The 57,671-nt window shown below is 61.0% G+C and carries 44 protein-coding genes and 2 tRNA genes (2 of these 46 cut by a window edge); 26 read left to right on the top strand and 20 right to left on the bottom strand.

All coding sequences use genetic code 11. The features are described 5' to 3' along the window. Positions 1 to 533 carry the 3' portion of a DUF881 domain-containing protein gene (locus H3V09_RS08475; RefSeq protein ID WP_046322142.1) on the top strand. 223 nt of this gene lie to the left of the window's left edge, so only the last 533 of its 756 coding nucleotides appear in the window; its start codon lies off the left edge, out of view; its stop codon occupies positions 531 to 533. Beyond that, complete coding sequence (locus tag H3V09_RS08480) at positions 534 to 1,649, top strand: class E sortase (RefSeq protein ID WP_198191659.1); 1,116 nt, start codon at positions 534 to 536, stop codon at positions 1,647 to 1,649. It begins immediately after the preceding gene. A gap of 466 nt (positions 1,650 to 2,115) precedes the next feature. On the opposite strand, the gene pknB is transcribed toward H3V09_RS08480, so the two are convergent. From pknB to H3V09_RS08515, 7 genes are read right to left on the bottom strand one after another with little or no spacing between them, the layout of a single operon-like run. Next, complete coding sequence (gene pknB, locus H3V09_RS08485) at positions 2,116 to 4,275, bottom strand: Stk1 family PASTA domain-containing Ser/Thr kinase (protein ID WP_198191660.1); 2,160 nt, start codon at positions 4,273 to 4,275, stop codon at positions 2,116 to 2,118. Further along, a complete protein-coding gene (locus H3V09_RS08490; RefSeq protein WP_046322149.1) occupies positions 4,272 to 5,264 on the bottom strand; it encodes a serine/threonine-protein kinase in 993 nt (330 codons plus the stop codon). The genes pknB and H3V09_RS08490 overlap by 4 nt, the downstream gene beginning before the upstream one ends. Further along, a complete protein-coding gene (locus H3V09_RS08495) occupies positions 5,261 to 6,724 on the bottom strand; it encodes a peptidoglycan D,D-transpeptidase FtsI family protein (RefSeq protein ID WP_198191661.1) in 1,464 nt (487 codons plus the stop codon). The genes H3V09_RS08490 and H3V09_RS08495 overlap by 4 nt, the downstream gene beginning before the upstream one ends. Continuing rightward, positions 6,721 to 8,262: an FtsW/RodA/SpoVE family cell cycle protein gene (locus tag H3V09_RS08500; RefSeq protein ID WP_198191662.1), complete on the bottom strand. Its 1,542-nt coding sequence runs from the start codon at positions 8,260 to 8,262 to the stop codon at positions 6,721 to 6,723. Before H3V09_RS08500 ends, H3V09_RS08495 begins: the two co-directional genes overlap by 4 nt. Further along, on the bottom strand, positions 8,259 to 9,851 hold the full coding sequence (locus H3V09_RS08505) for a BofC C-terminal domain-containing protein (protein ID WP_198191663.1): 1,593 nt from the start codon (positions 9,849 to 9,851) through the stop codon (positions 8,259 to 8,261). The genes H3V09_RS08500 and H3V09_RS08505 overlap by 4 nt, the downstream gene beginning before the upstream one ends. Positions 9,852 to 9,857: 6 nt before the next feature. Then, on the bottom strand, positions 9,858 to 10,373 hold the full coding sequence (locus H3V09_RS08510) for an FHA domain-containing protein FhaB/FipA (protein ID WP_390895326.1): 516 nt from the start codon (positions 10,371 to 10,373) through the stop codon (positions 9,858 to 9,860). A gap of 36 nt (positions 10,374 to 10,409) precedes the next feature. After that, positions 10,410 to 11,114: an FhaA domain-containing protein gene (locus H3V09_RS08515; protein WP_015021121.1), complete on the bottom strand. Its 705-nt coding sequence runs from the start codon at positions 11,112 to 11,114 to the stop codon at positions 10,410 to 10,412. Positions 11,115 to 11,344: 230 nt separating this feature from the next. On the opposite strand from H3V09_RS08515, the gene H3V09_RS08520 reads away from it, so the two are divergent. The 5 genes from H3V09_RS08520 to H3V09_RS08540 all read left to right on the top strand — a co-directional run bounded on the left by H3V09_RS08520 (position 11,345) and on the right by H3V09_RS08540 (position 21,487). Further along, a complete protein-coding gene (locus H3V09_RS08520; RefSeq protein WP_198191664.1) occupies positions 11,345 to 13,753 on the top strand; it encodes a S9 family peptidase in 2,409 nt (802 codons plus the stop codon). 57 nt (positions 13,754 to 13,810) lie between these two features. Beyond that, positions 13,811 to 15,118 carry a chloride channel protein gene (locus H3V09_RS08525; RefSeq protein ID WP_198191665.1) on the top strand — a complete coding sequence of 436 codons (1,308 nt, stop codon included), beginning with the start codon at positions 13,811 to 13,813 and terminating at the stop codon, positions 15,116 to 15,118. A gap of 277 nt (positions 15,119 to 15,395) precedes the next feature. Further along, positions 15,396 to 18,032 carry a YhgE/Pip family protein gene (locus tag H3V09_RS08530; RefSeq protein WP_198191666.1) on the top strand — a complete coding sequence of 879 codons (2,637 nt, stop codon included), beginning with the start codon at positions 15,396 to 15,398 and terminating at the stop codon, positions 18,030 to 18,032. Continuing rightward, a complete protein-coding gene (locus H3V09_RS08535; RefSeq protein ID WP_198191667.1) occupies positions 18,029 to 20,359 on the top strand; it encodes a YhgE/Pip domain-containing protein in 2,331 nt (776 codons plus the stop codon). The genes H3V09_RS08530 and H3V09_RS08535 overlap by 4 nt, the downstream gene beginning before the upstream one ends. 36 nt (positions 20,360 to 20,395) lie before the next feature. Then, complete coding sequence (locus tag H3V09_RS08540) at positions 20,396 to 21,487, top strand: alpha/beta fold hydrolase (RefSeq protein WP_110424680.1); 1,092 nt, start codon at positions 20,396 to 20,398, stop codon at positions 21,485 to 21,487. Here H3V09_RS08540 and H3V09_RS08545 read toward each other — a convergent pair whose 3' ends face one another. From H3V09_RS08545 to H3V09_RS08560, 4 genes are all read right to left on the bottom strand, one after another. Beyond that, positions 21,488 to 21,832, bottom strand: a complete 345-nt coding sequence (locus H3V09_RS08545; RefSeq protein WP_198191668.1) for a hypothetical protein — start codon at positions 21,830 to 21,832, stop codon at positions 21,488 to 21,490. After that, positions 21,768 to 22,103 carry a hypothetical protein gene (locus H3V09_RS08550; RefSeq protein ID WP_198191669.1) on the bottom strand — a complete coding sequence of 112 codons (336 nt, stop codon included), beginning with the start codon at positions 22,101 to 22,103 and terminating at the stop codon, positions 21,768 to 21,770. Before H3V09_RS08550 ends, H3V09_RS08545 begins: the two co-directional genes overlap by 65 nt. Further along, positions 22,096 to 23,364 carry an AAA family ATPase gene (locus H3V09_RS08555; RefSeq protein WP_198199053.1) on the bottom strand — a complete coding sequence of 423 codons (1,269 nt, stop codon included), beginning with the start codon at positions 23,362 to 23,364 and terminating at the stop codon, positions 22,096 to 22,098. The genes H3V09_RS08550 and H3V09_RS08555 overlap by 8 nt, the downstream gene beginning before the upstream one ends. A gap of 63 nt (positions 23,365 to 23,427) precedes the next feature. After that, positions 23,428 to 26,268, bottom strand: a complete 2,841-nt coding sequence (locus H3V09_RS08560) for a heavy metal translocating P-type ATPase (RefSeq protein ID WP_198191693.1) — start codon at positions 26,266 to 26,268, stop codon at positions 23,428 to 23,430. A gap of 115 nt (positions 26,269 to 26,383) precedes the next feature. On the opposite strand from H3V09_RS08560, the gene H3V09_RS08565 reads away from it, so the two are divergent. Both H3V09_RS08565 and H3V09_RS08570 read left to right on the top strand, forming a co-directional pair. Beyond that, positions 26,384 to 26,665 carry a metal-sensitive transcriptional regulator gene (locus tag H3V09_RS08565; RefSeq protein WP_024627554.1) on the top strand — a complete coding sequence of 94 codons (282 nt, stop codon included), beginning with the start codon at positions 26,384 to 26,386 and terminating at the stop codon, positions 26,663 to 26,665. A 164-nt stretch (positions 26,666 to 26,829) separates the two neighbouring features. Then, complete coding sequence (locus H3V09_RS08570; protein WP_198191671.1) at positions 26,830 to 28,194, top strand: dicarboxylate/amino acid:cation symporter; 1,365 nt, start codon at positions 26,830 to 26,832, stop codon at positions 28,192 to 28,194. On the opposite strand, the gene H3V09_RS08575 is transcribed toward H3V09_RS08570, so the two are convergent. Beyond that, the gene (locus H3V09_RS08575) at positions 28,191 to 29,282 is read right to left on the bottom strand and encodes a glycoside hydrolase family 88/105 protein (protein WP_198191672.1); all 1,092 of its coding nucleotides are present in this window, start codon (positions 29,280 to 29,282) and stop codon (positions 28,191 to 28,193) included. The two genes, H3V09_RS08570 and H3V09_RS08575, sit on opposite strands and share 4 nt — an antisense overlap. Before the next feature lie 253 nt (positions 29,283 to 29,535). Between H3V09_RS08575 and H3V09_RS08580 the strand changes: the two genes are divergently transcribed. Beyond that, on the top strand, positions 29,536 to 30,345 hold the full coding sequence (locus tag H3V09_RS08580) for a gluconate 5-dehydrogenase (RefSeq protein ID WP_198191673.1): 810 nt from the start codon (positions 29,536 to 29,538) through the stop codon (positions 30,343 to 30,345). 97 nt (positions 30,346 to 30,442) lie between these two features. After that, positions 30,443 to 31,078, top strand: coding sequence for an RpiB/LacA/LacB family sugar-phosphate isomerase (locus H3V09_RS08585; RefSeq protein ID WP_110424686.1), 636 nt, complete (start codon positions 30,443 to 30,445; stop codon positions 31,076 to 31,078). Between the two features lie 71 nt (positions 31,079 to 31,149). On the opposite strand, the gene H3V09_RS08590 is transcribed toward H3V09_RS08585, so the two are convergent. Together H3V09_RS08590 and tgt are read right to left on the bottom strand one after the other, a co-directional pair. Next, a tRNA-Leu gene (locus tag H3V09_RS08590) sits at positions 31,150 to 31,235 on the bottom strand. Between the two features lie 56 nt (positions 31,236 to 31,291). Next, positions 31,292 to 32,590: a tRNA guanosine(34) transglycosylase Tgt gene (tgt, locus tag H3V09_RS08595; protein ID WP_198191674.1), complete on the bottom strand. Its 1,299-nt coding sequence runs from the start codon at positions 32,588 to 32,590 to the stop codon at positions 31,292 to 31,294. A 231-nt stretch (positions 32,591 to 32,821) separates the two neighbouring features. Here tgt and H3V09_RS08600 point away from each other — a divergent pair, with 231 nt between their 5' ends. The 10 genes from H3V09_RS08600 (at position 32,822) to H3V09_RS08645 (ending at position 46,331) form a co-directional block, all read left to right on the top strand. Then, positions 32,822 to 34,708 (top strand): S1C family serine protease, encoded by a 1,887-nt coding sequence (locus H3V09_RS08600; RefSeq protein WP_198191675.1) that lies wholly within the window; start codon positions 32,822 to 32,824, stop codon positions 34,706 to 34,708. Positions 34,709 to 34,881: 173 nt separating this feature from the next. Next, positions 34,882 to 36,849, top strand: a complete 1,968-nt coding sequence (locus H3V09_RS08605; RefSeq protein WP_198191676.1) for a heavy metal translocating P-type ATPase — start codon at positions 34,882 to 34,884, stop codon at positions 36,847 to 36,849. Between the two features lie 117 nt (positions 36,850 to 36,966). Continuing rightward, positions 36,967 to 38,433, top strand: coding sequence for an FAD-dependent oxidoreductase (locus H3V09_RS08610; RefSeq protein ID WP_198191694.1), 1,467 nt, complete (start codon positions 36,967 to 36,969; stop codon positions 38,431 to 38,433). A 163-nt stretch (positions 38,434 to 38,596) separates the two neighbouring features. After that, positions 38,597 to 39,778, top strand: coding sequence for an ImmA/IrrE family metallo-endopeptidase (locus tag H3V09_RS08615; RefSeq protein ID WP_198191677.1), 1,182 nt, complete (start codon positions 38,597 to 38,599; stop codon positions 39,776 to 39,778). Further along, positions 39,775 to 40,374, top strand: a complete 600-nt coding sequence (locus H3V09_RS08620) for a DUF4411 family protein (protein WP_198191678.1) — start codon at positions 39,775 to 39,777, stop codon at positions 40,372 to 40,374. Before H3V09_RS08615 ends, H3V09_RS08620 begins: the two co-directional genes overlap by 4 nt. A gap of 85 nt (positions 40,375 to 40,459) precedes the next feature. Beyond that, a complete protein-coding gene (gene htpX, locus H3V09_RS08625; RefSeq protein ID WP_046322188.1) occupies positions 40,460 to 41,395 on the top strand; it encodes a zinc metalloprotease HtpX in 936 nt (311 codons plus the stop codon). 47 nt (positions 41,396 to 41,442) lie between these two features. Next, complete coding sequence (locus tag H3V09_RS08630) at positions 41,443 to 42,102, top strand: response regulator transcription factor (RefSeq protein ID WP_198191679.1); 660 nt, start codon at positions 41,443 to 41,445, stop codon at positions 42,100 to 42,102. Further along, positions 42,099 to 43,274 (top strand): sensor histidine kinase, encoded by a 1,176-nt coding sequence (locus H3V09_RS08635; RefSeq protein WP_198191680.1) that lies wholly within the window; start codon positions 42,099 to 42,101, stop codon positions 43,272 to 43,274. The genes H3V09_RS08630 and H3V09_RS08635 overlap by 4 nt, the downstream gene beginning before the upstream one ends. 249 nt (positions 43,275 to 43,523) lie before the next feature. Beyond that, the gene (locus H3V09_RS08640; protein ID WP_198191681.1) at positions 43,524 to 45,356 is read left to right on the top strand and encodes a hypothetical protein; all 1,833 of its coding nucleotides are present in this window, start codon (positions 43,524 to 43,526) and stop codon (positions 45,354 to 45,356) included. Between the two features lie 132 nt (positions 45,357 to 45,488). Beyond that, entirely contained in the window at positions 45,489 to 46,331 is an 843-nt protein-coding gene (locus tag H3V09_RS08645) for an ABC transporter ATP-binding protein (protein WP_144178576.1), read from the top strand. 20 nt (positions 46,332 to 46,351) lie between these two features. Here the strand turns inward: H3V09_RS08645 and nagA are convergent, their stop codons facing one another. Genes nagA through H3V09_RS08665 form a run of 4 tightly spaced genes read right to left on the bottom strand, consistent with a single transcriptional unit; the run spans position 46,352 to position 50,875 of the window. After that, complete coding sequence (nagA, locus tag H3V09_RS08650; protein WP_144178574.1) at positions 46,352 to 47,659, bottom strand: N-acetylglucosamine-6-phosphate deacetylase; 1,308 nt, start codon at positions 47,657 to 47,659, stop codon at positions 46,352 to 46,354. Between the two features lie 14 nt (positions 47,660 to 47,673). Then, positions 47,674 to 48,462: a glucosamine-6-phosphate deaminase gene (nagB, locus tag H3V09_RS08655; RefSeq protein ID WP_046322199.1), complete on the bottom strand. Its 789-nt coding sequence runs from the start codon at positions 48,460 to 48,462 to the stop codon at positions 47,674 to 47,676. Next, a complete protein-coding gene (locus H3V09_RS08660) occupies positions 48,459 to 49,565 on the bottom strand; it encodes an ROK family protein (RefSeq protein WP_110424696.1) in 1,107 nt (368 codons plus the stop codon). The genes nagB and H3V09_RS08660 overlap by 4 nt, the downstream gene beginning before the upstream one ends. A gap of 5 nt (positions 49,566 to 49,570) precedes the next feature. Continuing rightward, positions 49,571 to 50,875 carry an AGE family epimerase/isomerase gene (locus tag H3V09_RS08665; protein WP_046322202.1) on the bottom strand — a complete coding sequence of 435 codons (1,305 nt, stop codon included), beginning with the start codon at positions 50,873 to 50,875 and terminating at the stop codon, positions 49,571 to 49,573. 298 nt (positions 50,876 to 51,173) lie between these two features. Here H3V09_RS08665 and H3V09_RS08670 point away from each other — a divergent pair, with 298 nt between their 5' ends. Both H3V09_RS08670 and H3V09_RS08675 read left to right on the top strand, forming a co-directional pair. Then, a complete protein-coding gene (locus tag H3V09_RS08670; protein WP_046322207.1) occupies positions 51,174 to 52,292 on the top strand; it encodes an ROK family protein in 1,119 nt (372 codons plus the stop codon). 123 nt (positions 52,293 to 52,415) lie between these two features. After that, positions 52,416 to 52,489 (top strand) — tRNA-Gly (locus H3V09_RS08675). 246 nt (positions 52,490 to 52,735) lie between these two features. Here the strand turns inward: H3V09_RS08675 and H3V09_RS08680 are convergent. Further along, the gene (locus H3V09_RS08680; protein WP_198191682.1) at positions 52,736 to 53,293 is read right to left on the bottom strand and encodes a hypothetical protein; all 558 of its coding nucleotides are present in this window, start codon (positions 53,291 to 53,293) and stop codon (positions 52,736 to 52,738) included. 693 nt (positions 53,294 to 53,986) lie between these two features. Here H3V09_RS08680 and H3V09_RS08685 point away from each other — a divergent pair. The 3 genes from H3V09_RS08685 (at position 53,987) to H3V09_RS08695 (ending at position 56,021) form a co-directional block, all read left to right on the top strand. After that, complete coding sequence (locus H3V09_RS08685; RefSeq protein ID WP_045934889.1) at positions 53,987 to 54,220, top strand: DUF2188 domain-containing protein; 234 nt, start codon at positions 53,987 to 53,989, stop codon at positions 54,218 to 54,220. A 204-nt stretch (positions 54,221 to 54,424) separates the two neighbouring features. Beyond that, positions 54,425 to 55,234 (top strand): hypothetical protein, encoded by an 810-nt coding sequence (locus tag H3V09_RS08690; protein ID WP_121913508.1) that lies wholly within the window; start codon positions 54,425 to 54,427, stop codon positions 55,232 to 55,234. 31 nt (positions 55,235 to 55,265) lie between these two features. Next, positions 55,266 to 56,021, top strand: a complete 756-nt coding sequence (locus tag H3V09_RS08695; protein WP_198191683.1) for an alpha/beta hydrolase — start codon at positions 55,266 to 55,268, stop codon at positions 56,019 to 56,021. Positions 56,022 to 56,027: 6 nt separating this feature from the next. Here H3V09_RS08695 and H3V09_RS08700 read toward each other — a convergent pair whose 3' ends face one another. Continuing rightward, positions 56,028 to 57,671, bottom strand: partial view of a cation:proton antiporter domain-containing protein gene (locus H3V09_RS08700; RefSeq protein WP_198191684.1) — the 3' portion only. It continues 588 nt past the right edge of the window; only the last 1,644 of its 2,232 coding nucleotides appear in the window; its start codon lies off the right edge, out of view; it ends in the stop codon at positions 56,028 to 56,030.

Consider the following 57,671-nt stretch of genomic DNA (forward strand, 5'->3'; position numbering starts at 1 on the left):
TGAAGACCATCACCGACGACGACAAAGGCAACTCGGACCAGGCCCGTGAGGACCCCGGTTCGGGCACGGTGCTCAAGGCCGTCCAAGGGCCGGGACTGACGGTAACCCTCGATGATTCCCCGCTCTGGAAGCAGAAGGTGGGGTCCGACGGATCGACGGCCAACATCAATGATTACGTCATCCACCAGCAGGATGTGGAGAGTGTGGTCAACGCGCTCTGGGCCGGGGGAGCCGAGTCCATGAGAATCCAGGACCAGCGTGTCCTGCCCACCACGGCCGTGCGATGCGTGGGCAATGTGCTGCTGCTGCACGGTCGAAAGTACTCGCCGCCATATAAAATTTCGGCCATAGGACCAGTCGATCGGATGACCAAGTCCCTGAATGCTTCGCCATCCATCCAGATTTACAAGGAGTACGTGAATACGGTAGGTCTGGGATGGAATGTCGAATCTTCGGGCAATCTGAGATTCCCTGAGACGACGGCTGTCCTGCAGCCACTCCAGTATGCATCTCTAGATGAGAAGGCACGGTAAATGACGACAGAAGACTCGGAGAATGACTGGATGTCGGTTGATAAACCTGCCGATAAGCCACGAAAGTGGCCGGTTGGGATAGCAGAAATCGTGGGGGAGCTGCTGATGACGCTGGCCGTCATCTGTGCCCTCTACGTGGTTTGGCAGCTTTGGTGGACCGGTGTGCAGTCCGAGCATCAGCAGTTGGAGACCCGTGCCTCGACCGCTTGGAGCGACCCGGGATCGGGAGATACCCGAAAGGTGGCCAAGCCTCAGAGCGGAATGCCGCCGGTACAGCCCGAACACGCCTCAGAGGGCGATCTGATGGCCCAGATCTACATTCCTCGTTTTGGACAGCATTGGGAACGCAACGTGGTTCAGGGCACGTCGCCCAGGGATCTGGCCTACGCGGGACTGGGACACTACTCCAATACGCAGATGCCGGGCGAGCTGGGCAACATGGCTATTGCCGGACACCGCGCCGGCTATGGTGAGCCGCTGGGCCATGTGGACCAGCTGCGTGTGGGCGATGCCATCGTCCTGCGCACCAAGGATTACTGGTACGTCTACCACTACACCCGCTACAAGATCGTGGCTGCCAACGAGGTCAGCGTCATCGCCCCCAACCCTTATTCGCCCAACGAGGCTCCAGATCGGCGCATGATTACACTGACCACCTGTGAGCCCAAGTACACCACGGCCACCCACCGCTGGATCAGCTGGGGCGAATTCGGCTACTGGGCCAAGGTATCCGACGGGGTGCCTAAGGAACTGCTTGGCGACCGAGGCAGCAAGGTGGCCTTTGCAGACGACAAGGGCTCGGTCATAGCCAGGGTGGGTTCCCTGCAACCGGTCTTCCTGGTTTTGGTAGCAGCCTATCTGATCATCTACCTGGCGGCCCTGGTCGCATGGCGTTACCCCTTGCTGCGGCAGATTCGCAAGGGCGAGAAGCCACAGCCGATGATCAGCCTCTACGGCTGGCTGCTGCGGCACCAGTCCGGCATAGCTCCGATTCGCTGGCTTCTGCTGATTCTGTTCCTGCTGGCTCTGACCTGTGCCTTGATGGAATGGGGCTTCCCATGGCTGGCCAGCAACGTGCCCTGGCTCAGACAGATATCCAACTACTCCGCTTTCTGATCTAGGCGGCGTGGAAAAGCGGCGGGGCCGCAGGATCCAGTGTGATTCTGCGACCCCGCCGCTTATTGATAGTCATGTCTTGCCGACTGTCAGAAGTAATTGCCAAAGGCAAAGGCAGAGGCAAAGGTCTTGTCTACGTCTCTCCAGCGGCCATGGTCCTGATGACGCAGTGCTGCAAGTCAATGCGGGTTTGTCGCAATCTGGCGACGCGACTTGGCAAGCGGCCAGTCCGGCAGTTATGGATCAACCGTTACGGATTGGCTGATGGGTCCTGGCGGTTAACGCTTGGAGCTCTGGTCTGTCAGCAGAAGTCATGACTGATGTTTGTGGCCGAAAGTCTCGGTTCTCACCCTAATGACGCGGACTAATAGCCATCGCTCTAATTCATCCCGTATTCACTCTGCCTGGCTCTTTATGACCCAACTATATGACCCGGCGGCAAGGCTGTGGCCGCCGGGTCATACGATCAGTTGGTGGAGCTGACGGTGGTCACAGTTATGGGGGTGTTGTCGTCCACCTTGCTGCCGGCTCCGGGACTTACAGCGGTCACCTTGTCCGTGTCCTTGCCGACAGAAGTGATTCTGTCGGCGCTGACACCGCTGTTGGTCAGCTTCTGCCGGTAGCTGCCCAAGGTCTCGCCCGGGGCGATGACTGGGACGCTGATGGCCGTGGTCAGGGTGATGGTGTCCTTGGACTTGTCGAAGGAGGCGCCTGAGGTGGGATCCTGGCCGGTGACCACGGCGTTGTCGTTGTTGGGGCCGTTGACCTTGATGTTGACCCCCTGGCCCAGGTTGCGCTTGGCTTCGCCCAGGGTCATGTCGATGTAGTAACCCAGCTTCATGCCGCTGCTGACGGTGACTGTAATCATGGCTCCCTGCTGGATGGAGGATCCGGCAGCCGGGTCGGTGCTGATGACCACGTCCTTGGCCACGGTGTTGGAGGCCTGCTCGTGGATGGTGATGTTGAAGTGCAGACTCTGCAGGGTCTTGGTCGCGTCGTCCTTGCTCTTGCCAGACAGATCAGGAACCTTGGTCATGCCCGAGGAGATGTAGAGCAGGATGCTGGTTCCTTTGGCCACGCTCTGGCCGGCGGCGGGATCCGTGCGGGTCACATGGTCCTTGGGCACGTCTTGGCTGTCTTCTACCGAGGCGGCGGGAGAGGCCTTGAATCCGGCCTTCTCCAGGGCTTTGCGGGCCTCCTGCTGGTTCATGCCCTTGACGTCGGGAATGGCCGTGTCCTTGGGCCCGGAGGAGAACCAGACGGTCACTGTGGAGCCTTTGGGAGCCATGCTTCCGCCCTTGGGGCTCTGCTTGGTGAAGGTCCCCTTGGGCTCGGCCGAGTCATGGTCCTCCTTCTCCTGGTAATTGAAGCCTGCGGCGGTGACCTTCTCACGGGCGAGAATTCGCGACATCTGAGCATTGATGGTGGGCACCTCGGCCATCTGATGGCGGTTTCGGCTCATATAGGTCACGCCAAGTCCGGCGGCCACCAGAAGCAAGGCCGCCACGATGGCGGCGATGATGATCTTCTTGCGCCGTTTGGACTTCTGCTGGGCCGCCTTGGTGGCCGTGCGCTCAGCTGTGGCGAGATCGGTGGCAGCGGCCGGATTGAGTGGGTCCTGAACAGGGTTGAAGGCCTGGGTGGCGGCCGTCTCCTCTTCAGTCAGCGGCATGGTGGCCGTTTCGGTGCCCTGCTCGGCATCCTTGCGGGCCTTGACGTTGGCCAGGTCGGTCAGCGGGTTGAAGGCGGCAGCCACCGGGGTCCCGCCGTTCATGAAGGCCAGGATGTCGCTCTTGAAGGCGGCGGCCGTGGCGTACCGGTTCTGACGATCCTTGGCCATGGCCTTGGCGCAGATGGAATCCCACATCTTCGGCAGGCCAGGCACGATGGTGCTTGGCGGGGTGGCCACCTCGGTAACGTGCTGGTAGGCGATGGCCACGGCCGAATCCCCGTTGAAGGGCGGCCGTCCGGTCAGCATCTCGTAGAGGACGCAGCCGGCCGAGTAGAGGTCGGAACGCATGTCCACGCTCTCGCCGCGGGCCTGCTCAGGGCTCAGGTACTGGGCCGTACCCACTACGCCCTGGGACTGGGTCATCGTGGCGGCCGAATCGTCCATGGCCCGGGCGATGCCGAAGTCCATGACCTTGACGATGCCCTGCTCCGAAATCATGATGTTGCCGGGCTTGATGTCCCGGTGGATGACCCCCATGTGGTGGGAGTAGTCCAAGGCGCTCAGCATGCCCAGCATGACCTGCTCGCTGTCGCGCTGGCTCAGGGCCCCGTTCTCCTTGAGGATGGACCTCAGGGTCTGTCCCTTGACGTACTCCATGACCAGGTAGGGCACCCGCTCATGGTTGCCCTGGTCGTCGGTCAGTATCTCCTCGCCCGAGTCGTAGATGGAGACGATGTTGGGGTTGTTGAGCAGGGCGACCGAGTGAGCTTCTCGCCGGAACCGCGATAGGAAGACCTCGTCGTTGGCCAGATCGGACCGCATGATCTTGACCGCGACCGTCCTTCCCAGACGCGTGTCCACAGCCTTGTGGACCTCGGCCATGCCACCGCGTCCGATCAGCTGTCCCAGACGGTAACGTCCGTCCGCTAGGGACGGCGGCAGTGTGATGCTCATAGGGTATCCCCTCCGTTCGTCGCTTCAAGGCCGCGCTGTGCGCTTCCTTCTCCATAGTGCCCCCAGAAGGGCCTGAAGATGTCTTTTGCCGCGTGTGGCCTGCTCACAATGCGTCGAGGCATGGGTGCGCGCGGGTCGATGACCTCCGTCTCACCCAGCTGCTGGTCCAGCAGCCGCTGCTCGATCCTGGCCAGCGTGTGCGAGACCACCAGGGCATTTGCCGGGCGGTCTCGCGGGTCCTTGGCCAGCATGGACATGACGAAGTTCATGAGTTGGTTGTCCACCGAGTCGGGCAGTGGCGGCACAGGGTCGTTGACATGTGCTGCGGCGATGTCCACCGGGGTGGCGCCGGTGAAGGGCCGGTGCCCGCAGAGCCCCTCGTAGGCCACCACACCCAGGGAGTAGATGTCGGACTGGGGGGTGGCCTGGAGGCCCTGGGCCTGCTCGGGCGAGATGTACTGGGCTGTGCCCACTACCATGCCGTCCTGGGTGATCTGCCCCTGGTTGGTGGAGTAGGAGACCCCGAAATCGGTAATCTTGACCTCGCCGGTGTCGGAGACCATGATGTTGGCCGGCTTGACGTCCCGATGGATGACCCCGTGGGAGTGGGCCACGTAGAGTCCTCGGGCCGTCTGTATCAGGATGGGCAGCAGCTCGATGGGGTCCAGGGCGCCCCGGTCCCGATAGATGTCTGCCAGGGATTGGCTGGGCACGTATTCCATGATCAGGAATCCGATGCCGTCGTGCTCGTAGTACTCGAAGAGGGCGGCGATGTTGGGGTGGGCCAGGTTGGCGGAATTGTGCGCCTCGGCCCGCAGCCGCAGCAGCTTGGACTCCTCGTTGGTCAGATCCTCGCGCAGGGCCTTGATGGCCACAACTCGTCCCAGTTCGATGTCATAGCCCTTCCAGACTTCGCCCATGCCCCCTTGGGCCAGGCGACGGTCCAGACGGTACCGTCTATGGATGAGCTGTCCTTGTACCAGTTTCACTTGGCAGCCTCCTGCATGATGCGTTTCATAATCGGTCCGGCAATGTCTATGCCATAGGAGGAGATTCCATGCACCACGACGGCTACGGCTACCTTGGGTTTGTCGGCCGGAGCGAATCCTACCATCCACCCGTCATTTGCCGTATTGCCCGTGCCGATCTGGGCTGTGCCGGACTTGGAGGCCACCTGTACGCCTGGAATCTCAAGCTCCGGGTAGCTCTTGGTGGTTACTGCCTCCATCATGGTGGTCAGGGCCTTGGCGGTGTCCGATGAGAAGGCCTGTGAGTAGACCGAGGGCGTTGTCTCACTGATGACGCTGAGGTCGCTGGAGCGCACCCGGTCCACCAGGGTCGGTTGCATGAGCTTGCCGCCGTTGGCCACGGCGGCGACCGTCATGGCAGCCTGAAGTGGGGTGGATAGGGTGTCTCCCTGGCCGATGGAAGCTAGGGCGATCCGGTCCTGGGACTGGTCCTCGGGGAATTTGGAGGCCACGGCCTTCATGGGCCGTCCTGTGGAGGTGGTCCCGTCCAGGGTGATGGTGGAGCCGTAGCCGAACTTGCGAGCCTGCGCTGCCAGCGTCTTGCCGCCCAGGGTGACCCCTAGCTGGGAGAAGGCCGTGTTGGATGAGTAGGCCAGGGCATCCTCCAGGCTGATCTTCCCGTTGACCCCGCCGGCTGCTGCAGTGGTGTTGGTCAGATTGTAGTTGGTGCCGGGCAATGTGTATGAGGCCCCGGCCGGCAGTTGGCTATCGGGGTGATACTGGCCGGACTCCAGGGCGGCGGCGGCCACAACCACCTTGAAGGTGGACCCGGGCGGATACAGCTGCGAGGTGGCCCGGTTGAGCATGGGGTTGTCGGAACGGGAGGCCAGCTTCTGGTAGGCCTGGGAGGCATCGCCGCTGTCGTGGGCGGTCAGGTCTTCGGGGTTGTAGCTCGGTGTGCTGACCATGGTCAGGATGCGGCCTGTGGAGGGTTCGATGGCCACCACCGAACCGGACAAGTTGCCCAGCATGGCGTAGGCGGCCTCCTGCATCTTGGGATTGATGGAGGTCTCGATGGAGGCGCCCTTGTTCTGGGTGCCGGTGAAGAGGGACTTGACCCGGTCCATCCACAGGCTGTCCGACTGCCCGCTCAGCAGACGGTCGCGCGAGGCCTCGATTCCTCGGTCTGCCGGGCTGGTGATGGAGTAGTAGCCGGTGATGGGCGAGTAGACGGGCCCCTTGTGGTAGTGCCGCTGGTACTGGAAGGAGTCGTTGATGGGGTCGGACTGGGCCATGACGGCGCCGTCCGAGGTCAGGATGGCCCCCCTGGGTGCCGCATACTCGTGGTACAGGGCACGCAGATTGCGGGGGTCCGAGTTAAGGCTCTCCGCCCGGATCACCATGATGATGGAGCTGGAAAGCCCCAGGATGACGAAGAGGACGATGACGGCGTTGAAGAGTTGACGCAAGGCCTTGTTCACTGTCCACCTCCTCGGACCTGACGGACGGGGATGCGGCCGGTGGCTGGCAGGTCGGTCTCCTCGTCCTGGTCGGTCTGCTCGATCGGCCCGGCATGACGATCATGGGACTCTTGGTCGTCAGAGTCTGAGTCGGGGTCCGAGTCGTCCTGGCTGTTGCGCTTGCTGGTCTCCTGCTGGCGCAGGACGGCCAGAGCCTCGTACTTGAAGGTGTCCGAGCTGACCTCCGGCGCAGGCTTGTTGGCCGCGTTGGAGATGATGATCAACAGGACGGCCAGGATGCAGTTGGCCACCAGACTGGAGCCGCCCGCCGCCATGTAGGGCATGGTCAGTCCGGTCAGGGGGATGACCAGGGTGATACCGCCCACCACGGTGAAGACCTGGAAGGCCATGGTGAAGACCAGACCGGAGGCCAGGAGCTTGCCGAAGCCATCCTTGATCTTCATGGCCGTGATCATGCCCGAGGCCACGATGACCAGGTAGAGGGCCAGGACCACCAGCAGGCCGCTCAGCCCCAGCTCCTCGCCCACCGATGTGTAGATGAAGTCGGAGTTGGCCAGGGGGGTGATCCAGGGGCGTCCCTGGCCCAGGCCGGTGCCTGTCAGCCCGCCGGCGGCCAGGCCGAAGATGCCGCGCACCAGCTGGCCGGACCCACCGAAGGCCTTGCTGAACTCAGCATCGCTGAAGGGGTGCAGCCAGGCGTCCACACGGGCACCCACATGGGCGAAGATCATGGAGGCGGCCACAGCCCCGATGACGAAGAAGACCGCGCCTATGGCGATCCAGCTGGTGCGGCCGGTAGCCACATAGAGCATGGAGACGAACATGGCGAAGTACATCAGCGAGGTGCCCAGATCATGCTGGATGACCAGGACGGCCAGCGAAATAAGCCAGACGATGATAATGGGGCCAAAGTCCTTGATTCGGGGCAGCCGCATGCCCAGGAACTTCTTGCCGCCCACGGCTAGCTGGTCTCGGTGGTCGAACAGGTAGGCGGCGAAGAAGAAGGCCAGGAAGAGCTTGGCGAATTCGCCGGGCTGCAGGGTGTGAGACCCTATGCCTATCCAGATGCGGGCGCCGCCGATTTCGCGGCCGATGCCGGGAAGCATGGGTGATAGGAGCAGGACCAGGCCCACCACCATACTCACATAGGAGAAGCGGCGTAGCAGCCTATAGTCCCTGAGCAGCACCACCAGCAGCCCGCACAGGACCAGGGCCAGACACAGCCAGATCAGCTGGGTGAAGCCCACTCGTGTAGGCTGGCCAATCCGGGCGTTGCGCAGATCTATGCGGGTGATCAGGGTTATGCCCAGGGAGCTCAGGATGACGATGCTGGGCAGGATGGCCTGACTGCCGTAAGGCTGAAAAATCTCCAGCAGGACCCAGAGGGCGATGAAGAGGGCGGCGGTGACTGCCAGCAGGGCTGCGTAGTCACCGGGGAAGCGGCCCGCCGCACGGGCGAACATCTGGAAGAATCCGATGAACCCCACCAGCAGGGAGAAGAGCAGAAGGCCTATGCGGCGCAGACGGGTGATGATCATGATTGCTGCCGCCCGCTCTGGTCGGTTTTCGACGGTGAGGGCGAGGCTGAGGGGGAAGTCGTCGCCTGGCCGGACTCGTCCTTGGCTTCCTTGGCTTCCTTGGCTTCCTTGGCCTGCTCGCGTTTGAGGTCGCCGGCCTCTTTCCGGATCAGACGGGCGTGCTCCTTGGCGTCGTCCATGCTGGAGACGGTGATGCCTTCTTCCAATTGGTCACGCCAGGACTGGGGAAGCCCCTTGACGGCGATGTCCGTGGTCTGCACTGGGTGGGAAAGCGAGAGGGCGAAGGCCTTGGTGGGCACGCCCTGGTAGATGACCACACGGCCCTGGTCCGTGCCCAGGTAGTACTGTTCCTGGCTCCAGCGATAGGCAGCCGCCGTGCCTCCGGCCAGGGCAAGGATCACCAGGGTGATGATGCCGGCCAGGATCAGCCGAATCCGCCGATGCCGGGCGCGCTGGCGTTTGCGCTGCTCCAGGTGCTCCTTGTGGATGGCATCGGCCACATCTGGATCGTAGGGATCGGCAGAGTCTGAGCCGTCCTTCTTGTGGACGATGGGGATCTCGCTGGTGTCGGGCACATGCCGTTCGCCGCTCTCCTCGCGGGCAGCCGAGGGCTGGGCGGTGCGGCCGTCGCCATCCTCGTCCTCCTGCTTGTCGGCGTCCCGGTCCTGGGCCAGGTCGGCGGCCCGCTTGGCGGGGGACTCCCGGGACTCGTCACGCAGGCGCGGTGCGGCCGCTACGGGCTCATCCAGGATGTCGGCCAGGGCCTCCAGGTTGGAGCTGGCCGCGCCACCGACCAGAGGAGTCTGATGGGGCAGGTCGAAGGCATCGGCGTCCAGGGCCAGCGTGGCATCGGCGATGACCACGGTAACGTTGTCGGTGCTTCCGGCCTTCAGGGCGAAGGTGACCAGCTGCTGGGCGCACTCCGCCTGGTCCGAGACCGAGGACAGCACTTCGGCGATGGTCGAGTCCTCCAGAACGCCGCAGAGACCATCCGAGCAGATCATCCAGCGGTCTGCTGGAAGGGCCTTGGAAATGGAGATGTCCGGGCGGGGGTCGATGTCGAAATCCCCCAGGACCCGCATGACCACGTTGCGCTGAGGATGGTTGCGGGCCTCGGCCGGGGAGATGCGGCCGGTGTCGATCAGGTGCTGCACGTAGGAGTGGTCCTGGGTCATCCGGATCAACTTGCCCTCCCGCAGGAGGTAACCCCGGGAGTCCCCAATATGGGCCAGCACCCAGGAGTCGTTGGCCAGAGCCAGGGCCGTGACCGTGGTGCCCATGCCTGACAGCCGGTGTTCGCGCTTGGCCTTGCCCACGATGGCGTCATGGGCCGCGATGACCGAGGTCTCCATCATCCGAGCCAGGGACTGCACGTCCTGTTCCCGGTCGTCGCGTTCGATGTGAGCCAGGGATCGGATGGCTATGGTCGAGGCCGTATCCCCGCCTGCGTGGCCGCCCATGCCGTCGCACATGGCCACCAGGCGCTCGCCGGCGAAGGCCGAATCCTGGTTGTTGCTGCGCACGTACCCCACGTCTGAAACCGCCGTGGAGTAGAGGAACAGCTTTTGGCTCGCATCGTTCCTGGTCATGGGCGGCTACCTCAACTCGAAGGTGGTGGCTCCGATGCGTACAGGAACCTCCGCCGGTAGGATTGTCGGAGCCGTGATTCTCTGCCCCGAGACGACGGTGCCATTGGTGGACCCAAGATCCTCGATGGCCCATCGGCCCGATGCAGGATCCTGGTAGACCCGCGCATGATGGCCGGAGACGAACTCGTCGTCCAGCACCAAGGTGTTCGAGGAGGAGCGGCCCAGGGTGATGGGACGCCCGGACAGCGGCGTGGAGGAGCCGGCCAGAGGTCCGTCGATGACCACCAGCAGGGAGGGTTCGTTGTTCGCGTGCTCTGTCTTGCTGACTGGGGCGATAGGCACGGATCTGGCGGCCGCCGGTAGCTTGCGCTGGGCTGCGCGTTCACTGCGTCGGCGGGTATGGGAAGTCTTGGGGCTGAAGGTCTCGATGTCTTTGCGGAGTGAACGGACGGCCAGCCAGACGAATACCCATAGCAGAGCCAGGAATCCGTATTTGAGGATGGCGAATGTCAGTTCAGTCAGCATAATGATTCGACCTTACTTCAAGGTCTGGGCGACTTACGAATCCTGTTCCTGCGACGATGCCCAGTAGAGGATGCGGGTACGGCCGATGGTGATGGTATTGCCGTCCAGCAGGGTGGCTGCGGGAACCTGATGTCCCTCTACATAGGTGCCGTTGGTGGACCCCAGATCGCGGGCTACTACGCCCTTGTCGGTGATCTCGATCTGGAGATGTCGGCGGGAGATGCCTGCATCGTCGATGACGATGTCGCAGGAGGATCCACGGCCGATGGTGGTGATGGGGGCGGTCAGCAGGTACTGGCGACCGTTGATCTCCAGCACCGGGCAGTCCTTGGACTCTTCGGGAGTGGTAACGGGCGCCGCGTTGCCCTGAACCGACTCGGCAGACAGGTGGAAGTCACCCTTGTTCAGGTTGAGGTCCTCTTCGAATATGACCACGACCGGGCCGACGAAGGCATAGTGCTGGCTTTCGGCGTACTTGGTCAGATTGTCTGCCAGCTCGTTGGCCAGAGCCTCCGAACCCCACTGCTCGATGCGGTCGAAGTCTGGTGTGGATAGTCTGAATCGATACTCGTTGGGCGCCACGGTGCGGTCGCGACCAACGGGCATGGCCTGTGAGTCTATCTCACGCTCGAGGGCGCTCGACAGGTCGACGGGCTGCAGGTCCTTGGAGCCGAACTTCGAGAAGACACCGTTAACGGCGCCTTCCACGCTCTTCTCGAAACGATCGAGAACGCTCATAGTCATCCCTTTCCATATAACCCTTTCATAGTACGTGACCCTGCCGGAAGGGGGTAATGAGTGGTCGGATGCTTGCAATTTCTCCAATGAACGGGTTCGAACGAACCGCGACCGTCAGGATGATACATCAGTATTGAGGCTGATCGAATTCCCCTTTGGCGCTTGGGCGCTTATCATCGTGGCAGACGCATGGTCATGGGGATCATGTCAGAGATATTCGAGGAGCGAGCATGGCCGAAGAGGTGGATCGGGCGATGGAGGCATATCCGCGGGCCAAGGCCCGGACCCTGCGGTTTACGTTGGGTGCGCCGCGGTCGGCCCTGGCGGTGGGGGACGGTTCACGCGCCGTCTTCCTGCGCTCCGACGGGCCTGAGGACCTGGTGACCGGGCTCTGGCTGTCCGTCTTTGACCAGGAAGGCCGCCACCATGAGGTGCTCTTGGCTGACCCCAGGGCCCTGCTGGAGGATGCGGACCAGGAAGAGGTGCCGGCCGCCGAGCTGGCCCGCAGGGAGCGCTCGCGAGAAGGCGGCGAGGGCATTGTCGATTACAGCGTGGATGCTGCCGGGGATCGGGTGGTCTTTGCCCTGGGTGGTCGGCTCTGGCTTTCGCTGATAGCCTCTGATGGTCTCACCGCCTCCACACGGGCTCTGAGCTTGGAAGACAGTGATTCGGCTGTGCTTAATCCCGCCATCAGCCCGGACGGCACCATGGTGGCCTATACGACTGGCGACCGGCTAATGGTGGTCACCATCGGACAGGGTGCCGAGCAGGATCATGAACGGGCTGTCCTGGCCCTGCGCCCCGGCACTGATAATCGGATGCAGCTGGGGCTGGCCGAGTTCGTGGCCGGCGAGGAGATGGATCGCTACCAGGGGTTCTGGTGGTCGCCGGATTCCCGGGCTCTGCTGGTCGAACACACTGATTCCTCCGATGAGCCGATCTGGTACATCAGCGATCCGGCCAATCCCCAGGTCGGGCCGCGCGCCCGGCGGTATCCCCAGGCTCTGACTGCCAACGCACGTGTTGGGCTGAGCCTGGTCCTCCTGGGCCAGGATGACACCGACCCCTGGGTGGGCGAGGTGGACTGGGACCATCAGGCCTTCGAGTACATGGCCGTGGTCCGCTGGCAGGATGGGCATCGGCCCCTGCTGCTGGTTCAGAACCGCCGACAGACCGAGGACAGGATCCTGGATGTGCAGGTGCCGGATGTCCGTCAGGATTTGGAGCCGGGGCGGAATATGACCCTGCTTGATCCCGAGGCGGCACCCAAGGTGTCCACCATGGTGCTGCAGGAGCATAGCAACGACCAGTGGATCGACCTGGTGCCCGGGCTGCCGGCCTACCGGCCCCAGGGCGGGCTGGTGGATGCCTTCATCGACACAGAAGCCGACACCACGCGGCTGCGCCTTGACGGAAAGGTCTTCTCCCCAGCGGGTTGCCAGATCCGGCAGGTGCTGTCTGTGGAGGACCACGATGTGCTGGCGGTGGTCTCCACTGATCCCCGCAGTTTCGATTTGATGCGCCTGAGCTATGACGGCTCCATCCATGTGCTCAACCGCCTGCCTGGAGTGTGGTCCGCCTCACGAGCCGGCCATGGCATCGTGGTCAGCGGCCGGACCATGGCTTCGGCGCAGGGACAGGTGCGGCACTGCTATCTGGGGGCTGATGGGGACCTGGACCGCCTGGGTGCTGAAGGGCTGGGCCTGGTGGGCGAAGCTCGCTCTGACAGCAGCGCTAGGCAGACTGGCGAACCTGTACGGCCGGAGCATCAGGATCGTCCTGATCGTCGGGCCGTGGATACAGGTCATATCAATAGCCAGGGGGCTATGAGCGCTGTCCTGGCCGACACCAGCAGCGATCCCGGGTTCACACCCAACGTGGACTTCGTGCGCATGGGGCAGCACGAGCTGTTCGCAGCCATCGTCAGGCCCTCTGAATCCAGCCCCTACGCCAGCGCCGACAGCCTGCCCGTCCTGCTCAAGCCCTACGGCGGGCCAGGTGCCCAGCAGGTGGTCTTTAACCAGTCCTACTACTGGGAGTCCCAGTGGTGGGCCGATCAGGGCTTCCTGGTACTGACCGCCGACGGCCGAGGCACGCCTGGTCGTGGTCCTGCCTGGGATCGGGCCATCTTTGAGGACATGGCCCAGGTGACTCTGGATGACCAGCTTGAGGCTTTGGAGGCCCTGCCGGACTTCGCCCCCGAGGCCGACCTGGGGCATGTGGCCATGATCGGCTGGTCCTATGGCGGCTTCCTGTCGGCCCTATCGGTTCTGCGGGCTCCCGACCGGATCCATGCGGCCTGCGCGGGTGCCCCTCCCACAGACTGGACTCTTTATGACACCCACTACACCGAGCGCTATCTGGGCATGGATCCGGCCGTCTATCGCCGTAATGGGATCATTGATGACGCCCCCTCGCTGCGCCGCCCGTTGATGCTGATCCACGGGTTCGCGGACGACAATGTCTCCGTGGCCAACACCCTGAGGCTCTCCAACGCTCTGATGGCGGCTGGACGCCCCCATACGGTTCTGCCGTTGACCGGCATCACCCACATGACCAACGACGAGACTGTGGCCGAGAACCTGCTCATTTTGCAGCGGGACTTCCTGCGGGACGCCCTCAAGAACAAGACGGACTGACAGAAAGGCTGCTTGGGCTAACGCTCTGCGGACTGCTGCTTCCGCTAGATTGGGGTTGTGCATATCCAACGAAAGCCTGACCAGGCTCTAGGACCCAACCATGGCTTCCAGTTTCCCCGCAGCTGGGGTCTGACGGTCTCAGTGCTCTGCCTGGGGCTGCTGGTCGGACTTTCTTCGGGCCTGCTGGCAAGGTTCTTCGAGCTGACACAGGTCGGCCTGCTGGGTTTCGCTGAGACTCCAGGCGCTCCCACGGCTGAAGCAGTACCGCCGATCAGAAGGCTGGCCTCGGTGACTCTTGCCGGTCTTGTGGCCGGTCTGGTCTGGGCCTGGCTGCGGACGAGGACCAGACTGGTCCCCTCGGTCGGCCAAGCTGTCAAGGGCGCGCCCATGCCCCCGGGGCGGACCGTGGTCCATGTGCTCACCCAGATTTTCTTTGTGGCTTCTGGTGGCTCCATAGGTAGGGAGGTGGCCCCTCGCGAGGCCGGGGCTCTTCTGGGCGGTCTCTGGACCAAGATGGGACGGCGGCTGGGGCTACGTGATCAAGACGGTCCACTGCTGGTCGCCTCGGCTGCTGGTGCGGGATTCGCCGGCATTTACATTGCGCCTCTGACTGGTGCCTTCTTCGGTATCGAGGTGCTGCTGCGGCGGGTGGATGCCGAAGTGGTGACGGTCAATCTGGCCATGTCGGCCCTGGCTACTCTGGTTGGGGGATCCATCAAGGGGTTTGCTCCTTACTATAAGGTCGGCTCCGAACCCTTCCGGCCCTGGCTTATGGCAGTAGTTTTGCTGATCGGACCGGTCATGGGGCTGCTGGGGGCTGGATTCCGGCGGATGACCTCCTGGGCAGAGGCCCATAGAACCACTGGCCCTGCCGCCATCTGGCAGCTGACGGGGATATCCCTGTTGACCGGTCTGGTCGCCTTGGTCGTCCCTCAGGTGATGGGCAATGGCCGGGCTCTGGCCCAGATGGGCATGGATCAGCGTTTGCCTGCCGGATTTTCTGGGCTCCAGCTGGTTCAGTCACTTGCCCTCTTGGTCCTCTTCGCTCTGGCCAAGGCTCTGCTGACTACAGCCACCATCCGTGCCGGGGCCTTTGGGGGCACTCTGACGCCATCCATAGCCTTAGGATCAGCCATGGGCGCTGTTTTGGGCCTATTGCTGGTTTGCCTAGTGCCTGGCCTGCCGGTCTGGCAGTGTGCCGTCCTTGGTGCCGCCTCTCTGCTGGCCGCCTCCCAGCAGGCTCCGCTCATGGCCATGGCCATGCTCATGGAGGTCTGCCACCTGCCGGTCATGGCCTTTATGCCCACGGGCTTGGCTGTGGCCCTGTCGATGGCGGTCTCGCGTCTGTTCGTGGCAAAGTCATGAACTATCGTCGAGAGCCTTTGTCGTCCTGACAGTCCGGCCTTGCGTGATGCCCAAAGATTCCGTCCTTACTCATATACGATGAAACCACTATTGGTCGTATGCCTGTTCTACCGCCTCCAGGCTTGCATGGGCATTCACGATCAGCTGACCGGTCTGGGCCAGTAAGGAAGGGTGGCTATACTCGGGCCGGACGTAGGTCCCGGGAGGATGCAGCCAATCCGAGTGGAGCAGGCCTGTGCCGTTATCCCCCGGACAGACAAGAAGGAGGTGCCTGGCGGTGAAGACCGTGTTGGCCATCTTCAGGCGAGATCTCTGGCGGATACTGCGCAATCCCGTAGCCCTGGTCGTGACCATCGGCGTGGCCGTGCTGCCCTCCCTCTATGCCTGGTTCAACATCATGGCCCTCTGGGACCCCTACAGCAATGCCAAAAACCTCCCCGTGGCTGTCGTCAGCATGGACCGAGGGGCACAATCCGCAGAAACCGGCAGGATCAACGCCGGCAAATCGGTCATCCAGGAGCTGCGTGCCAACAAAAGCCTGGGCTGGAAGTTCGTGGATGATGACAAGAGAGCCATCGACGAGGTCCACTCGGGCCAGTGCTATGCGGCCATTATCATCCCTGAACGGTTCAGCGCCGACCTGGTCGGTATCGTTGAGGGGACCGGGAGCAGGCCTGCTCTGGACTATTACGTCAATGAGAAGAAGAACGCCATCGCCCCCAAGGTGACCGACACCGGCGCTTCCACCATCGACCAGGAGATCAACACGGTCTTCGTTTCGGCCGTCAGCGACGCGCTGGCAGGAAAGGTCTTGCAGACCGCCGGCGATGCCCAGGGTGCAGCCGAGCAGAACCGCAGCCAGGTGGTGGGCGACCTGGGGGACATCATCGGCCAGCTGGATCGTACGGACGGCCAGCTTGACCGAATCGGTTCCACTATGAGCCAGGCTCGGCAGACCGTGGCCGGCTCCAAAAACGACATCAAGAACCTGCAGAGTCAAATATCGGCCGCCCAGGCCACCCTGAAGAAGGCCCAGGACCACATGACCAGGACCCGCGACGACAGTCTCCGCTTCTCCTCTGCTCTGAACCAGGCCCTGGCGGACGGGTCAGTGCAGCTGTCCAGCGCGGTCACTGATGTGAATACGGTAGCGGGCGGAATCACCGCCGACCTGAACGCCACTCAGGACAAGGTGGACCGGGTCAATTCCGGCCTGGGCCAGCTGGTCGATGCCAACGGAAAGGCCGTGGACCGGCTCCAGTCGGGCCTTGACCAGTCCGGACTGCGTCCTGGGGATCCGGCCTACGAGATCATCCAGCGGCAGATCGACGATCTGAAAAAAACCAACCAGCAGCAGAAGGCATCCCTGGATGCTTTCAGGAAGAACTCCTCGACGGCTCTGGACTCGGGCAAGCATGCCGCATCGGACCTGAGCTCGGCCATGACCGACACCGGCGACACAGGCATCAAGACCCTGACTTCGGCCAGCCAAAGCCTGACGGGGACCACCATGCCCAGCCTTCTTACCGGGCTGGACAACCTCAACGCCTCAAACGGCTCGCTTCAGGGTGCCCTGAGTAGCCTGTCCACCACGGCCGCCCAGACCGACGCCCTGCTGGATCAGCTGGATTCCACCATTGGCCAGGCGCAGTCGACCCTGTCCACCACCAGGACCTCTCTGGTCTCAGTCAGATCCGACCTGGAGGGGGTTCGCACCGATGTGGCCGCTCTGGGATCCTCGGCCGCCTGGAACCGGATGTCCCAGACCCTGGGATTGAGCCCGGAATCCTTCGGGAAGGCCATGGCCTCGCCGGTGGAGCTGGCCTCACACACGGTCTACCCGGTCAGCAACTACGGGTCATCCGTGGCGCCCTTCTATACCAATCTGGCCCTCTGGGTGGGCGGGTTCATCCTGATAGCCATCTACAAGCTGGAGGTCGACAAGGAGGGCATCCGCAAGTGCTCCGCCACCCAGGCCTATCTGGGCCGCTGGCTTCTGTTGGTCTTCGTCGGCTTCTTCCAGGCGCTGATCGCTACAGTGGGCGACCTGATGCTGGGCATCCAATGCCAGCAGCCGGCCCTGTTCGTCCTGGCCGGAGTCTTCGCATCCTTCGTCTACATCAACATCATCTATGCCCTGGCCGCCTCCTTCAGGCACATCGGCAAGGCCTTGGCCGTGGTTCTGGTCATTCTGCAGATACCTGGGTCCTCGGGCATGTATCCCATCGAGATGATGCCCGATTTCTTCCGCAATCTGAACCCTTGGTTGCCCTTCACCTATGGGATCAACGCCATGCGCGAGACCATCGGCGGCATGTACGGCAACCACTATTGGCAGGACATGCTCCACATCTTCTGGTATCTGCCGGCGGCCCTGCTGATCGGACTGGTGGTGCGGCGGTACCTGCTCAACCTGAATGCCCTCTTCGACCGGCGGCTCGGTGCAACCGACCTGATGCTGACCGAGCAGAACCATTCCGCTGACCGTCGTCTGAGCCTGGGCAGCCTGGCCCGCTCCATCCTGGGCGAGGGCGACTACCGTGCCGTCATAAGGCGGCGGGCGCATCGCTTCCTGGCCCTCTATCCAAGGCTGATCCGGGCTGGTCTGGCCTTGGTTCTGCTGCCGGTCCTCTTCCTTATCCTGCTGCTCAGCACCGAGGCCAAGATCGTCATGCTGATCGCCTGCATCGCCTCCATCGTCCTGATCGACGCCTACCTGATCATCGTCGAATACATCTGCGACAGCTATGTGCAGCAGTTAGGCCTGACCGAGCGCCCTGGCATGGACTTCCATGCCTTGATTCGTCCGCACAGGCAGGGTCCATCGGCCATGACGAGGCTGACCACGGCCGTGCGCGAATCAGTTTTGAATCGTGATGAGGAAGGCGCTCCCGAGGATGGTGATCGTCGATGAGGAACATCTGGAGGATCCTGCGCAAGGACCTGGCCGATGCCACCAGTAATGTCATCGCCATCATCGTCCTGATGGGTCTGATCATCGTCCCGGCCCTCTATGCCTGGTTCAACATCGCCGCCAGCTGGGACCCCTACAAGAACACCAAGGCCATCAAGGTGGCCGTGGCCAACACCGACAAGGGGTACAAGTCCGACCTGATCCCGGTCAGGATCAACGTGGGGGAGACGGTCACCAGCACCCTGCGGGCCAACGACCAGCTGGACTGGAGGTTCGTCAACCGCGATCAGGCCCTGGACGGGGTGCGCTCAGGCGAGTACTACGCTGCCATCATCATCCCCAAGGATTTCAGCGCGGACATGATGACCCTGTTCTCGCAGGATGTGAAGCACGCCAATCTCGAGTACTACCTGAACGAGAAGAAGAACGCTATCGCTCCCCACGTCACTGAGCAGGGGGCCGACACTGTGGCCACGACCATTGACAAGACCTTCGTCAAGACCGTGGGTCAGGTGGGGATCGACCTGGCCAGCCAGGTCTTCACATACTCCCAGAGCCCCCAGGTTCAGGATTATCTGGCCAGGACGACCAGCCACATCGACCAGATGTCACAGCGTTTGACCACCGCTTCCGGTCAGGTGAATGCTTATGCGGGCCTTCTGGACTCCTCCGGAAAGATGATTGACTCCACCGGCAGGATCCTGGGCCGGTCCGACTCCGCCATGGCCGATGCCAGGAAGGCCCTGAACCAGGGGACCAAGGGATCCAAGGATCTGGGCAAGTCCCTCTCCGGGTCGGCCCAGGCGGTCGACACCGCCCTTGACCAGGCCTCGGGCGCCTATGACACCATCAGCTCTAAGATCGACGACGCCTTCGACAAGGTGGGCCAGCAGAGCGATGCCGTCAGCAGCCAGCTGAATGATCTGAGCGAACGGATCAGAGACTCGGCGGCCGACTACGATCGGATGATTGCCAGCCTGGAGGATCTGCGCAGCACTGTGGAATCCGACTCCAATCTGACGGTGGAGCAGCGTCAGGCTCTTCTGACCGCCATCGATCAGGCCCAGGCCGGAATGCGTGCAGCTCAGGCAGCCCAGCGTGACCTGGCAGACCGGATCAGCCAGGCCTCTCAGACAGCCAAGGAAGGCAAGGACAAGCTGGGCGGACAGCGGCAGGATCTGAAGAATAGGATCGCCCAGGCCCGTGCCTCGGTGGATCAGGTCCGCACCCAGTACCGCAAGGATCTGAGGCCTCGCCTGGACGACCTGGCTTCCTCCATGGACACTGTGGTCACCTCGACCGACCGGCTGCTGACGGGCCTGGATGGGACCGTCAAGGGCGCCTCTGGGCTGACGGGACCTATGACCAATGACATCAGCCAGGCCAAGGACCAACTGGGTGAGATCTCTCAGCGTCTGGACAAGGCATCCAAGCGGCTGACCGACCTGGGGGGACACCTGACCCAGGCTTCGCAGGGCAAAGATACCCAGGAGGTCAAATCCCTGCTGAGCGGGGATTCCGAAACCCTGGCCGCGCTTCTGTCCTCGCCGGTCGGCATCCATCGGCATGCGGTCTTCCCTGTCATGAACTACGGGTCGGCCATGACGCCCTTCTACACCATCCTCTCCATCTGGGTGGGTGCCACCATTCTGGCAGCCATGATGAAGGTGGCCCTGTCAGACAAGAAAAAGGCCTTCGTCCTGCACCTGGACTCCCTGCAGGATGCCTGGAAGAGGGCCGATGACTTGGATGAGGATTCCGAGGGCCGTCGCTCCTGGGGAGCTTTCCGCCCCGAGTCGCCAGGCAACGCCCGTCGCTTTGGCCTTCAGCTTTACCAGGAGTACTTCGGCAGATTCGCGGTCTTCGCTCTGCTGGCCATCCTCCAGGGCTGTCTGATCGCACTGGGAGACCTCTTCTATCTGAAAGTCCAGTGCGTCCATCCGCTGATGTTCGTGTTGGTGGCGGTCTTCGCCTCATTCGTCTTCATGAATCTGATCTATACCCTGGTCGTCTCCTTCGGGGACATCGGCAAGGCCATTGCCGTCATCCTCTTGGTCATGCAGGTGGCCGGCTCGGGCGGCACCTTCCCCATGGAGACGCTGCCCGGATTCTTCCAGGGGGTCTATCCCTTCCTGCCCTTTGTTCACGCCATCGGGGCCATGCAGTCGGCTGTTGCCGGAGCCTATGGCATGGAGTTCTGGCATGAGATGGCCACTTTGGCTCTCTTCCTGGTGCCCTCGTTGCTGCTGGGGCTGGTCCTGCGCAAGCCCGTCATCCGCCTCAATGACTGGATCGTCAGAAACCTTGAGAGCACCCGGCTCATGTAGGGCCGAGTCCAACAGAAGGTGGTATAGGGTGAGAGCATGAGCGTCCAATTGGTTGAGGAACGCCGCTACGACCAAATCATGAAGGATCGTGTCCTTCCTGACCTGGCCTCCTGTCGCAGTGACGGATGGATGATCTCCCATGACGGCGGCGAGGACGGGGGAATCTTGTTGGACAAGGCCCATCTTAGCGGCGTGGATCCTTCCCGGCTTCTGCATTACGTTTGTTATGACAGGACGCTGTTTCGCCAGGGTGCAGTGGAGTCCGGCTCAGCGCGCGTGCGCGGGGCTGTAATCATCTCTTTCGGTTTTTCGGAATTCGCCGACAAGTATCAGGAGATGGCCTGGTACTTCCTTATGCAGGGGTATTCCGTCTGTATTCCTGAGCATTGGGGACACGGTTTCTCCGGCCGGGGCGTGAACGATCCCAGCCTGATCTGGGTGGATCATTGGCAGCGGTATGTGGCAGATTTGGCCGCTTTCTGCTCCCAGGTGGGCCAGCAGTATGCCCAGGACGAGCCCATGGTGCTCTATGCCCACTCCATGGGCGGCGGCGTGGCTGCGCGGATGCTGGAAACCTTCCCCTCCCTTATCGACAAGGCGGTCCTGTCATCGCCGATGATCGCACCGAGGACCGGGTTCATGCCCTCGGTGGCCTGGACGGCAACAAACGCCGCCTGCATAATGGGGCGCTCGCGCAGCATAGTTCCTGGGTTCGGCCCATTCCGTCCCGAGCTGGACATGGGCAAGTATCCCAATGGCAGCCAGGCCCGGGTGTCCTGGACCCATAAGTTACGGGCCAAGGAACTGCACTACCAGACCAGCGCCGCCACCTTCGGCTGGGTCAGGGAAAGCCTGGAGATGAGTCGGGCCATACTGCGTTCCGACCGTTGCAGTCGGGTGGAGACCCCTCTGCTGCTTTTCCAAGCTCAGCCCGACCGGTTTGTGCTGCCGATTCCCCAGAACCGTTTTGTAGACCAGGTCCAGCAGGGCGGCTGCCAGGCCACTCTGGTGCGCATCCCGGGCAGCATGCACGAGCTCTACCAGATGCCCGACAATGTTCTGAGACCTTACTTGGAGCGTATCTTCGACTTTTTCGACCAGCCCTGGCAGCTCGCTGACGACCGCTGATCAGACGCTGAGCAGATCGGCCAGCATAAAGTCAATGCCCTGCTTTTTTGCAGAGGCTAGTTCCCTGTACAGTTCTAAAGCTCTGACGAGCGCATCCGCATCATCCCAGTATTGATTCAGAAAAGGATATTTCTTGACATCACGGAAGTTGCGGTCGTCCCTGCCCAGCTCATCCTTGCAGAAGAGACTGGGCTTCAGTTTGCTGTTCTTTTTGCCACGATGGTGTGATTTCCAACTGTTGTACTCGTCCAGCTTGCCCTCGCGACAGACGATCAGCATCTCAATCTCGGGATGCGTGGTGACGTTGATGGTCCGGGCATGTTTGGCGTAAGGCTGGCGCAGCAAGGTGCGGTGGCCCAGCTTGTATACAGAGGATGGTCACGTTTCGTCCGTAATCCTGGGTCAGGAAGTCCCGAGCCAAGCCCTCACCGCTTCTGTCACAGGTTGACCAGGCATCGTCGTTGTAAGGATCGGTGATGATACGATTCCGATTGATGAAAGTCAGGTGCTTGGTGACCAGTTTGTCGACGATGACCTGCTCGGCTACGCCTTCGCATGAGAAGAGCACCGCATCGTCCCCGATGGCCCTTGCAAGTTCCTCCCGTCTGCTACGCATGATTTTCTTGCCTGGCTACCTGGCCGGCTACGTATTGGCGCATGGCCTTCAGTTCGGCTGCCTTGGGGGCGGTGCCTCCGATGTAGTTGGACAGGAAGACCTCACTGTGTTTGAGCTCCCCGCGCTTTACTGCCTCTGAGTAATTGATTGCCTCGATGCCCTTACGCTCGTCCTCGCCACGTCTGAGGAAGTAAATATTGTCCTTGCGCTGGATCAGGTCGAGCAGTTCTGCATAGTGGGTCGTGAATACCAGGGTGGCGCCATGAGGATTGCTGGTCGTAGACATGAAGAGGTTGATGATCATGCGTACCAGCTCCTTGTTGATACTGTTCTCAATTTCATCGATCAGCAGATAACCACCTGTGCGCAAAACCCGGATGGCCGCTTTGATGATCCGGGATCCACGGACTGTGCCCAGGGAGAGCAGTCCGGCCGTGTCCATGTTGGACATGACCACCTCTTGAGAGGTGCCAGCGAATCTCAGATGGGCGCGATGTTCCTGGTCGATGTGGAAGTAATCGATGCTGTCATCGAAGACGTGCAGCACGGGATCAGCGATGGTGTCGACCGGAACGATGGGAAAGTAGGTTTCTGGTCCGATGCGGGCGATGACCTGAGCGAGAGCCGTCCTGGTATAGGGCAGAACGATGCTGGAGTGAGGCGAGAGGTAGTCGAAGGCCTCCTTTGTCAGGTAGGCATCGGTGGTTGTATCTCCTGGAGATTGGGTTGCCAGACGCCGGACCTTGATCAGCTTTGAGCGTTGTTGGAAAGCGTCTGTATTGCGAAGTACGGACTTGGGCAGGGGCTTGCTTGGATATCGCCAAAGTTGTTCCTGAGAAAACTTATAAGTGCTATCTGCCAGTGGGTCCGTACTTTCATCGGCGTTGTCGTTCCGGACCGCATCCAGCTGTGACTTGAGCAGATAGAAGTGCTGCTTGGACTCAAATATCAGGGAGATCTGCAGGCTTGGCCCGAAGGCGCTGAGGGACCTGACGGAGGAAAGCATAGGACTGGCATCCTTGCTCAGGATGCTGACGGCCAGAGCCAAGGCATTGAGTGCCGTGGTTTTGCCGGATGCATTGATTCCCGTAAGGCACAGCACGTTCTGCGCGTAAATGTGACTAGTCGGATTGTTTTCCAGATAAGTCAGACCGTTGCCGGGGATTTTCGAGCGAACCTGGTCGCGGGCGTAAAGATCCAGGGCCAGGGTCTGGTTTTCGAAGGGTTCAAGTCCTTCGACGACCATTCTGAGCAGACGCATAATAACCACCAATATTCCTGTAGACATAAAATGTGTCTACAGGAATATGATACGCCTGCAATCCTACTTGTTGAGCACCTTTTGAGGATCGGCATCGAAGGTATCGACGCAGTTCTGCGAGCAGAAGTAGTAGGTCTTGCCCTGGTAGTCGCGCTTGGCCGCGGCTGTGTTGGGGTCGATGGTCATGCCGCAGACCGGGTCGGTGACCTTGTCCGTCGTCGCCTGATCCTGCTGCATGTCGTCATGATGATGGAAGAGTCCCATCTCATTTCCTTTCTCTTGGTTGTGTTCTTGGTGGTTGGAAATGTTGAGGTCCCTGGTCAGGGCATCCATGTCGATCGGCTTGGCCTCTTTGACGGGCCTGGCCTTCAGGGGTGTGTGCCGCAGCCGGTTGGCGTTGAGCACCACCGACAGTGAAGAGAAGGCCATGGCCGCGCCGGCGATCATTGGATTGAGCAGGAGGCCGATGAAGGGGTAGAGCACGCCGGCGGCGATGGGGATGCCCAGGCCGTTGTATCCGAAGGCAAACCAGAGGTTCTGATGGATGTTGCGCATGGTCGCAGCAGAGAGGTCGATGGCCTTGACGGCTGCGTTCAGGTCGCCTGAGACCAGGGTCACGTCGGCGGACTCGATGGCCACGTCCGTTCCGGTGCCGATGGCCATGCCCAGATCGGCCTGGGCCAGGGCAGGGGCGTCGTTGATGCCGTCGCCGATCATGGCCACCTTGTGTCCTTGGGCCTGAAGGGCCTTGACGATGCTCGCCTTGTCCTCGGGATGGATCTGCGCCACCACCCGGGTGACCCCTACCTGGCCCCCGACCTGCTCCGCGGTGCCCTGGTTGTCGCCGGTCAGCATGATGGTCTGGATGCCACGCTCGTTCATGTCGTGGATGGCCTGCTTGGAGCCGGTTTTGACCTGGTCGGTCACTGCCAGGACCCCGGCAAGCTTGCCGTCGATGGCTACGAAGATGGTCGTGCGGCCCTGATCCTCCCAGCTGCGGGCAGTGTCCAAGAGGGATTGCGCGCCAGTCCGGTCCGCTATTTCGTTCTCAAGTTCGATTCCCCTGCTCTCGAGCAGTCTGCGGTTGCCGACAAGAACATGCGGGGTTCCTTTGCCTGCCTCGAAGGAGCCAGAAGGGAAGGTCGCATCGATGCCAGCGCCGGTAACCGAGTCGAAGTCCTTGGCCGGGACCAGCTCCAGGTTGCGGTCCTTGGCAGCCTGGACGATGGCCTGGGCCAGGGGGTGCTCGGAATTGCTCTCGGCGCTCGCGGCCGCCTTGATCAGCAGGTCATCATTCATCCCCTGCACGCTCAGGGCATCAGCCAGTTCAGGCCGGCCCTGGGTTATGGTGCCGGTCTTGTCAAGGACGATGGTGTCGATGTCATGCGCTCCCTGCAGGGCCTCCGCCGACCGGTAGAGCACACCGGCACGGGCGCCGCGTCCGGTGCCGATCGTTACGGATAGGGGAGTGGCCAGGCCTAGGGCGCAGGGGCAGGCGATGACCAGGACGGAGACCGCCGCCACGATTCCGTATACTCCGCGGGGCATGGGGCCGAACGCCCACCAGGCCACGAAGGTCCAGAGCGCTACCAGGATGACTCCGGGGATGAAGATTGACGATATTCGGTCGGCCAGTTTCTGAATGGGCGCCTTGGAGGTCTGAGCCGTCTTGACCAGCCGGATGATCTGTGCCAGGACCGTGTCCTGCCCTACCTGGGTGGCCTTGTAGCGCAGGGAGCCCGTGCCGTTGACGGTGGCTCCGACCAGGGAATCGCCCTCCTGCTTGAGGACGGGCATGGGCTCGCCGGTCACCATGGATTCGTCCACTGAGGACGACCCGGATATGACCTGGCCGTCCACCGGCAGCTTCTCGCCCGGATGGACCTGAATCACGTCTCCGACGACCACATCGTCGACGGCGATCTCCTGGGCGGTTTCCCTGCCGTCCTGGCCGGTCCTCACCACGGTGGCGGTCTTGGGCCTTAGTCCGATAAGGGCGCGGATGGCATCGCCGGTGCCGCGACGGGCCCGCGCCTCCAGGATCTGGCCGAGGATCATCAGGGTAATGATGGTGCCCACGGCCTCGTAGTAGGGTTCACGGCTTCCCTCAGGCAGGAGTTGCGGGGCCACAGTGACCACCAGTGAGTAGAGGAAGGCTGTGGCAGTGCCCAGGGCGACCAGCGAGTTCATCTCCGGGGCCCGGTGCGCCAGGGCCAGCCACCCGGTGCGATGGATGGGCCAGCCCGAGTAGAACATCACTGGCAATATCAGGACAAGCTGGACCCAGGGGTTCATCAGAATGTGTGGCATGGGCAGGAACATGCCGAACATGGCTGGGATGAAAACCGGGAGCGTGAAGACCAGGGCTACGATGAATCGCCTGGTCAGGTCACGGATTTCTGCCGTGCGTTCCTGATCCGCCTCGTCCTGGTCGCTGCCGCCATTGGCCTGGGTGGATTCGGCTTGTGGGCGCTCACTTTGTGGCTGGCCGCCCTGTGGTTGGTTGGATTGTGCCTCGGTATTGCCGGTCTTGGGTCCGTCGGTGGCCCGGAGCATCCCGTGAAGCATGTTCATCCCGCAGGCGAAGGGATAATCGCCGGCCTTGGGCGGGGTCAGCTGGACGGTTGAGGTCTGAAAGGCAGGCAGGGTCTTGTCGATATTGAAGTCATTGAAGACCACGTGTGAGGAGCATTCCCCGCTCTCCTGGCGGTCGAAGACCAGCTTGACCGGCCGCCCGGCCTGAACCTGGATCAGCTGAGGGCTGTATCCGCCCTTGACTGTGATGTGGACGGTCTGGACGCCGTCCTCATCCTTGGCCTGGGTGGCCTTTCTGGGCGCGAAGAAGTACCAGATGATGCCCGCCGTGATGACCAGGGCTGCAATAAGGACCAGGAAGTTGCTCATGTGGCCCACTATACCCCCCAGGGGTATACTGATAGTGAATTTCGAGATGGGTTTCATGAATTCGAGTTAGTCCCGGCTCAACCATGAATGCCATTGACTAGGAATGGAGTGAATCGTGCCCGGATATGCCAATGACAAAAAGCGGACTATCACCAGACTCCGGCGTGTCGAGGGTCAGGTCAGAGCCATCGAGCAGATGGTCGAGTCGGATACCTACTGCATCGACATCCTCACCCAGATTGCCGCCTCGACCAGCGCCCTGAAGTCGGTGGCTCTGACCCTGCTGGACGACCACATGAACCACTGCGTCCGCGAGGCTGCCGAAAAGGGGGGCGAGGAGGCTGACGAGAAGATGCAGGAGGCTTCCGAGGCCATCGCCCGCCTGGTCCGCTCCTAGCAACCCCTGTCAGCCAGGCCTAATCCGCCAGAGAATAGCAGTCCATAAGCAACGGGTATAGGCATTCTTCCGGGAATCGCTGAACTTTCGCTTCTTTCCTGTTAGATTGAACCCCAACCCCAGACCGTTCGGTCCTGGGAAGAAGAGGTTGAAGGGGAGAGGCAATGTCGGAAACAAGTTGGGATTGGGCGGCCCTGATAGTGGTCGTCATTCTCTTTGCGGGGCTGGCCCTGCTGAGCAGGAAGACCAAGGTCAACTTCAGTTGGCGGGTCATCATAGCGACGGTACTGGGAATACTGGTAGGTGTGGGCTTCTCCGGTCACACCACCTATGTGGGGGCATTCGGCAACGTCTGGTCCGAGGTCATTTCGGCCCTCGTGGTACCCCTGCTGCTCTTCAGCATCATTGCCAGCATCAGCCGTATCGGAGGGTCTGGTCGGCTGAAAAGCATCAGTGTGAAGACCATCGTTCTGCTGCTGGTCAACACCTTCACAGCCGCCGTGATAGCCCTGGTTTTGGGGCTGCTCTTCCAGGTCGGCAAGGGGTTCAACCAGGCCCTGCCCAAGGAGGCCAAGCCTCACGAGGTGCCAGGAGTGCTCGATACCCTGGTCGGTCTCTTCCCTTCGAATCTGGCGGCAAACTGGGCCCAGAACCAGGTCATCCCTGTCGTGATCTTCGCCATCCTCCTGGCCGTCTCTCTGAACAAGGCTGCCTCAACCCCGCGCGGCGAGCAGAGCGTGGCCTCCTTCAAGGCTTTCGTGGAAGCCGGCAATGTGGTCCTGTCCAAGGCTACCCAAATCGTGGTCGGCTTCACCCCCTATGCGGTCCTGTCCCTGATCGCAGCCGCCATTGGTCGCAGCAACCTGAAGAGCCTTCTGCCCCTGCTTGCTGTTCTTCTGGTGGCCTACCTGGGTCTGGCCATTCAGCTCTTCCTGGTCCAACCCCTGATCCTGGCCCTGGTCGGTAGGGTCAATCCTCTGCCCTTCTTCCGCTCCCTTTGGCCGGCGGGCGTGGTCGCCTTCACCTCAGAGAGCAGCATCGGGACCATTCCTGTCACGGTCCGTCAGCTGCGCTCTGCCGGCGTTCCCGAAGAGACGGCCTCCTTCGTGGCTAGTCTGGGAGCCAATCTGGGCATGCCCGGATGCGCCGGACTCTGGCCCGTTCTCCTGGCGGTCTTCGCCATCAACGCACAGGGGATTCCTTACTCCCCCCTGCGTTTCGCCCTCCTGATCGTCTTTGCCCTGGTGGTTTCCGTCGGGACGGTAGGCGTGCCCGGCACAGCCACGATCACCGCCACCTCCCTATTCACGGCGGCTGGCCTGCCCGTACCATTCATCGCTATCATGCAGCCTATTTCCCAGCTGGTGGATATGGGCCGTACGCTGGTGAACGTGGCTGGTGCCGCCAATACGGCAGTCATCGTGGCCAGGACCGAGAACGAGCTGGACCTGGATCTTTACCAGGGCCGCAAGGTCTTCGACGACCAGGACATTGAAGCGGACGAGGAGATACAACAGTCGGCAGACTAGGCCCGTACGTGTTCCATTCCTGCGCACATGAGCAGGAAGGCGCCCACCCCGTGCATGTCGTTGATGCTGGTGGGTCGCTGGCAGTATTCCTCGTAGCTGCCGGGGCCGGTTCCTATGCAGATGTCGCCGATGAGGAGGTCATCTCCCTGCCACTCGAGGCTCGTTATGACCCCCTCATATCCTTTGTTGGCTACTTCCAGATAGGTCTTGTCCAGAATGCCTTGGTCTACGGCCTTGCAGATGGCGGCCACGAAGAGACAGGTGCAAGAGTTCTCGGGCCAGTTGCCCGCCTGGCCGACCTTGTCGAGAACCTGCCACCAACGGCCGTCGGGGCCCTGATAGCGGCAGACTGCGGTCAGCAGGTCGCGGACCAGGTTTCGCAGATCCTCGCGCCCCGGGTGGCTCTGCGGCAGCAGTTCCAGTTCATTGACTACTGCCATGGGCACCCAGCCGATGGACCGCCCCCAATATTCGGGCGAGAGACCTGTTACAGGGTCGGCCCAGGGTTCCTTACGATCGGGATCATAGGCGTGCCGCCAGAGCCCGGTTTCAGGTACGCGGGTTTTCCTCTGCATCAGGAGGGCCTGTCTGACGGCCTCGTCCACCAGATTCCTGCGTCCGAAGCGGGTACCGTATTCCACCATCATGGGGCCGCCCATATAGAGCCCATCCAGCCACATCTGCCGCGGTACTCCGTCGTTGTGCCAGAATCCGCCCTCGTCGTTCTTTGGATAGGCTTCAAGGTCGTCGGCCAACTGGTCCAGGCCGGTCTTGTACCGGGAGGATCCGAAATGGTCATAAAGGGGGAAGAGGAGGATGCCTGGCTGGATGTCGTCCAAGCATACGGGATCGTGGTTGAGCACGTGGCCCTGGTCATCCAGGTTGGATTCAATCCAACCCCTTATGTACTCCAGATAGGATTCGTCATTGTTGATCAGATAGGTTTGGTGCACTCCAGACAGAAGGACGCCCTGATGGTAGTGGAAATGGCGGATCGGCGGCAGGTCGGCCGGGTTCGGATACGTGCGGCGGAGTGTGTCGACCGCTGCCTGGGCATACTCCAGTGGTGTTGACGGGGTCTGAACCATGGTGCCTTCCTCGTTGATGGGCTGGTTTCATCGAACATCCTACTGTTTTGCAGCCCGGCCGTCTCCCCTGGGATTTCGGCCCGGAGTGTTGGAAATACAGGGTTGAAAGCTCCTGCAACTTTCTTGTCGCAGAACTCATTGCCTGATACTTTAAAGCCGAACCAGCGGTGGTGCTGTTCAGCCGTACATCTGCGGATGCGGCATACCCTACACAGTTTCCGCGAGCGCAACAGTCGGTGATGAGGAGGTCATCATGGAAGAGTTTTCCATGTCGAGGTTCTCTCTGAAGGGGAAGGTGGCCTTGGTGACCGGCGCTGTGTACGGGATCGGGTTTGCAATAGCCTCCGCCCTGCATGAGGCGGGCGCGACCATCGTTTTCAATGCTTCAAGGCGCTCATCGGTGGACAAGGGGACCCAGGCCTACAGGCAGGCAGGTATTCCGGCCCGGGGCTATGTCTGCGACGTGACCGATGAGGGTGCCGTGGTCGACATGGTCGACCGGATTGACAGGGAGGTCGGCACCATCGACATTCTGGTCAACAATGCCGGCATCATCAAGCGGATCCCCATGCTGAGCATGACTGTCGAGGACTTCCGCAAGGTGGTGGATGTGGACCTCATCGGACCTTTCATAGTTTCCAAAGCCGTCCTGCCGGGGATGATCCGGCAGAGACACGGGAAGATCATCAACATCTGCTCGATGATGAGCGAGCTGGGGCGTGAGACCGTCTCGGCCTATGCGGCTGCCAAGGGCGGATTGAAAATGCTGACCCGCAACATCTGTGCGGAATACGGCGGTGCCAACATTCAGTGCAATGCCATCGGACCTGGCTACATCGCCACCCCGCAGACCGCGCCTCTGCGTGAGCGTCAGCCCGATGGATCCAGGCATCCCTTCGATCAGTTCATCGTTTCGAAGACGCCCGCAGCCCGATGGGGGAATCCCTCGGACCTCCAGGGTCCTGCGGTCTTTCTGGCCTCGTCGGCCTCAGACTTCGTCAACGGGCAGGTGCTGTATGTTGATGGCGGCATTCTGGCCTATATCGGCAAGCAGCCTCGGTAAGGCCGCGGTAAGAAGCTTTCGGGCTGCCTGCCCGAGGGGGTGCAGGGGTTCAGACGGGTAGTGAAATCAATCAGTGCTGAGGGAGAGTAGGCAGAGCATGAAAGTAGCGTTGATCAACGAGAACTCGCAGGCCTCGAAGAACGCCCTGATTTTCGCGACCTTGAAGGAGGTCTGCGATCAGAAAGGGCTTCAGGCCTTCAACTATGGCATGTACGGCAAGGAGGGGGAGAGCCAGCTGACCTACGTGCAGAATGGCCTGCTGGCTTCGATCCTGCTCAACAGCAAGGCGGCTGATTTTGTCATCAGCGGGTGCGGAACCGGCCAGGGGGCCATGACGGCCCTGAACAGTTTCCCTGGCGTGGTCTGCGGGTTGGCCGTGGATCCGACTGACGCCTACTTGTTCAGCCAGATCAACGGGGGCAATGCCCTCTCGATCCCCTTCGCCAAAGGGTTTGGGTGGGGAGCCGAGCTGAACCTGAAGCTGATTTTCGAGCGTCTCTTTGCCGAGCCAGCCGGTGGCGGCTATCCCAAGGAGCGGGCGGTGCCGGAGCGTCGCAATGCCGGCATCCTGCGTGATGTAAAGAATCAGGTCTATCGTCCGTTGCCGGAGGTGCTGGAGCGGATTGACCAGGGCTTCCTTAAAGAGACCATTTCCGGCGAGCATTTTGCAGAGTACTTCATGGCCAATGCGGAGGATGGGAAGATCAAGGAGATGATTGCCGCTCGCCTGTGAAAGCCGTTTGGCAGGCGAGATATAAAAAGACGCCGTCGACAGGGAGGATTCCTTGCCAACGGCGTTTTGTTTGGTGCGAACGGAGGGAGTTGAACCCTCACGAGCATCAGCTCACTGCCACCTGAAGACAGCGCGTCTACCATTCCGCCACGTTCGCAGACAACTGGAAAGGCTAGCACGTTTGTCTATGCGGCGCAATAATGGCGTGTTGGTTCAGCCCTTGGATCCGTGGGCGTAGAACCGAGCCAGGGTCTCCTTCTTGTATTCGTCGAAGTAGCCGCCGTCGATGGACTGGCGGATCTCGTCCAGTAGCCTCACGAAGAATCGTTCGTTGTGAATGGTGGCCAGCGTGTAGCCGTTGAGCTCATGGGCGCGAAGCAGATGGTCGATGTAGGCCCGGGAGTAGTGGGTGCAGGTGTAGCAGTCGCAGTCTTCTTCGATGGGTCTGAAATCAGTCTTGAACTGGGCGCGCTTGATGTTCCAGCGGCCGTCACGGGTGAAGACGGCCCCGTTGCGCCCGCAACGGGCGGGGGATACGCAGTCGAAGGTGTCTCCGCCGTTCTCCACGCCCGCAAAGATATCGTCCACAGCGGCGATGCCCAGCACGTGTCTTGGCCGGGATTCGGGCATTTCGTCGCAGATCCAGGCGCAGGTCTGCCCCAGCAGCCGTTTCTCTATGGCACCGCCGATGCCCACGCCGTCGAAGTCCAGGGAGGCGATCTGGCGGGCGGCACGTCGGCGCAGATCCTCATAGTTGGCCCCCTGCACCACGCCGAACAGGGCCTGGTAGGGCTTGCCGGTCCGTGCCTGGGTCAGCCTGTGGTGCTCGTCCACGCAGCGTTTGGCCCAACGGAAGGTGCGCTCCACCGACTGCTCCTGGTAGGTGCGGGTGTTCATCAGGGTGGTCAGCTCGTCAAAGGAGAACATGATGTCGGCTCCGATGCGGTGCTGGATGCCCATGGAGATCTCGGCCGAGAAGCGGTGACGGTCGCCGTTGAGCGGGGACTTGAAGGTGACCCCGTCCTCGTCCACGAAAGCCAGTCGCTCCTTGCCTTCGGCGATCACCTGGTCCGACTTCATGCCGGTCACGTCCATGGCCAGGGTCTTCTTGAATCCCGCTCCCAGCGAGAGGACCTGGAAGCCGCCCGAGTCGGTGTAGGTGGGGCCGTCCCAGTTCATGAACCGGGCCAGGCCTCCTGCTTGGTCCAGAATGTCGGGGCCGGGACGTTCAAACAGATGGAAGGCGTTGGCCAGAAGGACCTGGGCGCCCAGCTGCTGCATTTGCTCGGGCAGGACGGCTTTCATGGCCGCCTGGGTGGCCACGGGGATGAATGCGGGAGTGTGGATGTCTCCGTGAGGAGTGTGGATGATGCCGGTGCGGCCGTAGCGGCGGCCATTGTGCCCCAGGCCATCGGGGCTGTCAGGCAGGCGGTTCAGGGTCTCGAATGAGAATGCGGCGCGGTCGCCGGGTCGGCCCGGCGTGGCTCCCAGCGGGTTGGTGATCAGGCTCATGGCTCCACTGTATCCAAGACATCCAACCGTTCTGTTGTGCCCTGTGTACAGTCGATGTGACTTTCATACAATGTCCAGACAACATTCAGCACTTCGCCTCTAGACTTGGAAGCAATACACGCGAGAACCCGCTTCGCCTGTCAGCCGGAAACAGCAAAAAGCGCGGGCGACGGGGTAGATTGACAAGCGTGACCGAATAGCAGGCAGCGGCATCGATCCAAAGGAGCAGAAATGGCTGAAGAGCACAAGGCCGACCCTTGGAGGGGCGGCGATGACGACCAGTCCTGGCAGCCAAGCCACATCGAGCGCGGGGCCGCCAATCAAGAGCAGGAGACGGGAGCTTCCACAGACCAGACCGACTCTGCTCAAGTCCCCGCGCCAGAAGAAGGGGATCAGCAGACTCAGGCTTGGGACCAGAGGCCCACGACCCCTATTGCCATGCCTGGCGGCGATGCACGACCCGCGACTACGGAAAACGGGTCGAATGGCGATAGCGGCACCGGGGCTTCAGCCTCCGCCTCCAGTGGCTCGGCCACTGGGCAGGATGCGCCGACGCAGCAGCAGCCTTATTATCGGCCTGCGCCCGAGTATGGAGCATACGCGCCAGCAGGCTCACGTCCGCCTGCCAACAATCAGGGTCAGCAACAACCCAATCAACAACCCAACCAGCAGCCTAACCAGGGATATGGCTCAGGTCCTCAGCAGGGCTTCTTCGGGCAGTACGGCCAGCCAGGCCAGTTCGGTCAGAACGGCCAGCCACGTCAGAACGCCGGCCAGAACCCCCAGGGCGGCCAGCCTTCCGGCCAGGGCCCCTATGTGCCTTTCGGATCCGGCGGCCTCAACGGTCGGCCTGGTCCCGCCCACAACGCCAGCAGCAACATGAGCGGCACGGGCAAGTACGTCTTCACCGCCGTGGTGGCTGCCCTGGTGGCTGCAGCTCTCATGCTGGGCCTGGGCTGGGCGGCTCTGTCCAACGGATGGATCACCTTGCCCTCGTCCTCCTCGCTGAGCGGAGTCTCCTCCAACTCCTCGGGCCAGGGCACAGCCAAGGTCGAAGGCGGGCAGGCTCCTGACTGGCAGGGCATCAGCAAGCAGGTCTCCGAGTCCGTGGTCTCCATCCAGGTGCAGACCAAGAGCGGGGTCGGGGCCGGATCAGGCGCGGTCTTCGACACCCAGGGCCATGTGGTCACCAACAACCACGTGGTCGATGGCGCCCAGGAGATTCACGTCACCCTCTCCAACGGGCAGATGTACACGGCCAAGGTGGTCGGCACCGACACTACTGCCGATCTCGCCATCCTCAGCCTGGATCAGGCGCCCTCCGACCTGAAGCCTGTGAAGTTCGCCGACTCCGAAAAGCTGGCCGTGGGCGAGAACGTCATGGCCATCGGCAACCCCCTGGGCTACGAGAACACGGCCACCACCGGCATCGTCTCGGCTCTGAACCGCCCGGTCTCGGTCATGGACGAGAGCAACAACAACCCCATCGTGACCAACGCGATCCAGTTGGATGCGGCCATCAACCCCGGCAACTCGGGCGGCCCCACCTTCAATGCGGCCGGCGAGGTCATCGGAATCAACTCCTCCATCGCATCCATGGCTTCCTCCAAATCCGAGGCGGGATCCATCGGCATCGGATTCGCCATCCCATCCAACCTGGTCAAGCGAGTTGCTGATGAGATCATCAAGGACGGCAAGGCCAAGCACGTCTCCCTGGGCGTCACCATCCAGAGCAGCACGGCCCAGGCCGACGGGGTCACCCGCGGCGGTGCAAAGGTCACCAATGTGGTTTCGGGCTCCCCGGCTGACAAGGCCGGCATCAAGGTCGGGGACACCATCGTGGCCTTCAATGGCCATGCTGTCAACAACAACTACTCCCTGCTGGGCTTTGTCCGGGCTGCAGCCTTCGGCGACTCGGTCAAGATCACTGTGGTGCGCGACGGCAAGACCGCCGAGGTGAACGCCACCTTGGACAGCGAGGAGAAGACCGTTCAGGGCAAGCCCAGGACCAACAGGAGGAATTCGGACGGCAGCGGCCAGGACGGCGACTCCGGCCAGGGCGGTTCGGGCGACGACGATGACTCCATGGATCCCTTCCGCTTCTTCTTCGGGCAGTGATCCGGGATTGAACCCAGGGGCCGCATCCGTCACTTTGGCGGGTGCGGCCCCTTGTCGTATCCGCCGTACACCGCTGGCCCTGGCGCGGTATAGGCTTGAAATGTCAAGAGCAGAAGAGAGCCGTGATCCGGCTACGGCTGTCAGGTAGACGAGTCCGGAGCGGGGAAGTGGTCATGTCAAAAGTCCTGAGTTTCGCCAAGAAAGTCCCCATGCTTTGGGTGGTTCTGGTCTGCGGGCTGGTCATGGGCCTGCTTTGGCACCCCTATCGCCAGGCTGCCCAATGGCTGGTCGCCGTCCTGGTGGCCGTCTCGTTGGTGGATACCCTCAAGGGGATGATCGATGACGTGCGCCAGGGCCACGTGGGTGTGGACATCCTGGCCGTGGTCGCCATCCTCTCCACCCTCGCTGTGCAGCAGTACTGGGCCAGTTGGGCCGTGGTCCTCATGCTTTACTCGGGCGATGCCATCGAGCAGTACGCCGGGAACAAGGCGCAGAACAACCTGACCGTGCTGGTCCAGGCTGCACCCCAGGTGGCCCATGTGGTCCAGGCAGAGTTGCCAGAGGGGGAGCATGCCCTTCCCAAGGAGAGCGACTGGAGCACGGTGGATGTCGATAAGGTCCGTCTGAACGACCTCCTGGTGGTCAAGCCCGGCGAGACCGTGCCCGTTGATGGTGAGCTGATCAGCCCGACCGCCACCCTGGACATGTCCACCATCAACGGCGAGCCCATGCCCCGCAGGCTCTACCAGGACGCCCAGGTCATGTCCGGAGCGGTCAACGGTTCGGGCACCTTCCTGATGCGGGCCCGGCAGCTGGCGCGGGACTCCCAGTACCAGCGAATCCTCAGCCTGGTGCGCTCCGCCCAGAACTCCCGGGCTGCAGTCGTCAGAACAGCCGACCTGATGGCGGTCCCCTTCACCGTGGTGGCCTTCATTATCGCCTGCGTGGCCTGGATCATCTCCGGCGTGCCGACCCGGTTCGCCCAGGTTCTGGTCCTGGCAACCCCCTGCCCTCTGCTGATTGCCGCCCCTGTGGCCTACATGGCCGGGACGGGAAGGCTGGCCAAGGCGGGGCTGCTGATCAAGACCCAGGATGTGATCGAGAATCTGGGCCGGGTCTCGCACATCTTTTTCGACAAAACCGGCACGTTGACCGTAAAACGTCCCCAGGTGTCCAAGATTGACCTGCCAGACGGTGGGAAGCAGAAGGTGGATACGGACCGGATTCTGGCCATGGCGGGTGCTGTGGAGTCCTACTCGGTCCACATCCTGGCCAATGGAATAGCCGAGGCCGGGGCCGCCGCCCAGGAGCGACTGCGGGCACAGAGCAAGGGCCAGACCCATCTGCATGCGCGGGAGGTTCGGGAGGACTCCGGCAACGGGGTCCAGGGCCAGGTCGACGGCCACCAGGTCAAGGTGGGCAGGGCCCAGTTCGTGGCAGACGGGCATTCAAGTGATTTATTCGGCCCCCTGGCGCCTGATGAGATGGCCTCCTACGTCTCTATCGATGGGGTCTTGGCCGCCAGGGTAGTCATGAAGGACGTGCCCAGGTCGGATGCCGCCCGGACCATTACCCAGCTGCGGGAGTTGGGCATCACCCGTCTATCCATGGTCACCGGCGACAAGGAGGACTCGGCCCGGATCATCGCCGACCAGGTGGGCATCACCGACGTGCATGCCGGCCTCTTCCCCGAGGACAAGGCCGATCTGATCGCCAAGGCTTCCAGGGAGGAGCCCAACCGTCAGCCATTCTGGGACATCTGGCTGTCCAAATTCCTTGGTGAGTCAGTGACCAAATCCATCACCCTGATGGTGGGGGACGGTGTCAACGATGCCCCGGTCCTGGCCGCCGCCGACGTGGGCATGGCCATCACCGACGGGACCACTACGGCCGCCTCCGAGTCCGCCCAGGCCGTGATCATGAACGACGACATCGCCTGTCTGTCCAGGTCGATCACCATCGCCCGCAGGACCAAGCGGGTCATGCTCCAGGCGGTCATGCTGGGGCTGACCCTGGCCACGGTGGGTATGCTCTGCGCCGCTTTCGACCTGATCCCAGTGGTTGTCGGCGCCTTTACACAGGAGGCCATCGACGTGGTTTCCATCCTCTGGGCCCTGACTGCACTGATAGACCGGGACTAAGGCTATTCGCGACGCTTGGTGAAAGTCCCGGGGATGGAGCCCAACTAGCTCTGTTCCCGCCCTCCGCTTTGAGTTAGGCTGACAAGCATGAGCGATAATAATGTCAACGATTCCACCATGCCCGCACCGGCCCGCGGCGAGGAAGCCGGCTCCCCCCTGCGCGTGGCCGTCATAGGCGCGGGGCCTGCAGGGGTCTATGCCTCTGACATTCTGCTGCGGCAGCTGCGGGAGAAGGGTGCCGACCTGGGTCTGGGCGACCGGGCCCGTATCGATTTGTTCGAGAAGCTGCCCGTTCCCTTCGGCCTGGTTCGTTACGGTGTGGCTCCCGATCATCCCAGCATCAAGTACATCGCCGGCGCCTTGGAGAAGACCCTGGACAACCCCGAGATCCACCTCTATGCGGATGTGGAGTTCGGCAAGGACGTCAACCTGGATGATCTGCTTCAGCGCTACGATGTGGTGCTCTTCGCCACCGGCGCCGTGGACGACCGCCCTCTGGAGATCGCCGGCCACGAACTTGATGGCGTTCATGGGGCCGCTCACTTCGTCGAGTGGTATGACGGCTATCCTGACGCTGACCAGGACTGGCCCCTGGATGCCAAGCAGGTGGCCGTCATCGGAGGCGGGAACGTGGCCATGGATGTCTCCAGAATCCTGATGCGTCGGGCCGACGACCTACTGGGCACTGACATCCCCGATAACGTCTACAAAGGAATTCAGGGAAACCAGGCCCGTGAACTGCACATGTTCATCCGTCGTGGCCCGGCCCAGGCCAAGTTCTCGGTCCAGGAACTGCGTGAGCTGGAGAAGCTGCCCGGAGTGCAAATCGTCATCGACGAGGAGGACTTCGACCTGGACCAGGAGACCATCGACCGGGCCGGTGCCGACAAGCTGACCCGGCAGATGCTGGAGGAGCTCTTCACCATTAGGGAGATGGCCGAGGACATGGCTGAGGACGGCGGCGTCGACTTCGAAGGCAACCCCGCCGACCGCCATTTCTATATGCACTTCTACCGGATGCCCGCCGCAATCATCGGCCAGGACGGCAAGGTGACCGGCATCCGTGTGGAGAAGACCAAGGTCACGCCCGAGGGCACCATGGAGGAGACCAGCCAGTACGAGGAGTATCCGGTACAGGCCGTCTACCACGCCATCGGCTACAAGCCTGCCGAGGTTCCCGGCGTTCCTTATGACTTCTCCGGCTACACCCTTTCCAACGTCCATGGTCGCGTGACCACTGCTCCCGAAGGGCAGGACAGCCGACCCATCGACCGTCTTTACGCAACGGGCTGGGCCAAGCGAGGACCTGTGGGGTTGATCGGATCCACCAAGTCCGATGCCTTGGAGACCATCGGTAACATGCTGGATGACCTGGCCGCCAGCCCGGCTCGCGGCCGCTTCGCCAAGGATCGTGACGACGATTCGATTGACCGTTTCCTGGCCGACAAGGGCATCAGGCCCATCGACTTCGCCGGTTGGAAGCGGGTAGATGCCTATGAGCGAGCCGAAGGTGCCAAGGTCGGCCGCGAGCACATCAAGGTCATCGATCCCGACCAGCTTCGCCAGCTCGCCCACGGCGAGTAGGCGATTGGTCTTAGGCCGTCAGTGGCAGGGCCTGGATGAGGTTTCATAAACCACGTCCAGGCCCTGTTTCTTGATCTGGCTACCGGGTGCTCACAGCGGACGGATAGACCCGGCGCAGCTATCATTGTCGTTAGAGCCCTTCACGGAATCGAAGGAGCGTGGCATGGCTAATCTGACTCTCTATCCGGCAACCCTGCAGTGGGCCGTTGAGGAGAGTGATGCCGATCCGGTGGCCCTGTCTCGGCGCCGGGGGCTTGGCCAGTTGCCGGATTGGCTGGAATCCAAGGAACCCGTGTCCGTATCCTTCAACAAGGTTGAGCAGCTCAGCAGGGCCCTGCATGTTCCTTTCGGCGCCTTGGTCAGGTCGGTCGTGCCCCAGCGTCGCCTTGAGCCTCTGGTCCGGTACCGTACCGTAGGCAATACGTCTGTGCAGCCCAGCAAAAACCTGCAGGACACCATCGATCAGATGCGATTCAGGCAGGAATGGGCCAGGGATGAATTGCTTGAGTCCGGCTTGGACGCCAACCCGCTGGTCGGTTCGGTACAGGATGCCGAGCATGACGATGCCCTGGCTGATGCGCTTCGCTCCACCCTTGGACTGGATGGGCGCTCTGCCTGGGAGGGCCGCAATTCCAGCGACCGCTTCCGTCAGATCAAGGAACGGGCATCCAATGCGGGCATCATGATCATGCTCAACTCCCAGGTGGGTTCCGTGAGTTCTCGAAAACTGGATCTTCAGGAGTTCCGTGGATTCGTGCTGATCGACGATATGGCTCCGCTGGTGTTCATCAATAGAAACGATTCCTTTGACGGCATGATCTTCACTTTGATTCACGAGGTGGGGCACGTACTGCTGGGCACTCAGGAGCTCTTCGACGGCATTGGCGGCCAAGGGGATCGCAAGGCCATGGAGCGAGCAGTAAACCGGGCTGTGGTAAAGGCTGTGATTGATGATGACCGCTTCCGGCGGCTGTGGCAGGAGAAGCTGGACGAGGGCCAAGAGCCGGCCGACGCCGCGGAATCCATAGCTGACGACTTCCATCTGAGTGCCTTGGCCATGGGGATACAGGCCCGTCAGTTCGGCTTGACTGGCGAGGATACGCTTGAGGAGCTGCAGACACGAATGAATCGGCATCTTCAGGACAAGGCCGTTCATCATCAGGAGCGGGAATCCCATGGCAATGGCAACAGGACCAATGCCTCCAGGGTTGACACCGGTTTCGTCCGCCTGGTCAATGCCGCCATGGACGGAGGCAGATTGGCTCCAACCGAAGGCTTCGACCTGGTGGGTGTGCGTTCTCCGCAGTCTTATCAGGGTTTGATTCGTGAAAAGAAGCTGATATGACTGCTACTCTCTACCTGCCTGATTCCAACATCTTCATCGCCTCCTACCGGCTCAACCATCCTTTCGACTACAAGGAGTTCCACCCCTTCTGGCGATGGATGGAAAAACTGGCTGAGGACAGGTTGATTGCCATGGTGGATGTCGTCTACGACGAGCTGGTCAACGAGCAGGCTGCCGATCCCGATATGTTGGATCTTTGGGTGCGTGCAGTGTTCAAAGGCCGCCAAATAAGCCACAAGGACGACAGGTATGCGCAGGTATATGCGAAAATCCAGGATTATCTGGTCACCTGCGGGCAGTATACGGAAGGCTCGCGCCAATACTGGGAGTCAGAGGGCAAGGCGGATCCCTGGCTGATTGCCGTGGCCAAGGTCGAGGGGGCGGTCATTGTGACGGATGAGGCCCGGGTTCCGCTACAACAGGGACAGCACATGAAGAAAGAGCCCAGGATTCCTAACATCGCAGACCAGTTTGGGGTGAAGACCATGAATCTTCGCCGGTTCTTCGATACCAACGGGAGGTTGAAGAAGGCCCAATATGTTCCTTCTGAGCCTAAAAGCAGGAGAAAGGCTGCGAGCCAACCAGGCCTGTTCTGAGCAGATAGTAGGGGAGGAGCCCGGCAGTCCCATCTTTTCAGCGGTCGTTCAGCAAAAATTCAGCGGTATTGTCTACCATGGAACCATGAATGGCAAGCTGAAGGTTCACGGACATTTCAACGGCCTGAAAACGACGCTTTTGTTCGCCCTTATGTGGGCCGTTATTATGCTCATCTGGTGGCTGACCGGCGGTCGCCAGGGGACGCTGGGCATCTATATCCTCATAGGCCTGGCCACCACTTTCGGATCCTACTGGTTCTCTGACAAGGTGGCGATCGCATCCATGCATGCCCGGCCGGTCAGCGAGCAGGAGGCCCCCGACCTTTACCGGATTGTCCGGGAGCTGTCGGGGAGAGCCGGCAAGCCCATGCCCCGCATCTACATTGCCCCCACTGACTCGCCCAACGCTTTCGCTACAGGCCGTAACGAGCGCCATGCTGCCGTCTGCTGCACCCAGGGGATCCTGCGCATCCTCAACGAGCGTGAGATTCGCGGGGTGCTGGGCCACGAGCTCATGCATGTCTACAACCATGACATCCTGACCTCTGCCGTGGCTTCGGCCATGGCTACGGTCATCACCTACCTGGGTTACTCCCTCATGTATTTCGGCGGTGACAGCCGGGACAGGGATAGTGATTCCGGCGTCTTCGGCCTCCTGGGCGTGCTGATCAGCTCGATTCTGGCCCCTCTGGGTGCTTCCCTGATCCAGATGGCCATTTCGCGCACCCGTGAATATGACGCCGACGAGGACGGCAGCCGGCTGACTGGGGATCCGGCGGCTCTGGCGTCGGCGCTGAACAAAATATCCTATGGGTCTCAGGCTGCGCCTATGCCGCAGACCGCCGGCACCCAGAGCGCCGCCGCCATGATGATCGAGAACCCCTTCTCGGTCAAAGGATTCAGCAGGCTCTTCTCCACCCATCCGCCCACCGATGAGCGCATCGCCCGTCTGATGCAGATGAGCCAGGAGATGGGGCAGACCCAGGTGAATTCCGGGCATGGAGCCCAGGTAGGGTACTGAGAGGTCGAGCAGTTTTGCGTCCCTGTCGATAGGAGATGATGCCTGGGATGACGGAGACCATCAATCTGGCCATCGTCGACGATCAGGAGCTGGTCAGAGCAGGACTGGTCTCGATACTGGCTGATGAGGACGATATCAACATTGTCGCGGATGCAGCCAGTGCCCGGGAGCTTCTGGAGCACCCTCGCCTGAGAGATGTCGATGTGGCCCTGGTTGACTGCCGTATGCCTGACATTGACGGGATTCGCCTCATCGACATCTTGCGTAAGAGAGGACTGAAAGCCCGATGCATCGCACTGACGGCATTCGACGAGGATGAGAACCTTGTGGGAAGCATCAAGGCTGGAGCATATGGGCACCTGCTCAAAGACGCCGATGCAGAGGAGATCATCGGCACCGTGCATAGGGTCTATAGGGGTGAACGCGTCCTCGGGACTGCAGAGTCGGGTAGGCTGATGGACCTCATCAGCAGGGAAGGCGAACCGTCGAAGCCTGTCAAAGCAGCGGGAGGAGTCGACGTAGCCGACGACTTCGATCGGACTGACCGTCAGATCATCGACATGATTGTGGCTGGTTTAACCAACAGGGAGATTGCCGATCATCTCTGCCTATCCCTGGGCACGGTCAGAAACCGCGTCAGTAGCATTTTCGACAAAACCGGCGTGCGCAATCGCACCGAGTTGGCCATGACCTCAAGGCGGTCATGAGCCCGTCAGAAACTGTGTCGTCTCAGGAGCGGAAACCAGGGTCCCTCCCATACGTGGGCCTGGTGGAGGTCGCTTCGTTCTGCTGCTCCTTCCTGTGGTCAAAATATGGCAATCCTCTCAACTTCTTCCTCTTCCAGACGGTCATGGTGTCGGCCTGGCTGGGTTATAGGCTGATTCGGCGACGTATTCCTGCCCTCATTTGTGGGGGCCTTCTCATCGTGGTCTGTCTGGCAGCCACTCTCTTTGACAATCCGCCGCAGATGTTTCTCACCACCATCGTGACCGTGGATGTTCTCTTCGCCTTTCCGGAGATCTGGACCTGGGTCGCAGTAGGAGGGGAAATAGGGGTCTACATTCTGCATATGGCATGGAGGGGAGAATGGCGACGGGACTCCTGGGGCGATACGGTCCTGAACCTGGCTCTGATCGTCTTCTTCGCGGTGGCTTTCCTCTTTTACGCACGGGCCAGCCGTCTGCTCATTGAAAAGAACCGGCAGCTCGCCAGGCTGTCGCTCACAATAGAGAGCCTGGCCCTAGCTAAGGAGCGGGCAGAGATGGCCTCGCAGATGCATGATTCGATTGGTCAGTACCTATCGGCCATGCATATGGAGCTTGAGGCGGCGCAAAGGACCCTGCACAAGGGTTCATCCATCGACCGGGCCCTCACCCATGTGATCAAGGCCGAAGACATCGATAAGAAGGCACTGGCTCAGGTACGTCAGCAGGCCAGGGCTTTGAACCCGGCTGCCTTTGGCGGGGAGCTGACCAAGGAGTCGATTGTCGGTCTGGCAGACTCCTTTGAATCCACAGGTCTGCATGTGACCGCTACGGTGAATGGGAGCCTGGAGGGCCTGTCATCGCAGAATAAGGTCCTTATCTACCGGGCCTTGCAGGAGACTTTGACCAACGTGGTCCGTCACGCCCATGCCTCCTCCGCCTCGATTGTTATTGATCTGGCACCGAGAACCCTTCGCCTGTGTGTGACGGACGACGGGGTGGGTCCTGGCAAAGGGTCTGGTCGGTTTGTGCCGGGCTTCGGCCTGTCCTCCCTTGAGCAGAGGGTAAAGGACTTGGGCGGCTTCTTGCAGGTAGGACCGGCAGAGACAGCGGAGTCTTCCCGAGGTACCCGGGTAATACTCTCCCTTCCATTGACCGCGGATTCTTGCAGGTAACTTCTGCAGTGCAGCGGACGCAGTGACATTTGTCCTCCTGATGGTGACATCTGTCGGTAGCATCTCCACTATCCGTCGATATAGCTTGGCCCTATGCAATGGGCAGCAATAGGCGGTGAAAGGAAAGGACCCGGAACGGAAGGGGCTGAGGGGCGGAGTATTAGGATCGGGTACATCCGCCTGGTGAATTCCTTGTGGAGGGGAAACCGCGGCCTGCAAATCCTGAACATCCTGGCTGGAGCCTGTCCCATGGCCTTGATTCTCCTGGTTCTTGAGGCTATGGTCCGGGGAGGAGAGGGTGCCGATTCGACCACTCCGGTAATCATGGTAGCCATCTTTCTGACGTCTTCAGCTTCCGTTTCCAAGACCATCAGCGACCATGCCTTCACTGCTCAATGGGACAGGCTCATGCGCATCCGTCTGCTGGGCGCCTCCCCCTGTCGGCTCCTGGGCTCGATACTGACCGTCCAAGGTCTCATGGCTGCCTTCTCAGGCCTCATTGGCGTGGCTCTGGGCGAGCTGATGAAGCCTCTGGCAAGGCCTGCCATGGCACGGCTGGACATGCTTTTGCCGGAGCATGGCATCCTGCCAAACCTCTCCTCCATTCTTATGACGGTCCTGCTTTCCGTTTTGTGCCAATGTCTGGGCGCCATATTGGCTGCAGTGAGGGTCATCCGAGCTCGGCCCGATTTGCAGTCCATGCCCCGCTCTTCCGGGAGACGGCACCGCGCCCTGTCTACTGCTGCCATGCTCCTGGTGGTCCTTGCGACTTGCATGATGATCTACCTAAAGGGGACTGGAGCGGCCGCCGGCGGTATGGGCATCTTTTTGATTCCTCTCTTGGCATGGGCCTTGATAAGAGTGGGCAGACCCCTATTGAACCGAGCAGCGGGGGTCATCATGGCGGGTTACCCAAAAGGTCCTGTGGTCACCTTGGCTTTGCGCAATCAGGAGACCACTAGGGCGGCCTCGCTCTTCACGATGGTGGTCGTCGCCACTGCAGTTGCCTGCGGACTTTTCGGCTTCTTGGGATACAGCGATGCCAATGCGCGCGCCTCTCTGACCACGGCTCTGGCAGGAGGGTCTGTGATCAGCCCGGTCGGCAGTGACCGAGGGGCCCTGGATCATTGGGCTGCCTATGTTCGGTCGCGCGATACTGATCCTCTTATTCTGGCTCCTGCCACCGTAGTGCCTATGGCAAAGGACGGTGCGGGATGCGACCGGCAAATACGCCGGGCCGCCTCCTACTATCGTGGTGCCTCACGCCTTCAAATAGATGGCGATCTGAGTCGGATTTTTCCGTCGGCAGCCCTGCATCCTGCGCGGGATAGTACAGGATTGGACGGGCTCGATGGGGTGGTGGCTTCCAGTCCGGAGGTGGGTGCGGGTCTGTCCCTCGGCGCGCCGGTCTGTATTGATGATGGGAACGGACCAGCTCGACGGAGTCGGATTGCGGCTATAGCTGACCTGCCGGGTGGAATGGGTCAGTACTTCATCCCCTCGCATCTATCTACTTCTACCTTTCGAAATGCATGGAAGACCGGATATGAACGTTGGGGCGGGCGCACTCCCCTGGCTCTGGTTTCGTCACAGGTGGGTGGCCGGGAGGTGCCGACAGGGGTCGTTGACCAGACGGCTGAAGCATGGGTGGCGAATCTGCCGACTGGCAAGATCTATGCACAGACCGGAGGGGAGGGGATGAAGGAAATGGCCGTCATCGTCTACCCGGTCTTGGTCATATGTGCCGTGGGCGTCCTGTCGCTGATCTTCACCATGGTTGAGGAGAGGCGTAGGACCAGGGCCGTGGCCGTCCTTCTTGATTTGGGAGTCTGGCGGTACGGATGCAGTGGGACGTTAAGGTACCTGAGCGAAGTCTTGCCGGCCTTCCTGCTGGCCTGCGCCGGTTCGCTCCTGGTTGTCAACCTCTGCTCTCACCCGCAGTCAGTCGAACTCTATGGAGGTATCTCCTTTTACTGTCCCGCTGGGCAGCTGGGTCTGCTTCTGGCGGTGGTCCTGGCGATGGGGCTGGTGGCCCTGGTCGCCCACATGATTTCCTATGTTCGTCTGGTCTGTCAGGGATGAGCAAAGCAGCCTGTGGTGGACTGGAAATAAGTGAGAGCGCCATGAAATGAGACGGAGTCTTACATTCGGCGGTTGTGAGCGGATGTTTTGAAAATTGCGTGTAAGAAGGCTGGGCGTGAGAAGGAGGGATGTATGGAAACAGGACATGATGGATGGGATGCAAGAAAATCTCAGGTAACTGCCCAGGGTGTGGGCCCGGATGGTGGCGGTACGGTCTTGCGGGCCAGGTCCGTTTGCTACGACTACTCGGAAAATGGACGACGCAGGCATCGTCTGCTGGGAAAGTCGTATGACAGGAATGGCCCGGCACCTCAAATCGGGCCAGTCAATATAGAACTGCAAGATGGCTGTATTACGGCACTGATCGGACCCTCGGGATGCGGGAAGTCCACTGTGCTCAAGCTGCTTGCCGGCATCCTGACCCCCTTGCGAGGCCAGGTCTGGTATGAGCATCGGGATATTGCTCGGCAGTCGGATTTTCGCCGGGCAAGGCTTCGCAGGACCGAATTCGCCTTCATTTTCCAGGATTACATGCTGGTCGATTCTTTGACGGTCGCCGAGAATATCATCCTGCCGCGGTCCTTGAATGGTTCAGCCACCGATGATGGTGCTGTACGTCGGGCTCTGGCCTGTGTGGACCTGCCGACCGGTGTAATGAGGCGAAAGGTGGGCGAGCTGTCAGGAGGTCAACAGCAGCGGGTGGCCATCGCTCGGGCCATGATCATGGATGCGCAGGTTCTCTTCGCGGATGAGCCCACCGGCAATCTGGATCCCAGAGCCCGTGAGGACACCCTTGATGCCATCCAAGCAGCCATGAGTGCGGGACTCAAGGCCAGCCTTCTGGTTACTCATGATGCCAGGGTGGCTTCCAGGGCCGACAGAATTCTGTATATGCAGGATGGGAGGATTTGCGGTTCCTATCCCCATATGGATCAAGAGGATATAGAGCGGCTCCTTCTGTCCGGGTCGGAGTAGGAGGAGCCGCTGAGGTCGATTCAAAGCTGAATTCTGTGCCCGTTACAGACCACGGTTTTGACGGACCAGTCAGCCGGGTTCAGGAGGAGGAGGTCGGCCGCATAGCCGGGTGCCAGCAGACCCAGCGGAGCACCGGTGATCGGGTTGGAGCGGTCCAGTCCCAGGGCCCGGGCAGGCGTCAGCGTGGCGGCTTCCACGGCCTGGGGGGCCGGGAGGCCAATGGATTGGACGGCTCTGCCGACTGCCACATCCAGGGTCAGGGTTGAGCCGGCGATGGCCCCGTTGGAGGTCAGACGGGCGTGGCCGCCCTTCACTGTTACGTCCAGGGAACCCAGCTTGTAGGCGCCGTCCTCGCAGCCGGTGGCCTCCATGGCGTCGGTGACCAGGGCTATCCGATGGGGGAAGAGCCTGAAGGCCAGGTCGACGCAGGGGTCCTGCACATGGAAACCGTCGTTGATCAGCTCGGCCGTAACCCGGCGGTCCTCCACGGCGGCTGGAATGGGGCCCGGCTGACGGTGGTGGATGCCGTTCATGGCGTTGAAAACATGAGTGAGTATACGGGCGCCGGCATCGAATGCGCGGCGGGTCTGGTCATAGTCGGCATCGCAATGGCCAACCGCAGGCACCACACCGGACTTGGCCAGGCGGGATATGGCCTCGTAGCCATGGTCGCGCTCGGGGGCCAGGGTCACCTGGCGTATGCAACCGTCGGCAGCCTCCAGGAGATTGTCAAGAACCGCTGGCTCAGGATCGCGCAGGCACTTGGGATCGTGCGCGCCCTTACGGGAGAGTGCGATGAAGGGCCCTTCCAAGTGGGCGCCCAGCACGTCGGGCCTGGAGTCCATGACCCTCTTGACTGAGCGCAGATTGGTGCACATCGTGTCGACCGGATTGGTGATCAGGCTGAGCACCTGCCTGGTTGTTCCATGGACCATATGGCAGGCCCTGGCTGTGCGAATGGCCTCGTCGCCGTCGTCAAATGAGTGAACCCAGCCGCCGTGGGAGTGGATGTCGATGAACCCGGGGGTGAGGATGAAGCTGGCTGCATCGATGAACTCAGCACCGTCCGCATTCACGTCATGGGTATCTGACCTAGGCAGGAAGGAGGGCGGCAGGCTGGGCAGGCCAGCGGCCCTCAGGGCGGATTCCAGGCTCTCTCTGCCTTGCCCGACCTGCTCAATCCTGCCATCCAGAGCCAAAATCCAGCTGTTTTCCCTGATTCCTCGAGCGTCTATCAGCCTTGCGCCAGTCAGGACAAGGGGATGGGCCGGTCCGTGGAGGGATGATTCAACCGCGAGCCCCGCCGACTCGTATGCTTCCTTGGACATGTTTGGTTTGCCTTCTAGATGGACTGCCAGTCAGGCTTGTTGGCATATGCCCACTTGTAGTAGTCGCGGTTGCGCAGGCGGGAGGCGGCGGCCTCGTCCACGATCACAGTGGCGTGGGGGTGCATCTGGAGGGCGGAGGCCGGGCAGAAGGACGATATGCCGCCCTCTACGCTCTCGGCCACGGCTTCTGCCTTACCGGCACCAAAGGCCAGGAGAACCAGCTGGCGTGCCTTGAGGATGGTCCCGATTCCCTGGGTGATGCAGTGGGTGGGCACCTGATCCATATCATTGTCGAAGAATCGGGCATTGTCGATGCGGGTCTGCTCGGTCAGTGTCTTGATGCGGGTGCCCGAAGCCAGGGAGGATCCAGGCTCATTGAAGCCAATGTGCCCGTCTGTGCCGATGCCCAGGATCTGCAGGTCGACTCCGCCGGCATCCTTGATTGCCTGGTCGTACACGCGGCCAGCGTCCTTGATGGTGTCCAGGTTTCCGTTTGGCACCTGCACCTTGGCAGGGTCCAGGCCCAGAGGCTCGACCACGGTCCGGTTGATGGTGGACCGGTAGGACTGGGGGTGGGCCGGATCCAGGCCAGCGTACTCGTCCAGGGCGAATCCGCGCACCTGGGAGACATCGATACCTTCCTTGTGAACCAGGTCGGCCAGCGCCTGGTATGCCGCCAGGGGGCTGGACCCCGTTGCCAGACCCAGCACGCAGTCAGGCTTGCGCCGGATCAGGTCGGCTGTGCAGCGGGCATAGATTTTCCCTGCTTCCTCCTGGGACTTGACGATGATGATTTCGGTCATGATGCGATTTCCTTTCCAATAAGCTCAGATGGGCGGCTGTCGGCGGCCATGCGTCCTGCCAGGGCGGCGCCGATGGCTGCGATGGGCAGGTCGGCTGGGGCCAGACGCAACCGGTCGGGTAGCCTCAGCGAGGCGATGAAGTGGCTGCAGGCCGCGCTCTTATTCAGATGCTCGGTGACCAGATCCAGCAGGGGTTGGCCGGTTTTGCTCATGCCCCCGCCCAAGATGATGACTGCGGGGTCGATAGCCAGGGCCACGATCTGGACAGCCAGGGCAATGCCATGGCCGATGATGTCCTGGACCTCCTTGGCGTGCTGGTTCCCCTTGCTTGCCTGAGCAATCAGGTCAGGCAGGGGGTGGGCGATTCCCGGCCAAAGGGTTTCCACTGCCGCACCTGAGGCCACGGTCTCCAGACAGCCACACTGGCCGCACTTACAGGGGAACTGATGGGCATCCACTGAGATGTGGCCAATTTCGCCGATTGCCCCGCTGGCTCCGTGTTCGATCCGACCCTCACGGATGATGCCCGCTGCCAGACCGGTGCCTAGGTTGATGAAGGCCACTACGTGGTCGTCCTGGTCGGGCAGGGCCCTGGGTCCGTCACGTCCAGGCTCTGATGCGGGTCGTCGGACCTGGTCCCGGGCAGCTTCGGAGTGGGGTGTGGTTCCAGGGGCTATCAGGGTGTTGTCAGCCTGCGAGGCGGCTCCCAGAGCAGCGATGTTGACATCGTTCTCGACGCGGACGGGCAGACCGGTCGTCTTGGCAACGGCAGGGCCCAGAGCCATGTGGCGGATTCCCAGATTGACTGCGTCATCCACCATTCCACGGTTGGCATCCACGCGCCCCGGAATCCCCAGGCCTACGGTGACCGGCCCCCGATTCAGGCCAACCGGATCCAGTAGGTGGTGGATAAGTGTCACGGTGTCGTCATGAACCGCTTGGTTACCCTTGCGCGTGGGTATTCGGTGGCAAGCCAGCAGGCGCTTGTCGCCGTCTATGGCCACGCCTTCGATCTTGGTGCCACCAATGTCAATTCCTAGGCTGATCGGACCGGCCTGGACGCTATCTGTATCCGCCTCGGGATGCGGGGTCGATGCTGCCATGGATTTCAGCGGGCCTGATCCTGCTCCGCCTGCCCCTGTCCGCAAGCCTTCTTGATGGCCGTAGCGATGGAGACCGCCGGGTCGTTGTAAGGGATCAGGGTGGACTGGAAGGCATGGTAGAGGTCGGACTTGCCGGGCCAGACCGTACCGATCACGTGGTTGTCGGCATCAAGCTGATGCCACCAGGATCCGCCTTGGTGATCAATCAGATAGTGGTCTACATAGCTGCAGAAGGTGGCGTACCAGTCAGCGTAGGTGGCCTTGCCGGTGGCTGCGTAGAGGGTGGACGAAGTGTTCAGGGCTTCGGCCAGGGTCCAGTGCATGCGGTCGTGGACCACCGGGCGGCCCTGCCAGTCCGTGGTGTAGACCAGGCCTTCGGCCCCGTCGGCGGCCCAGCCATCCTCAACAGCCCTGGCGAACAGGTGCTCGGCTGCCTCGATGTAGCGGCTGCGGTCGGCCTCCCGATCGAACCTGCTTAGGGCGTACTGGGTGATTAGCCTGGCCCATTCGATTCCGTGGCCCGGCGTGGCCCCGTAAGGCTTGAACTGGTCGGCCTTGTTGTCCTGGTTGTAGTCCAGGTCGGCCTGCCAGTCGCTGTTGAAATGTTCGGGGATGCGCCACTGGTTGTTCTCAGCCCAGCTGATGACCTGGTCGATGATGCGACCGGCGCGCTCGCGATAATCCTCCTTGCCGGTGGCATCGGCCACGGCCAGGAAGGCCTCGGTGCTGTGCATGTTGGCGTTGAGCCCCCGGTAGGGGTCCAGACGGGTGAAGCCGCTGTCCCAGGTGTCGACGGCCAGGCCCTTGTCGTCATCCCAGAAGTAGCGGTTGAAGATCTCCAGCGCCTGATCCAACAGGTCCTGTCCGTCAGGGTCGCCCGCCAGCATGGCCGAAGAGGCAGCCAGGACTACGAAGGCATGGGTATAGCAAGTCTTGCCGCTCTCGGGCTGGCCCTGCCAGGAGACCGAGGGGTACCAGCCGCCGTGTTCGTCGTCGTGTAGGTTGCCTTGAAGGGCCTGAACACCGCGGTGGGCCAGCTCCGATGCGCCCGGGTAGCCCAGGAGGCTGCCGATGGCGTAGACATGGGTCATCCTGCAGGTGATCCAGGTCTGGATTCCCTGCTCGGGGTCGATGCTGCCGTCGTCATTGAGCCAGCCGGCGCCGCCCTGCTCGGTGGGGAACCCCCGCCCGAAGTCCAGGAAGCCATAGGTTTGCGAGGCCATGAAGATGCGGTTGGCTTCGTTGCCCAGCAGGTATCGGGGATTTGTGGTGGACGGTGAGACTCCCGAATGGTTCGGTGTGGTGGTCATGGCGATCGCTCCTTTGCTCAGCGAGGGTATGCAGCTGTTTCTGGTATCTGTTCACAGCCTAACACGTAATTGTTAGGAAACTGAACTTTTTACTGGCTGCCCCGTTGTCTTGTCTATGATGCTAGTGCGCAGTCTTGAAAAATGAACCGCTCTGGTGTCGCAATGACGAGGTCTGAGCCTGCCCGGAAAAGGGCGTTTACAATATAAGATGCAAGTATGGATGGGCGCGGTCACGGGGTTCAAGGCCCAATCCCCACGGCGGGTCCCCGTCCCCGCATTATTTATCGTCAGGTGAATCATGACCATCAATACCGGCAACCTGTCCAAGGCGTTGCCTGAGTCGGTGCGGCAACACAACCGAGCCATCCTGCTTAGGCTGCTCTATCCTGATGTCAGTATGACCAGGGCTGACCTGGCCCGAGCCTCCGGGCTGACCAGGGTCGCCATATCGGACATCGTGGCCGAGCTGCTGGGTGAGCATCTGCTCATGGAAGTTGGTTATAGCAAATCCACCGGGCCGGGCAAGCGTGGACGGCTATTGCGCATCAATCCCGACGGGCGAAGCATCCTGGCCCTGGACCTTTCCACTCCTTATGTCTTTAGGGGAGCGGTGCTCAACCTGACCGGACAGGTGGTGGCGCGTGAAGAGATCCCTCTGACCACTGACGGCAAGGTCCCTCTGGACTTGGTGGGGGAGTTGTCCGATTCGCTGATGCAACGGGCGGCCCATCCCATCATGGGCATCGGCGTATCTAGTCCCGGAATCGTCAGTGCTGAAGGCGTGGTGGACGATGCCACCAACCTGGGCTGGGTTCAGACCGACCTGCGCGGCTATCTGCACGAGAAGACAGGCCTGGAGGTGACGGTCAACAACGATGCCAACAACGAGGTCCTGGCCGAGCGGCAGTTCGGCTCAGGTCAATCCGACCTGCTGCTGGTCCACCTAGGCAACGGAGTCGGGGCAGGCTTGCTGGTCTCTGGCGAGCTGGTGACCGGTTGCAACCGTGCAGCCGGTGAGATCGGTCATGTAGTGGTGGACCCAACTGGTCCTCAGTGTCGCTGCGGCAAGCGCGGCTGCCTGGAATCCTTGATTAGCGTTCCCAGGCTGACTGCTGCGATGGATCGGGATCCTGACAATCTGGCAAGCATTCTGCGGCGGGCTGGTGAACTGCTGGGCCGCGTCCTGACCATGCCCGCCGGCCTTATGGACATTCCTCGCGTGACTGTTCTAGGGGACTCCAGGGTGGTCAACCGCATCTTCCTGAGCGCCATGGAGAAGACTATGAATGATGCCCTGGCCACTGATTTTCGGCGACCTCTTGTGGTTGACCGCTCGGCCTTGGGGGAGGATGCCGCCTTGCTCGGGGCCTGCTCCACAGTGGTGGCCGACCTGATTGAGCCTGACGGCACTGTCTGAAAGTGGATTGAAGACCTTGCTCGCAACCGTGCTCGGAGTTGGTGATTCGCGCACATCGCCGAGACCTGCTACCATGGTGACTCGCATGCGGTTGGCCGGGGCCTGACCCCGGTAGCCGGATTTGCGGGCGTAGTTCATTGGTAGAATGGAAGCTTCCCAAGCTTCAGAGGCGGGTCCGATTCCCGTCGCCCGCTCCAGTCTGATTTACAAGCGCGTCAATAAAGATTAGAATTTCAAACCTTTTATATTCGCATATATGAGCTTTTATTGACGTGATCCGGCTTTTTCTGAGATCGCGCCTTATTCCACAGATCTGACATATGGAATATGAGGTGCTTACGTGGATATTTGTTGGTCATAAGCTTATCAAGTCTGTATATCTCTGCAAAGCGCCTTGTTCCTAAATGGCTTTCGTTGGTTCTCGATAAGAATACTCTTGAAAATTATTCCTCAGTGACAGACGCGGAAGAATAAATGCCGAAGTCAAGCTTTTGATTATCATTCACGTACTGTCGGCCTAATGCGTCTTTCCACTCAACATGAAGTATCTGGCGAGAACGGTTTGATCCTACTAAGAGTTGAACTGCGGTCAAGTGTTGTGCGTCGATAATAATGGTTTCTTCGTCTGGCTTCAGTTTTGGAAGATTTCGGGCCAGATATTCTACGCCTGCATAGCTTTTTAGACTTATTCCTGGCGAAAGCGAAAATTTGATATCGAGGGCAATGGAACCGCCTACGTTGGTGAGAAACACCGTATCAAGGGTGCTGCCCTTCATTTTTGCAATGCGAACTATGATGAGCGGCTCCGTTGCGCTGATATGGGCGTTGTACTCTTTATAAGCGATGATGGCTGCGATAAGGGCGATGAGGAAGGTGCCAAAAGCCCACCACGCCTGCCAGTCGGAGTTGTTGCCGGTAACCCATTGGTAGAGGTATGGAATAACGCAAAAGAGGACTGAACCTGCTATTAGGGCAGGTATGGTCCATTTCTTTTGTCTCATAGCATCAGTTTAAGAGGCATGGCATTTCGTATTTCTTCGTCAGATAGCTTTTGTCGTTTAGAACTGGAATTCAGCCGTTTCCTTGATTTAAGAGGTTATCCTTCAATTCTGGTCTGTCTTCAAGATCGTTGACTCCTACGGAATCAAAGATGCCGATGCACATTGGGAAAATCCGTCGTGGAAATTCGACTGATGTTGAGGATGTAATTATAGAAAAGCGTTCAGGTTTGGTGATGTTCACTGCTCAGTCGATTAAAGTTATGAACTCACTTGCATGTGCAGAGCCGGACGGTTCTCTGCAGTCGGTTGTTAGTGCTAATTCGATACGCTGATTCCCGCTTTTCTTGTAACCAGGTGCTGACGCATGAGAAGTTCGAACTGTTCTGCTTGAGCCAAATTATTCGACAATAGCCAATTTGTATTCATTGGAAGTAGTTCATAACAGGTTTTATTCGTACCTCGACGTGGCCGAAGTCATGCGTGTGCTTTTCGGTATTTGCAGGACCACGTCGAGTTGTAGCCGGATTTCGTTCTAACTAGAAAGTCACTTCGTATTTGAGACAGGAGTTGCTACACAGGGCTGTGTCTTTGTTGAACAATATTCCTGAAAATTCTGGAGTGTCGAAGCACGGTGCCTCAGGCCGGGCAGTGGAAGATGAGGGGGTACAGGGAAGTATGGAAAGGACGGCCATCATGGCTGATTATCACGTGCAATACGACGGGGATCGCGATCTCTGGACAGTCAAGCGGGCCGGTGCCTCACGCGTCTCTCGCACTTTTGCTACCAAGGCGGAGGCCACCAAGCAGGCCAAGGTCTTTGCAGACCGGTCCGGCGGCGGTGAGGTCAATATCCATAACAAGGGTGGCAACAAAATCCGCGACAAGCGCACCATAGGCAAGAAGGATCCTCGAGACATCAAGGGCTGAACGCCAACTGAGCTCTGGGACTTTTCGCTGTCATCGGGCCTGTGCTGGTGCCGAACGTCGCGGCGATAAGTAACTATGAGCTTCTGCCTAGGCCCATCTATCAGCCCGGCAGGATGTTGGGATGGTGAAGCATTGGCCGGCGTCGCTGGTCTGTATGTGTCCGCCCCCATAGACTGAAACCAACCGTGAAAGGTGGCGAAGTCGATGGCCGATGGATTCAACCAGCTGGATCAGCGGCTGGCGGACAGCGGGTATGACGAGGGTCTGCCAGCCTCCTACCCTCCCCACCCCGGTATGGACGAGCGTCCTATTCAGATAGCCCATGCCAACATCTGGAGTCGGTTTGCGGCAGTCACAGGATTGGTGTCAGCTCTTGCGGGCGCGGCCTTGCTGGCTCATGCCATAGCCCCCTCCAGGCTGGGAGTCATAGGTCAGGTGGGCATTTCGGCCTGGGTGGGTGTCTCCGTCGCTTTTGCACTGTTGACCATAATCCTGGTCGTCATAGCCCGTCATTCCGGACCAGTCCCGAATCGGCCATCGGTAGGCTCGGCGGGCATCATTCTTTTGGTTTGCGGAATGCTCTTGACAGTGGCAGGCCTGCTTATTGCCAACTCTTCCCCCAAGGGCATCATCAAGGCTCCTGCGCGTGACGAAGCGCCCATCAGCTCGCCTCAGGCCATGACCGGCGGTATCGACAAGGCTGCTGGCCAGTGCGCTTCAGGTTGGCATGACATCGGCTTGGACGGGTATGTGGGCATCTCCCAAGCCCGGTATTGCACGGATACGACCATGGCCTACGTGGTCTTCGACAACGATTCAGCGGCCTCCTTGGCCAAAGGGCCTATCCGCGCTCGCGTGCCTGACCTGATTTCCCGCTATGGAGGAGGGTTGCAGCCCCAGGATCTATGGCTGCTGACCGGCAAGCGTTGGATGGTGGTGGGCAGCAAGGCCCAGGTGACCGGACTGCAGAGCCAGTGGGGTGGCCAGGCCGAGCCACTCATAAGTCAGCATTGAATGACCGGGCCGGTCGACTATCGTGGCAGATATGGATCAAGCACAAAAGGATAACGACGGATTGGTGGGTCGGCCCTCAACAGTGGTGCCCGGACGTTTTGGGCAGGAGCTCAAGGTCGAGCAGGTCCTTTGGTCCCGCAAGCAGGGCACAGCCAACCCCTCGCGGCCCATTTTTGTACTCATGCACGGTTGGGGCTCCAATGAGGAGGACATGGCTGACCTGATGCGCTACGTGGCTCCTTACAACGACTACGCCTCCTTGCGGGCACCCATGGTGGTGCCTGGCAGCGAGCGCGGCATGTTCGGCCCGGGCTACACCTGGTTCCACGATATGCGTCCCGAGCAGGAGGATCTGGATAGGGATGGCTATGCAGCAGCTCGGGCTGTGGATGCCTGGGTTTCAGCCAACATCCCCGAGGACCGACCTGTAGTGGCCATGGGCTTCTCCCAGGGAGCCATGTTGGCTGTTCATCTGCTTCGGGTCAATCCTGAGCGCTACCGGGCCTCCATATGCCTGTCCGGGTTCCTGGCCCCAGGCCTGGTGCCCGGTACTGCTCCTGCGGATGAGCGCCTGGCTGGCTTGAACAAGCCGGTCTTTCTGGGCTTCGGTTCGGATGACACCACGGTGCCCAAGTACGAATTCCGTGCCCTGGCCGCCTGGCTGGACGAGCACGTATGGCTGCACACCACCGAGTACGACCACCTGGAACATGCCGTCGACATGCGCGAGATGAATGACCTTCGCCAGTGGCTGGGCGAGATCGACGTGACCTCGGGCCTTATGTAGATCGGCTCACAGGGCCGAGTCAGCGTCAACCTGCATGACGTAGACGTTGCGACGCATCTTCCGTGCTGTCGTGCGTGAGATTTCACCGGATTCGACCATGTCCTGGATTTGGCTCAGTTCGATGGCGTATCCCTCGCGCTTGGTCTCCTCCAGCTGATCCCTGATGGCAGGTATGCCCGCGTATTCGGTCTTTCCCTCCGCCGAGGATTCGATCATTTGGTGGTTGATGATGGTGTTCAGCAGATCCTCGGTCTTGAAGCGGCCCTTGCCCAGCTCGGAGTAGAGCTTTTCAATCAGGAAGTGGTTCATCTCTGCCTGCAGGTGGCGCCCGGCAACGAAGACCTGGTCCTTGTCGATCGGCTGGGTCAGGTGCTTCAGGCGGTGGAACTGGCTGTGCAACAGCCCTCTGAGTCGTCTGCGAGCCGTGTAGGCCCTCCAGCGCAGCTCCCCGCCCCTGTCCAAGTGGAAGAGGGACCCGGATATGGTGGACAGGATCCTGCGGGCGGCCTGTTCCTGGCTGCGCAGATTCAGCAGTTCCTCCTGGTCGTCTCCCCGTTCACTGCGCCGGTCGATCAGCTGGGCATCGGCATCCCTGTCGGCTACGGTCTCGGCCTCGGTGCTGGGTTCGGCCTCGGTCTGGTTTCCGGTGGCAGACTGCGTTGATGCAGGTGTCTGTTCTATGCCTGCGTTTTCGCTTCTGAGCCGCTCCTCCAGCTGATCCTGGGCTTCTTCGATTCGGCTCAGCCGCTCCTCCATATAATCCTGTTCCCACTCCATCGTCTGCACCTGCAGGTCCTGGAAGTCCTTGGGGGAGTACTGGCCGATCTCTGACTTGAGCTTGGCGATGCGGTGATTGTACTGCTTGATTACCTGCTGGACGGCCAGCCGGTTCTCGTCTGTAATCCTGCTGGAGAGTTCCCGGACCGTGCCCCTGAGCACCTTGATGGATTTCTCGACCTGCTGGGCCGGTACCTCGCTGCTCTGTGAAGGAGCCAGCAGGGGCAGGGCGAAGTTGGCCAGCACCAGGGTGACGATGATGACCCCGGCGGCCACGAAGATCAGCTCGCTGCGCATGGGGAAAGCCGACCCGTCGTCGGTCATATAGGGGATGGTCAGGGCCAGGGAGAGGGTGATGGTTCCCTTGGGGCCACCGAAGGTCATGACGGCCGCCGACCTCAGGAGCTTGGATGTCATCCGTCGCCTACTGCCGGTTTCGCGGTCCTTGGTGAAGATCAGGACACTGGCTGTCCACAGGAAGCGCAGCACGATCACGGTCAGGCAGACCAGAGTGATGGTGGCTACCAGCATCCAGTTGCTGACCCGCCGGTCTCGCCAGCTGGTGCCCATGGCTGCCGGCAGCAGCATGCCCAGAAGGACGAAGACCGCACCGTTGAGGCTGAAGGAGAGTACCTTCCAGACGCTGGATGAGACGATGTTGGCCTTGGATGTATTGGGGCCCACTCCAGTGTGGTCGAAGCGGATCAGCAGTCCGGTGGAGACCACGGCCAGGATTCCGGACACATGCAGGATGTTCTGCCCGACCATGTATATCAGGAAGGGCAGGAAGAGCTCCAGCAGGATCCTGGTAGTGGTGGTTTCCCAGCCGAGGCGGCGGGCCGACTCAAAGAGCCAGTTGATTACAAAGCCCAT

Origin of the sequence: Bifidobacterium sp. M0399, from assembly GCF_016100595.1 — a bacterium.
Taxonomy (GTDB): Bacteria; Actinomycetota; Actinomycetes; order Actinomycetales; family Bifidobacteriaceae; genus Bombiscardovia; species Bombiscardovia polysaccharolytica.

Excerpts from the sequence above, each read along its gene's own strand:
- H3V09_RS08685 (WP_045934889.1), top strand. The coding sequence starts at position 53,987 with ATGGCTGATTATCACGTGCAATACGACGGGGATCGCGATCTCTGGACA.
- H3V09_RS08645 (WP_144178576.1), top strand. The coding sequence starts at position 45,489 with ATGGAAACAGGACATGATGGATGGGATGCAAGAAAATCTCAGGTAACT.
- H3V09_RS08695 (WP_198191683.1), top strand. The coding sequence starts at position 55,266 with ATGGATCAAGCACAAAAGGATAACGACGGATTGGTGGGTCGGCCCTCA.
- H3V09_RS08610 (WP_198191694.1), top strand. The coding sequence starts at position 36,967 with ATGCCCGCACCGGCCCGCGGCGAGGAAGCCGGCTCCCCCCTGCGCGTG.
- H3V09_RS08680 (WP_198191682.1), bottom strand. The coding sequence starts at position 53,293 with ATGAGACAAAAGAAATGGACCATACCTGCCCTAATAGCAGGTTCAGTC.
- nagB (WP_046322199.1), bottom strand. The coding sequence starts at position 48,462 with ATGACCGAAATCATCATCGTCAAGTCCCAGGAGGAAGCAGGGAAAATC.
- H3V09_RS08480 (WP_198191659.1), top strand. The coding sequence starts at position 534 with ATGACGACAGAAGACTCGGAGAATGACTGGATGTCGGTTGATAAACCT.
- H3V09_RS08640 (WP_198191681.1), top strand. The coding sequence starts at position 43,524 with ATGGCCTTGATTCTCCTGGTTCTTGAGGCTATGGTCCGGGGAGGAGAG.
- H3V09_RS08555 (WP_198199053.1), bottom strand. The coding sequence starts at position 23,364 with ATGCGTCTGCTCAGAATGGTCGTCGAAGGACTTGAACCCTTCGAAAAC.
- H3V09_RS08505 (WP_198191663.1), bottom strand. The coding sequence starts at position 9,851 with ATGACCAGGAACGATGCGAGCCAAAAGCTGTTCCTCTACTCCACGGCG.
- H3V09_RS08605 (WP_198191676.1), top strand. The coding sequence starts at position 34,882 with ATGTCAAAAGTCCTGAGTTTCGCCAAGAAAGTCCCCATGCTTTGGGTG.
- H3V09_RS08500 (WP_198191662.1), bottom strand. The coding sequence starts at position 8,262 with ATGATCATCACCCGTCTGCGCCGCATAGGCCTTCTGCTCTTCTCCCTG.
- H3V09_RS08615 (WP_198191677.1), top strand. The coding sequence starts at position 38,597 with ATGGCTAATCTGACTCTCTATCCGGCAACCCTGCAGTGGGCCGTTGAG.
- H3V09_RS08690 (WP_121913508.1), top strand. The coding sequence starts at position 54,425 with ATGGCCGATGGATTCAACCAGCTGGATCAGCGGCTGGCGGACAGCGGG.
- H3V09_RS08670 (WP_046322207.1), top strand. The coding sequence starts at position 51,174 with ATGACCATCAATACCGGCAACCTGTCCAAGGCGTTGCCTGAGTCGGTG.
- H3V09_RS08575 (WP_198191672.1), bottom strand. The coding sequence starts at position 29,282 with ATGGTTCAGACCCCGTCAACACCACTGGAGTATGCCCAGGCAGCGGTC.
- H3V09_RS08600 (WP_198191675.1), top strand. The coding sequence starts at position 32,822 with ATGGCTGAAGAGCACAAGGCCGACCCTTGGAGGGGCGGCGATGACGAC.
- H3V09_RS08660 (WP_110424696.1), bottom strand. The coding sequence starts at position 49,565 with ATGGCAGCATCGACCCCGCATCCCGAGGCGGATACAGATAGCGTCCAG.
- H3V09_RS08520 (WP_198191664.1), top strand. The coding sequence starts at position 11,345 with ATGGCCGAAGAGGTGGATCGGGCGATGGAGGCATATCCGCGGGCCAAG.
- H3V09_RS08540 (WP_110424680.1), top strand. The coding sequence starts at position 20,396 with ATGAGCGTCCAATTGGTTGAGGAACGCCGCTACGACCAAATCATGAAG.
- nagA (WP_144178574.1), bottom strand. The coding sequence starts at position 47,659 with ATGTCCAAGGAAGCATACGAGTCGGCGGGGCTCGCGGTTGAATCATCC.
- H3V09_RS08570 (WP_198191671.1), top strand. The coding sequence starts at position 26,830 with ATGTCGGAAACAAGTTGGGATTGGGCGGCCCTGATAGTGGTCGTCATT.
- htpX (WP_046322188.1), top strand. The coding sequence starts at position 40,460 with ATGAATGGCAAGCTGAAGGTTCACGGACATTTCAACGGCCTGAAAACG.
- H3V09_RS08665 (WP_046322202.1), bottom strand. The coding sequence starts at position 50,875 with ATGACCACCACACCGAACCATTCGGGAGTCTCACCGTCCACCACAAAT.
- H3V09_RS08550 (WP_198191669.1), bottom strand. The coding sequence starts at position 22,103 with ATGCGTAGCAGACGGGAGGAACTTGCAAGGGCCATCGGGGACGATGCG.
- H3V09_RS08635 (WP_198191680.1), top strand. The coding sequence starts at position 42,099 with ATGAGCCCGTCAGAAACTGTGTCGTCTCAGGAGCGGAAACCAGGGTCC.
- H3V09_RS08560 (WP_198191693.1), bottom strand. The coding sequence starts at position 26,268 with ATGAGCAACTTCCTGGTCCTTATTGCAGCCCTGGTCATCACGGCGGGC.
- H3V09_RS08580 (WP_198191673.1), top strand. The coding sequence starts at position 29,536 with ATGGAAGAGTTTTCCATGTCGAGGTTCTCTCTGAAGGGGAAGGTGGCC.
- H3V09_RS08620 (WP_198191678.1), top strand. The coding sequence starts at position 39,775 with ATGACTGCTACTCTCTACCTGCCTGATTCCAACATCTTCATCGCCTCC.
- H3V09_RS08515 (WP_015021121.1), bottom strand. The coding sequence starts at position 11,114 with ATGAGCGTTCTCGATCGTTTCGAGAAGAGCGTGGAAGGCGCCGTTAAC.
- H3V09_RS08630 (WP_198191679.1), top strand. The coding sequence starts at position 41,443 with ATGACGGAGACCATCAATCTGGCCATCGTCGACGATCAGGAGCTGGTC.
- H3V09_RS08535 (WP_198191667.1), top strand. The coding sequence starts at position 18,029 with ATGAGGAACATCTGGAGGATCCTGCGCAAGGACCTGGCCGATGCCACC.
- pknB (WP_198191660.1), bottom strand. The coding sequence starts at position 4,275 with ATGAGCATCACACTGCCGCCGTCCCTAGCGGACGGACGTTACCGTCTG.
- H3V09_RS08585 (WP_110424686.1), top strand. The coding sequence starts at position 30,443 with ATGAAAGTAGCGTTGATCAACGAGAACTCGCAGGCCTCGAAGAACGCC.
- tgt (WP_198191674.1), bottom strand. The coding sequence starts at position 32,590 with ATGAGCCTGATCACCAACCCGCTGGGAGCCACGCCGGGCCGACCCGGC.